The following is a 56,662-nucleotide window of genomic DNA, read 5'->3' as shown; positions in this document are numbered from 1 at the left end:
CGGGCTTCGCCCGGTCCGTTGACTACGCAGCCCATGACTGCCACGCGCAGTGGAGCCTTCATGCCTTCCAGCCCAGCAGTAACCTGCTCAGCCAAAGTGTAAACATCCACCTGGGCACGACCGCAGGATGGGCAGGAAACGATGTCCAGCTTGCGCGGACGCAGGTTCAGCGATTCCAGGATCTGGTTGCCGACCTTGACTTCCTCGACCGGTGGGGCCGACAGCGATACGCGAATGGTGTCACCAATGCCCTGGGAAAGCAGTGCACCGAAAGCGGTCGCGGACTTGATGGTGCCCTGGAACGCAGGACCGGCCTCGGTCACGCCCAGATGCAGCGGCCAGTCGCCGCGCTCTGCCAGCATCTCGTAGGCGCGGACCATGATCACCGGGTCGTTGTGCTTGACCGAGATCTTGAAGTCGTGGAAGCCGTGTTCCTCGAACAGGGAGGCTTCCCAGACAGCCGATTCGACCAGTGCTTCAGGGGTGGCCTTGCCGTACTTCTGCAGCAGGCGGCGGTCCAGTGAGCCAGCATTGACGCCAATGCGGATCGACGTGCCGTGGTCCTTGGCAGCCTGTGCGATTTCCTTGACCTGGTCATCGAACTGTCGGATATTGCCCGGGTTCACGCGTACGGCGCCGCAGCCTGCCTCGATGGCGGCGTAGACGTACTTGGGCTGGAAGTGGATATCGGCGATGACCGGGATCTGCGACTTCATCGCGATGATCTTCAGCGCTTCCGCGTCCTTGTCCGTTGGGCAGGCAACGCGCACGATGTCGCAGCCGGCAGCGGTCAGCTCAGCGATCTGCTGCAGGGTGGCGTTGATGTCGTGGGTCTTGGTGGTGGTCATCGACTGGACCGAAATCGGCGAGTCGGAGCCGACACCTACGGATCCAACCTGGAACTGGCGAGTCTTACGACGTGGTGCGAGTACCGGCGGTGGGCCTGCCGGCATGCCTAGGCTGACCGAAGTCAATGGACGCCTCCGAATAGATTGTGGGTATTTCTCTACTCCAAGTATGTCACCGTATCGCGGTGAGCGGGTATTGATGCGAGAAAGGCCACGGGAACCGTGGCCTTTCTCCCATCATTTTGCAGCTGGCGCCTGCGAAAGCCTAGTTGGCTTCGGCGATTTCCTTGATGCTCTTCAGCACGCCGGAAACCTGCTCGACAACTTCAGCGTCGTCCTTCGGGTGCAGTTCTGCGAAGCGCACTACCGAGTTCGGGATGGCCAGCTTGACGTTTTCAAGTACGTTGGCGCCGGCGATGTTCAGTGCCTTGCGTGCTTCGTCCTGTGCCCAGACGCCGCCGTACTGTCCGAAGGCGGTGCCCAGGACTACGGTTGGCATGTCCTTTAGTGCACCGGCACCGAAGGGACGGGACAGCCAGTCGATGGCATTCTTCAAGACAGCTGGCATGGTGCCGTTGTACTCGGGGGTGACCAGCATCAGCGCGTCTGCTTCGCCGGCTGCGTCGCGCAGGGCCTGGGCTGCGGCTGGCACGCCACCTTCCACGTCATGGTCCTCGTTGTAGAACGGGATATTCTCCAAGCCGCTGAACACTGAAACTTCCATTCCTTCGGGGGCGTTGTGCGAAGTGGCTTCCGCCAGCTGCTGGTTGGTCGAACCGTTGCGCAGGGAACCGACGAGGGTGAGGACTTTGGTGGTCATAAGGTGTTCTCCTTGGGGCAGAATAAATAGAAAGCTGACGCTTCATCTACCTTCAACCGCATCGCCAAACCGGGCATTCCGCCGATTCCAGTGACATGGGACACAGTAGTTGTTTTCTCCGGTCAGTCCATTCCCGGCTTGCGGCGAAGCTGCTTCGTGGCCGAGCGATTGGCCTTGGCGCTCAGCCTGCGCCGGTGCGATCCCCGGGTGGCTTTCGTTGCTTTGCGCGCGGGCGCATCCGGCGCCAGGGCTTTTTCGATGATGCGTCCCAGCTTCTCCTGCGCAATCTGGCGGTTGCGCCATTGAGATCGTTCCTCGGCGGCAGTCACGACCAGTGCTCCAGCCACGAGGCGCGGTCCGAGTTTCTCGAGCAGCCTCTGGCGCTGCCAGTCGGACAATGCCCGTGAAGCGCCAATCACCCAAGCGAGCTCCACGCGGGAGTCAGAGGTATTCACATGCTGGCCGCCTGGGCCTGAAGAACGGGAGAAATGCCATTTCAGCTCCGCTGCAGGGATCGCCAGTGCCGGCGTAATCTGCACATCCATGATGCTCTCCCCTTTCTTCTCCCCTACCAGTCTGGGCCATCGATGCCGTTTAAGGCAGCCAGCCTCCGCCGTTCTTGGTACAGAACAACGGAGGCTGGCACATGCAACCTGTCGCCTAGGAAGCGAATTCCTTCAGCAGGCCCATGACCGGGTTCCATTCTGTGATGGTGGCCGAGCCGACTGCGCCAACCAGCTGGAATGGGTCATTGGACAGCACGTCTTCCAATGCCACTTGCGATTCGGCTGCGAAGATCAACAGCGCGCCGTCGCTGACCGGAGTTGGCCCCGAAGCCAGAAGGCGTACCGATTCTTCGCCAAGGAATCCCCCGAGGTACTCGCGGTGCGCTGGACGGTGTTCGTCGCGCAGCTCGGTGGAATTTTCGGCGTAAGCGTATTCAACAGCAAAAACAGTCATGTCTACAGCTTATTTCTCTCGTCTCAGAACAGTTGTATCGGCTTGAAGATATCCGCAGATATTAAGAGCCCGCCCATGACCAGCATCGCCACCACGACGACATAGGTCAGGGGCAGTAGCTTGACCGTGTCAACCGGCTTGACCTTCTTGATCTTGAAGATCCGTGCAAACATGCGCTTCAGCCCCTCGTACAACGCGCCCACCACGTGGCCGCCATCCAGCGGCAGCAGCGGGATCAGGTTGAAGGCGAACAGCGCCAAGTTCAGGCCCCCGACGAGCGACAGCAACGTTGCGAATTTGTCGGCGACCGAGATGGAATCCTCGGCGCTGATCTCTCCGGCGATGCGTCCAACGCCCACAATGGACACCGGCCCGTTGGGGTCGCGTTCCTCATTGCCGAAGGTCGCTTGGGCGACATCCACCATGCGCTGGGGTAGGTGAAGGATGACGTCACCGATCTTCAGCAGCTGCTCCCCGATCACACCGGGAACCGCGCTCAGGGGCTGGGTCAAGTCGCGTTGCAAAGAGCCCATCCCGACGAAACCGACCTTGGTCATGATGTATTCGCCGTGCTCATCGAGCAGCACATAGCCGTTCTCGTCAGTGGCCGGACGCTCGGTCAGGTACGGGGTCAGCTCAGTGGTGTGGCTCTGCCCGTCACGGGAGTATTCCAGGGTGATGGGCTCTCCTGGGTGATCGCGGATGACATCGGTGAGCTTGTTCCACTCGGCTTGCGCGACAGGGGTGCCGTTCACCGCGGTAATCGTATCGCCGGGCAGCAGGCCAGCCTCGTAGGCAGGAGCCGGGACGTCCTCGTCGGTGCATTCGGTCTGCTCCGCGTTCTGCGCGCTGGCAATGCACTGGTACACCTCGGAGACCGTGGTGGTCGGGGTGGCCTGCCCGAAACTGGTGAGCACTATGGCGATCACCACGAACCCGATGAGCAGGTTCATGATCGGGCCGCCGAGCATGATGATCACGCGCTTGTAGATCGGCAGCTGGTAGAACAACCGGCCTTCATCGCTAGGCAGCACGTTTTCGTTGGCCTGCGAACGCGCGTCATCGACCATCTGGCCGAAGACCTTCTGGAAGAGATTCGGCTTCTTCCCCGGAGCATTGGCAGCGACCTGCTCGCGTGGCGGGTACATGCCGACCATCGAGATGTAGCCGCCCAGTGGCAGCGTCTTGATGCCGTATTGGGTTTCACCCCGCTTGAAGGAAACCAGTGTCTTGCCGAAACCGATCATGTACTGCGGAACCCGCAGCTTGAAGAGCTTCGCGGGCACCAGGTGCCCTATTTCATGCAGCGCGATGGACAGCCCGACGGCTACCAGCATGAACAGGACGCCGCCGATGAACAGCAATGCACTCATGCGCTCGCCTCGATGATCTTCGTTGCATGGGCGCGGGCCCAACGATCGGTTTCCAGCACTGTTTCCACCGACAGCTCGGCATTCACCGGGGTGTACGCGTCCAGTGCGCGTTCAATGGTCTCGACGATGCCGGTGAAGCGGATCTTTCCATCATGGAAGGCATCCACTGCAACTTCGTTGGCGGCGTTGTAGACGGCCATATGCGTCCCCGACGAGGACGCTGCCTGCTTGGCAAGCTTCACAGCGCTGAAGACTTCTTCATCCAGCGGTTCAAAGGTCCAGCTGGCCGCGGTGGAGAAATCGCAGGCCTTCGCGGCCCCGTCGACCCGATGCGGCCAATTGATGCCCAGGGCGATGGGCAGGCGCATGTCCGGCGGCGATGCCTGGGCAATCACCGAACCGTCGATGAACTCCACCATCGAGTGGACGATGGACTGCCGGTGCACCACGGGCTCGATCTTCTTCAGCGGCACGTCGAAAAGCAGGTGGGCTTCGATGACTTCCAGGGCCTTGTTGACCATGGTGGCCGAGTTGGTGGTGACCATGCGCCCCATGTCCCAGGTCGGGTGGGCCAGTGCCTGGGCAGGGGTGACATCACGCAGCTGCTCGTAGCTGCAGCCGAAGAATGGGCCTCCGGAGGCCGTGACCAGCAACTTGGCCACTTCCTCCGGCGCACCAGAGCGCAGGGCCTGGGCAAGGGCGGAGTGCTCGGAGTCTACCGGCGAGATCTGGCCAGGGGCTGCGATCTGCTTGACTACCTGGCCTCCGATGATCAGGGATTCCTTGTTTGCCAGGGCCAGCAGGTGGCCGGCTTCCAGCGCAGCGATGGTCGGAGCCAGTCCAATGGCACCGGTGATGCCATTGAGCACTACGTCGGCCTCGGCGAACGCGGCTACCTCGGTGGCTGCCTGCGCGCCAACCACCAGCTCGGGTTCGTATCCGGTCACCGATGCGTCCTCGGCGGCCTCCTGGATGGCCGCGGCCAGCTCATCCTTTGATTCCACGGCGCTGCCGACCATTGCAGGACGGTGCTTGATGGCCTGGCGAGCCAACAGTTCAAGGTTATATCCGCCGGATAAGGCGGCCACGGAGAATTGGCCGGATGCCTCTTCGATGACGTCCAGTCCCTGCGTACCGATGGAACCGGTGGAACCGATCAGGCTGACTCGACGGGGATGCCCGGCTGGAATGAAGGTTTTCTGGAAGCTCACCTAACCTATTATGGTTCGTTTAACTGTGAGCGCCCAAAGAGCGCCACACCCTGGAATCAGAATGCGGCGCTCCCTGCGGGTGGTGTTCAGAGACCAAGGCTGCGGGCAATGAGCATCTGCTGGACCTGCGTGGTCCCTTCTCCGATTTCCAGGATCTTCGAATCGCGGTAGTGGCGTGCCACCAATGACTCATTCATGAATCCGTACCCGCCAAAGATCTGGGTAGCATCTCTTGCATTGTCCATCGCCGCTTCGCTGGCAATCAGCTTGGCGTGCGCGGCTTCAATCTTGAAGTCCTTGCCGGCAAGCATTTTTGCCGCGGCCGCGTAATAGGCCAAGCGGGCAGTGTGGGCGCGCGAGGCCATGCGGGCAATCATGAAGGAAATGCCCTGGTACTGGCCGATTGCCTGGCCGAAGGAGGTACGGGTCTTGGCATATTTAACCGCCTCGTCAAGGCAGCCCTGCGCAGCGCCGGTGGCCAGGGCGGCGATGGCGATGCGTCCTTCGTCGAGGATTTCCAGGAAGTAGGCGTATCCGCGTCCGCGCTCGCCCAGCAGGTTCTCCTCCGGAACCCGCACTCCGCTGAAGCTCAGCGGATGGGTATCGCTGGCACGCCAGCCGACCTTGTCGTAGGCCTTTTCCGCGGTGAATCCCTCGGTACCGGTCGGCACGATGATGGCAGAGATTTCCTTTTTACCGGTTGCTTCATCGACGCCAGTCACTGCGGTAGCCGTGACGAGGGAGGTGATATCGGTGCCGGAGTTGGTGATGAATTCCTTGGCGCCGTCGATGACCCACTGGCCACTTTCAAGTTTCGCCTTGGTCAAGGATGCTGATGCATCGGATCCTGCGCCCGGCTCGGTCAGGCCGAAACCGGCCAAACGTTCACCAGCGGCCAGGTCAGGCAGCCACTTCTGCTTTTGCTCCTCGCTGCCGAAGCGGTAGATCGGCATCGCGCCCAGGGAGACACCGGCTTCCAGGGTGATGGCTACCGACTGGTCGACCTTGCCCAGCTCTTCAAGCGCCAGCGCGAGGTGGAAGTAGTCGCCGCCGGAACCGCCGAATTCTTCGGAGACCGGAAGTCCAAAGAGACCCATCTCCCCCATTTGCTTGACGATGTCGTAAGGGAAGGCATGGTTCGCATCGTTCTGCGCGCTCTGCGGAGCAACGACTTCTCGGGCGAATTCGCGGACCATGTCAACCAGGTCTTGATGCTGGTCGTCGAGTTCGAGGTCAATCATCAGGCTCTCTCTTCGTTGAGGGACGAACCGACACCGGCTGCGGAGTGTGCATTATCCGATGGCGGTCATGTTCTGCGCTTGGTGCGCGAGTTTCTTGGAAGCGCACGCTGCGACGAGTATGGTTAATATTTATTAACTGGTCACTGCCTACGGGTGGGTAGAACAGCTACATTTTTGACAGTAGTGGCAGCCGTCACAGTTGTCCAGACTGGGCTTGGCAAACGTAAGGAGTTGATGGTGTTGGCGAGCAAATATCAATCGCTCAATGAACCAACAGATCGCGAGCGCGCCAAAGCTGAACGACGCGAAGCGCTGTTACGCGAAGCCACGAGGCTATTTGCCTTGAATGGCTACGCGGGCGTTTCCCTGGAAGACCTCGGCGCGGCCTGCGGAATTTCCGGTCCGGCAGTGTACCGGCATTTCGCTGGCAAGCAGGCCGTGCTTATCGCCCTGCTGGTAGACATGTCCAAAGACATCTACGCCGGAGGTTGCACAGCGGCGGAAGCCGGCGGCACTCCCCTGGAGGTGCTGTCGCGCTTGGTGGATTTCCACACCGATTTCTCGCTGTCCCGCCCGGATATCCTGCAGGTCCAAGACCGCGACCTGAAATCGTTGCCGAAGGCCGAGCTGGAACTGGTTCGCAAACTCCAGAACTCCTATATCGGGCTATGGACTACCGAATTGGCAAAATTGCATCCCACCGGAAGCAAGCAGTCGCACCGGTTCCGTGCGCATGCTGTCTTCGGCTTGCTTAACTCAACAGCCCATTCCGCTCACTCACCGAGGACTAAAAAATCGGGTTTGAAGCCGTTATTGTCCAATATGGCACTCGCGGCGCTCACTTCCCCGGTAGTGTAGGTTTCAAGCCACTATTCCCTGGCGTGCCGAAACCGGCACGCTGACCCATACGATTGAAAGGCCTTTATCGTGCAGCTACGTGAAGTCCGCCCTTCCGACTTGGACGCATTCTTCGCTCACCAGCAAGAACCCGAGGCGAACCTCATGGCCGCTTATCAGGCGCGTAACCCAGCCGACCGCGCGGTATTCGACCACCACTGGAACTCGATTCTGAACGATCCTAATGTTCTAGTTCGCACCATCGAGCATGAGGGCGAAGTCGTTGGATCCATTCTGGTCTTCGACGGCGAAGTACCAGAAATCAATTTCTGGACTTCGACCAAGTACTGGGGCAAGGGACTGACCACCAGCGCAGTAGAAGCATTCCTTGCCGAATACACCAAGCGCCCCTTGACCGCACACGTGGTCCAGGACAACCTGGGTTCGATCAAGGTCCTGGAACGCCGCGGTTTCAAGACCATCGGCACCGAGCAGATCTTCTCCAACGCCCGTGCAGAGGTTGTCACCGAAAACGTCATGCAGCTGGATTAATTTCCCAACGCATTAAGCAAGAGCTGGCTCTCAATTGAGAGCCGGCTCTTGCTTCTTAACACGGTCCTGCAGCCAAAGTTGGCCCCTCGGCGGGCCGCAACGTTGCCTTCGTTCTGCGAAAGGCAACGTTGTTTCCGCGGGAGGCTGGCTGGGCGTCTGTTCATCGGAATTGAGCCTTCACCCAACCTGCCGGGCACAACGCTGTGGTACTCAACTCCCGTCTTCCGCGGGCCTGCAAGCACCGCTTTCAACGTGCGGACAACCGCAAAATGCCATGGCGGGCGAAAGGGGCGCGTTTCCAATGGCAATATTGGAAACGCGCCCCATTCGCTGTTCAGCGCAATGCCTACTTCGTGTTGTTCAGCAGGCGCCAAGCCTCTCGGCGTACTGCCTGCTCATGCGGATCCGGAACAGGTGCCGCAGCCAACAGCCGCTTTGTGTATTCATGGGTTGGGGCGTGCAGCACGGTGTCCACCATGCCCTGCTCAACCGCCTTGCCGGATTGCATCACCACGACCGCGTCCGCCAGCATGTCCACGACCGCCAGGTCATGGCTGACGAAGAGGCAGGCGAAGTTGAAGTCCCGCTGCAGCTCCTGGAGCATTTCCAGGACAACTGCCTGCACCGACACGTCCAAGGCGCTGGTCGGCTCATCGGCGATCAGCAGCTCCGGGTTCAAGGTCAACGCACGGGCAATGCAAATACGCTGGCGCTGGCCGCCGGAAAGCTCGTGCGGGTACCGGTTGATCACGTTGCGCGGCATCTTCACGGCATCGAGCAATTCTTCGGCACGCTTGGTGCGCTCGGCCTTGCTGCCGATCTTGTGCACCACCATGGGTTCTGTGATGCATTCTCCAATCGGGAATCGCGGGTTCAGGGATGCGGCCGGGTCCTGGAAGATCACGCCGATGTCCTTGCGGACCTTGCGTGCTTCCTTCGGGGAAAGCTTGGGCAGGTTGTGGCCCCTGACCGACAAGGTGCCGCTAGCTACCGGCAACAGGCCCAGCACCGCCTTGGCAATTGTGGACTTGCCCGAGCCGGACTCGCCCACAATGCCCAGGACTTCGCCCTTGGCAACATCGAAGCTCACGTTTTCCACGGCGCGGAAGATCTTCCCGCGCATGTCGTACTCCAGCACGAGGTCCTTGGCTTCCAGAACCAGCTCGCGCCCTGGAGGGGCGGTTTCCGAGCTGTGCGCAGCGGCCTGCGTGGTGGCAACGGCCGGAGTGGACAGGCGGGGCACCGCAGCCAGCAGGCGCTGGGTGTATGGATGCTCTGGGCGCAGCAATACCTGATCCACGGTGCCCGTCTCCACGAGGTTGCCCTGGAACATCACTGCCACTTCATCGGCCATATCCGCAACAACACCCATATTGTGGGTGATGAGCAGGATGCCGGTATTCAGCCGGTCTTTCAGCTCGCGCAGCAGATCGAGGATCTCGGCCTGCACCGTCACATCAAGTGCGGTGGTCGGCTCATCGGCGATGATGACCTTCGGGTCGCAGGAGATCGCCATGGCGATGACGATGCGCTGCCGCTGGCCGCCGGAGAACTGGTGCGGGTACTGCTTGATGCGCTTGGCGGGATCCGGGATGCCCACCATTTCCAGCAGCTCGATAGCCCGGTCGGTCGCTTCCTTGCCGTAGGCGATGTCGTGCAGTTCCAGCGCTTCGGTCAGCTGGCGCTCGATGGTGAGCACCGGGTTCAGTGCCGTCATCGGCTCCTGGAAGACCATGGCGATATCGGTGGCGCGCATCTTGCGCAGCTTGCCTTCGTCCAGGCCAACTACGTTGACGTTTCCGACCTTGGCGGCACCGGAGACATTCGCGTTTTCCGGCAGCAGGCCCATGGCCGCCGTCGAGGTGACCGACTTGCCGGAACCGGACTCGCCGACCAGCGCGACGACCTGCCCCGGGCGGACGGCCAAGGACAAGCCCTTGACCGCGTGGACGTCGGCACCGCCGGTGGCAAAGACGACGTTGAGGTCGTTGAAGCTCAGTGCGAAGTCTTCTGAGCCTTGTTCATTCATTGGTGCTGCGTGGCTCATGGCTTCTCCTTGCGGGTTGGAAGGGCGAACATGCCAGCGCGGCGGCGGCGCTTCTTTCCGACCTGGCGCGGGTCGAAAGCATCGCGCAGGCCGTCACCCAGGAAGTTCACCGACAGGGCGATGGCAACGATGATCATGCCTGGCCACCAGAACAGCCATGGACGGGTGGTGAAGGCGTTCTGGTACTGGCTGATCAGCAAGCCCAGCGAGGATTCCGGGGCCTTCACGCCGAAGCCGAGGTAGGACAGCGAGGACTCCAGCAGGATCGCGCCGGCGATCGCGAAGGTGGCGTTCACGATGATCACGCCCATGGTGTTCGGGATCAGGTGCTTGAAGATCACGCGGCTGGTCTTCGAGCCCATGGCCTGGGCTGCGGCCACGTATTCGCGTTCGCGCAGCGACAGGATTTCGCCGCGGACCAGTCGGGCCAGTCCGGTCCAGGTCACCAATCCGAGCACCAGGGCCAGTGTGATGATGGAGCCGGTGGAGGCACCGGCCATCTTGCCGAGCACTGCCGCCAGGACCAGCAGCGGGATCACGATGAACAGGTCGGTGATGCGCATCAGGATTTCATCGACCCAGCCGCGGAAGTAGCCGGAAACAGCTCCGATGACGGTTCCCAGGACGGTGGCGACCAGGCCGACGACGACGCCGATGATGATGGACTTCTGCGTTCCGTTCATGACCAGCGCGAAGTAGTCCTTGCCCACAGAGTCCTGCCCGAAGGGGTGCTCGCCGATGCGGAAGCCTTCGCCGCCGAGCCAGGTGGGAACCAGGCTCAGCGTCGGCTTGCCGCCGTCCACGACCGCTCCGGCATGGTAGTAGTTCTGCCCCCACCAGCCGGGGAACGGGCCCCAGCCGATGGAGCTGAATGCGAAAACGGTGATGACGATCAGCACGATCGTGGAAATCATCGCCGGCTTGTGGCTGACGAAGCGATCGAAGACGATGCGTCCCTGGCTCTTCGGCTTTTCGTGAATCTGAGCCAGCTTGGCGTCTTCCACCTCGGCCACGGAAGACAGGTTTTGCGGCTCGTTCAAGTTGTTATTCGTGGTGCTCATCGCTGGTCCTTAGGGTTGCAGGCATGAAGGATATTCATTGGTTCATGCCTCCTAGACTCGGATTCGTGGGTCAAGCAGGGCGTAAACGATATCCGCCAGCAAGTTGAAGAGGATAGCGGCGGTACCGGTAACTAGGAAGAACGCCATCACAGGTGCCGGGTCGACATGGTCCAGGCCGGTGGCGAACATTTCGCCCATGCCCTTCCAGCCGAACACGCGCTCGGTGATCACTGCGCCGCCGATCAGGCCGGCGAAGTCGAAGGCGGCGATGGTGGCAATGGGGATCATGGCATTGCGGAACGCATGGCGGAAGATCACGGTTCGTTCGCTCAAGCCCTTGGAGCGCGCGGTGCGGATGTAATCCTGGCGCTGCACTTCGAGCATGGAGGAACGCGTGTAGCGCGAGTAGCTGGCCAGGGAGATCACCGCGAGCAGGATGGTTGGCATCAGCAGCTGGGTGCCGTTATCCAGGAAGTGGTCCCAGAAGCCGCCCTCGAGGTTGGCCGTGGAGGAACCGATGGTCGCGATGGGGCGTCCCTTGACGTCCAGGAACCCGGGCCACGCGCGGAACATGTGGTCGACAATGGTCAACGCTGCGCCGGCGACACCGGTGATGATGGAAACGGACATGGCTGCCTTGCGCAGGCGGCCTCCCATGAAACGCCCGATGGCTGCCGGGATCACTACCGCGAGAACCAGGCCGAAGAAGAGGATCCAGCCATTTGGCTCCAGCAGCATGTAGAAGGTCGCGTAGTACATGGCCAGGACCAGCACGACGGTAATCAATGCCGGGTACAGCACGCGCTTTTCTTTCAGGCCAACGCTCATGGCGGTGGCGCTCAGGGCCAGCAGAGCCGTCAGCACGATGATGATGGCCGGGCCCATTTGCGGGTAGCGGTAGAAATTCAGCCACAGGCTGTACTGCAGCACCAGCGGGACGAAAACCGCGGCGGCGAAGAAGGTGATGCCACGGCGCTTGAGCGAGCCGCCGAGGAACATCTGCAAGACGAGGCCGACAACGATGCCTATGGCTATGGACGTCCCCACGGATATCTGCGGATCGGCCAGCCAGTCGTTGTAGCTGATCGCCAGGTACTCCTTGAGCAGCACAGCTGCCCAGAAGACGGGAAGCGAGAAGAAGAGGAAGGTCAGGAAGGTAACGATGTAATCCAATCCGGAGTACTGGCGGATTGCAGTCAGCACGCCAATGGCGATACCCAGAACCGCGGCAATCACCGTAGCGAGCACGACCAGGCGCAAGGTGGATGATGCGGCGTTGGCCAGCAGGCCGGAGACCTCTACGCCATTGATATTCCGGCCCAGGTCGCATTGGCCAATCAGGCACTTGCTGGCACCTGTCAGCCAGTCCCAGTAGCGGCCGTACCACGGTGCATCCAGGTTCATGTATTCCACACGCTGGGCCATCAGGTACTCGCGGTTATCCGCGTTGCTTTCGCGGAGGTCCTTGAGCGGGTCGCCTGAATTGATAACCAGTACGTAGAGCAAGAGCGATGCGGCAAACAGCACTGCCAGCGCTGAGCCCAGTCTCTTGGCGATAAATTTCCACACGGTTCTAATGTCCTACTTTCATCTCACGGAAGTGAGCCGGCCCTTGCGGTTGGGGACCTTTGAACACACTGCGGGGCCCGACTTGTGATCGGGCCCCGCACGTGTTCGCTCACGTTGTGCAAGTACGCTGCCTAGGGCAATTACTCAGCACGTACCCACTGCTCGGCGTTCCAGACGATCTGGTCCTGCGTTGCGGTGTGGCGGACATTCTGGATATCCGCACCCGAGGCGCTCAAGCCTGGGTGGGCGAATACCGGGATGCCGAACAGGTCATCCCACAGCAGCTTCTCGATCTTCTTGGTCTGTTCCGCGTGGACTGCTGGGTCCAGCGAGCTTGCCAGGGTCTCCCATGCGGCGTCGACTTCAGGGTTCGAGTACTGGCCGAAGTTCTGCGGCTTGCCGGTGGCGTAGATGTTCTGGCCGGAGGTGATCTGGCCGGAACCTGCCCAAGCGAACAGCGCTACCTCGTAGTCGCCCCGATCCTGTGCACCATTTGGCGAGAAGAAGTCAGCCGAACCGGAGTCCACGATCTTGAAGCCGGCTTCGTCACAGGAGGACTTAATGGCCGAAACCTCGTTGGCACGACGCTCGTTAGGTGCCGAGTAGCCGATGCGCACTTCGGTGCCAACAGCATCCTGCTCTTCGAGGATCTTCTTTGCGCCCTCGATGTCCACCTCGTCGTAGCGGCCGTCATAGGATGCGTCCACTACTTCCTGGTAGTTGTCCTGGAACGGGAAGACTTCGCGGGCGTTCATCACGATGGCGTCTGGGTTCAGCGGCTTGACCAGGTTGTCAACAATCTGCTGGCGTGGAACGCACATGGCGAAGGCCTTGCGCAGTTCCAGGTTGGTCATTGCGTTGCCCTCGGCAAAGTTGAAGTCAAGGTGCTCCCAGGTCAGGGTGTCACCCTTCTGGATAGCCACCGCGTCGCCCAGGTTCTCCAGCTGCGCGAGCGTATCCACGGTCGGCTGCGGATTGATGACGTCGACGTCCTTGTTCTGCAGCGCCTGGACCATGCTGGCGTCTTCAAGGAATCGGAAGGTCAATTCCTTGGTTGCCGGTGCAGGGCCGTAGTAGTTCTCGTTGGCAACCAGAGTTACGGATTCGCCAGCCTTCCAGCTGCCCAGCTTGTACGGGCCGGATACAGGCGAGATCTTCTCATCGGGCAGCTTGCCCGGGTCGGTCATCCAGCCTTCGTTCCAGAAGTCGGCTGCCTTCTTCAGCTTGTCGGACTCCCCGGCGCGGATGGCGCTGACGAGTTCTTCGGTGCTCATGCCCGATTCCTCGGCCACAACATGTGCTGGGTGCAGCATCCAGGTCTGCAGAGCCCAGTCCGGATCAGGCTCGGCGAACTCAACAGTGAATTCCTTGCCGTCCCAGTCGCCCTGCGGGCCTTCTGGCACGGTGTCGCCGAGATCAACGGAAACCGAGTTGAACAGCGGCTTTTCCTTGGAACCCTCATTGAGGTTCAGGTTCTGCACTGCCCATGCGAACACTGAGTCGGCGACGGTGATCGGGGTGCCGTCAGACCACTTGGCATCTTCAGCGATCGTGTACTTGATGGTGAGCGGGTCGTCGCTGACCTTTTCGTAGCTGCCCAAAGCCTCGTTCGGGTACAGGGTGCCGTCGGTGCCGAAGTAGCTGAAGCCGGCAAACATGCGATCCACGATCGCCGAGTTGTAGGTGGAGTATGTGTTCGGAGTAAAGCCGTTGTAGCTGATGAATTCCGGTGCACCCACGGTGACGTTGATGGTGTCGTCGGCAGTGGTGATATCACCGAGATCAGCCTTGCCGCTGTTCGCTGCTTCTGCCGAGCCGTTGCCTCCACCTGCGTTGGCATCCTTCGATGCGTCTGCGCCGGTGTCTCCGCCGCCTGGAGCACAAGCCGACAGGGCCAGGGCCAGGGCAGCTCCTACAGCTACTGCTTTCGAAACGCGCTGAAACCGCATTTCGCCTCCTAGAGTTCTTGAATGGTACGAGTTCCGGATCGGTGGATCCACTGTGGATCAGATCACATGATCAATCCATTGAGGAATAGACTAACCCGAATTTTCTGGCTTGGATATAGAAAGAAGCGCTTCAGATTTCCGCCACCCCCTGCCCCTGAGAGTCATTCGCAATGCGCTTGTTACTCGCCAGTTTTCGAGACGCACCTCACATCCCCCAGATTTCAAGGATTTCTTTCAGATTGGGAAAAATCAATCGGGCAACTGTTTCACGCATGTTGACTCGCGGAGTGATTTATAACATTTTTGCAACGTTTGTTTCAGTTTCATTAAATCTGAAATATTCGTTGAATATGACGCCGTTTGAGCTTACGTTAAGCGCCGAGTGGGCCGGTGAAACCTTTCGGTTTCACCGGCCCACTCAGTTGATTCCGGAGCTGCTAGATCAGTGAAGCACCTGGAATAGCAGCCAGCAGATTGCGGGTGTAAGCGCTCTTTGGCGTATCGAAAATCTCGTCCGTCGTTCCCTGCTCTACGATCTTGCCGTGTTCCATCACGCAGACGTTATCTGCAATCTGGCGAACCACGGCCAGGTCGTGGGTAATGAACAGATAGGTGAGGCCCATCTCACGCTGCAGTTCATCGAGCAGCTCCAGCACCTGTGCCTGGACCAGCACGTCCAACGCGGAAACGGCCTCATCGCACACGATCATTTCCGGTTGCAGGGCCAGGGCACGCGCGATGGCGATGCGCTGGCGCTGCCCGCCGGACAGCTCATTCGGGAAGCGGTGCATTGTGGAAGCGGGCATGGAGACCTGCTCCAGCAGCTCCTTGACCTTCTTCTCCCGCGATGCCGCATTGCCAATGCCGTGAATGCGCAGCGGCTCTTCGATCGTCCGGAAAATCGAGTACATCGGGTCCAGGGAACCGTACGGGTCCTGGAAGATCGGCTGCACACGCCGGCGGTACTTGAACAAGTGCTTCTCGCTCAGGTTGCCGATCTGCTCGCCATCAAAGATGATCTCGCCCTCGGTCTTGTCCAGCAGGTTCAGCACCATCTGGGCGATGGTCGACTTGCCTGAACCTGACTCGCCCACCACGGCAGTCGTGGTGCCCCGGGGGATCTCGAAGGAAACGTTGTCCACCGCGGTGAACTTCTCCTTCTTGCCGAAGCCCTTGCGGATATCGAAGACTTTCGTCAGGTTGCTGACCTTCAGCAGCGGTTCAGCCTTGCCCGGCTCAATCTCGTCCACAATGGCCTCGTGCTTGTCCCCGCGCTGGGCAGACAGCGACGGAGCCGAATTGATCAGGCGCTGGGTGTACGGGTGCTGCGGGTTGCGCAGGATCTCCAGCGCCGGGCCGTATTCGACGACGCGTCCCTTGTACATCACGACGACCTTTTCGGCACGCTCGGCTGCCAGGCCCAGGTCGTGGGTAATGAGCAGCACCGCGGTGCCCAGTTCACTGGTCATGGTGTCCAGATGGTCCAGGATCTGCTGCTGCACGGTGACATCCAACGCGCTGGTTGGCTCATCGGCAATCAGCAGGCGTGGACGGCAGGCCAGGCCAATGGCGATCAGCGCACGCTGGCGCATGCCACCGGAGAATTCGTGCGGGTACTGGCCGGCACGGGTCTCCGGATCGGGCAGACCTGCATCAGCCAAGACCTGGGCCACGCGCTTGTTGGGGTTGTCCCCCGCCAAGCCGTTGGCCTTCAAAGTTTCCTTGACCTGGAATCCGATCTTCCACACCGGGTTCAGGTTGGACATCGGATCCTGCGGAACCATGCCAATATGGTTGCCGCGCAGCTCGACGAAACGCTTTTCGCTAGCCTGGGCAATGTCTTCGCCATCAAAGAGAATCTGGCCGGAGGAAACCTTGCCGTTGCCGGCCAGTAGGCCGATAGCGGCCAGTGCTGAGGTGGACTTGCCCGAACCGGACTCGCCCACGATGGCCACGGTTTCGCCGGGCATCACGGTGAAGTTCGCGTCGCGGACCGCGTGGACCGGACCGTCAGGGGTGGAGAAGGTAATCGCCAGGTCCTTGACTTCCAGCAGCGGCTTTGGAGTTGCACTCTGAGTCATTGCTTAGGCTCCCTTCCGGGCCTTCGGATCCAGTGCATCACGCACTGCATCGCCGAGCATGATGAAGCTCAAAACCGTCACCGAAAGGAACAGCGCTGGCCACATCAGCATGGTCGGGTTGTTGCGCAGCTGGGTACGCGCCGAGGAAATATCGTTGCCCCAGCTCATGACGTCAGGTGGGAGCCCGACGCCCAAGAAGGACAGCGTGGCTTCGGCCACGATATACACGCCCAGGTTCACTGTGGCAACAACGATGATCGGCGCCAGGGAATTCGGAATCACGTGCTTGAGCAACGCGCTGAACTTGGACAGGCCCAGAGCGCGCGAGGCCTTCACGAAGTCCGCATTGCGGGCCTCGATCACAGCACCGCGGGTAATGCGCGCCAGCTGCGGCCAGCCGAAGATCGCAAGCGTGACGATAACCGTCCAGACGCTTCGGTTCTCGCGGAATGCCGGCAGCTGCATCACGATGATGGCGCCCAGGATCAGCGGCAGGGCGAAGAAGATGTCACCCAGGCGGGCCAGGATCGTGTCGACCCAGCCACCGTAGTAGCCTGCCAGCGCGCCGATGGCGCCACCAAGCAACACCACGATAAGGGTAGTGAAAACGCCTACCAGCAGCGAGGCACGCGTGCCGTAAATAGTGCGCGCATAGATATCGCAGCCCTGCAGGTTGAAGCCCATGATATGTCCAGGGCGTGCTGGTTCGTTGGAATTCTCCAAGAGGCAAGCCTGGTTGCCAGCCGGATCAATCGATGTGAAGAGCTGCGGGAAGGCAGCTACGACGATGACCGCGATGATCATGATCGTGGAGATGATGAATAGCGGCTGCTTGCGCAGCGAACGCCAAGCTTCGGCCCACATGGACAAGGGCTTGCCGGTTTCCTTGACCGAGTCCACCGCTTGCAGGGGGGTTTCGTCCAGCGGAGCAACGTAGTGCTCGATCTTGTACTTGGAAACCTTGCCGGCGCGGTTGCTGCGGATGGGCAAGCCGTCCTCGGGATTAAAGTTCTGGTTCTCAGGCATAACGGATCCTTGGGTCAAGCAGTGCGTACAGCATATCCACGATCAGGTTGGCAAGTACGAAGACGATCACCAGAACGCCTACGACTGCAACCACCGTCGGGGTTTCGCCCTTCTGGATTGCTTGGTAGAGCAGGTGGCCGACACCGGGCACATTGAAGATGCCTTCGGTGACAATCGCGCCACCCATCAGTGCACCCAAGTCGGCGCCTAGGTAGGTCACCACGGGGATCAGGGAGTTGCGCAGGATGTGCACGGTAACCACGCGATTGCGACTCAGGCCCTTGGCGGTCGCGGTGCGTACGTAGTCAGCGGTCTTGTTCTCGATGACGGAAGTACGCGTCAGGCGCAGTACGTAGGCCAGCGATACCAGGCCGAGCACCAATGCGGGCAGGATCAGTTCGCCCCAGGTTGCCGCGCCGGAAACTGTAGGTTTGGCCCATTCGAGCTTGACACCGACCACGTACTGCAGCAGGAAGCCGAGCACGAAAGTTGGAACTGCAATGACCAGCAGCGACGCAACCAACACGGTCGAGTCGAACAGCTTGCCCTTGCGCATACCAGCAATAACGCCGAGGATGATGCCGAATACGGCTTCAATCACCAATGCGAGGATTGCCAGGCGTGCCGTGACGGGGAACGCCCGCGCGAGCATCTCCTTGACTTCCTGTCCGGAGAACGAGGTTCCCAGGTCCAAGGTCACCAGGTTCTTCAGATACAGGCCATATTGAACCCAGAACGGCTTGTCCAGGTTGTATTGCGCGGTCAGGGCGGCTTTGGTGGCATCGCTCATGGGCTTGCCACCAGAAAGCGCGGCGATCGGGTCACCTGGAGTGGCGAAAACCAGGAAGTACACTAGCAGCGTTGCTCCGATGAAGACCGGGAACAGCTGCGAGATTCGCTTCAGGGTAAAACTTAACATGCTTGCATCTCACCTCGAGACACGTGAGGGCACAGGGCCATTTTCATCCTCTTTCCGTCGATAAGTAATTCGACGTTTGTTTTTGCGAGGCAGGACAAACACGCCAAAGGGAGACCCTGTTGTTCTCGGGTCTCCCTTAGCGCGTTTTCAGCTTCTATCCGGTCTGACTTGGTCGGAAGCTGAAGGGAACTTATTTGCCAGTGATTTGCTGGTACAGCGGAACACCGTTCCACCCGAACTCGACGTTATCCACGTTCTCGCTCCAACCACCCTGGACTGCCTGGTACCACAGCGGGATGGCTGGCAGATCCTTGAACAAGATCTCCTGTGCCTCGTTGAAGATCTTTGCGCCCTCGGCAGGATCCGTGGCCGACAGGCCCTCGGCCAGCTTGTCGTCGAATTCCTTGCTGGAGTACTTGCCATCGTTCGAGCCAGCCCCGGTGCCGAATAGCGGACCAAGGAAGTTGTACAGCGATGGGTAGTCGGCCTGCCAACCGGTACGGAATGCACCGGTCATCTTGTAGCTGGTGACCTTCTCGCGCAATTCCTTGAATGACGAGAATGGCTGGGCAACTGCATTGATGCCCAGGTTGCTCTTCAGCTGGTTGACGACAGCTTCGACGTATTCCTTGTTGCCAGCGCCGTCGACGTTGTAGCCGATGGAGAATTCGTCGCCGGAGTCCCACTTGCTGATTTCATCAGCCTGTTCCCACAGCTTCTTGGCTTCAGCTGCATCGAAGTCCAGGACTTCGCTGCCTGGAATGTCTGCGCTGTAGCCTTCGAGCACTGGTGCGGTGAAGTCATCGGCCTTGACCTTGCCGCCCTGGTACACCTTGTCGATGATCAGCTGGCGGTCAATGGCCCGGGAGATCGCAGCACGGCGCAGGTTGCCCTCTTCGCCCTGCTTGAAGTGATCCAGGTAGCCCGGGATGGTGATGGTTGCGTTGCCGGCGTATGGCGAGTTGACCGAGCGGTCGCCCAGGTCAGTCTCGTACGAAGCCAGAGAGCTTGGCGGGATCTGGTCCAGCACATCCAAGTTATTGGAGAGCAGATCGCTGTAGGCCGAGTCCGTGGACTGGTAGACCTTGAAGTCGATGCCGCCGTTCTGGGCTTCGCGTGGGCCCTCGTAGCTTTCGTTGACTTCCAGCTTCAGGTTGACGTCGTGATTCCATTCGGTCAACTTGTAAGGGCCGTTGCCAATTGGCTTTTCGCCGAAGGCCTTTGGATCCTCGAATGCCGCTTCAGGCAATGGCATGAATGCGGTGTAGCCCAAGCGCAGCGGGAAGTCGGACTCAGGCTGGGACAGCTCGACGGTGAAGGTGGTGTCATCCACGACCTTCAGGCCCTCCATCTCATCCTTCTTGGAGCCTTCCTTGTTGACCTCGTCGAAGCCCTTGATGGACTCGAAGAAGTACGAGTTCAACTGCGCGTTCTTGGCTGCGGCACCGAAGTTCCAGGCATCCACGAACGAAGCAGCAGTTACTGGGGATCCATCGGAGAAGGTCTGTCCGGCCTTCAGCTTGATGGTGTAGTTCTGGGAGTCTTCGGTTTCGATGGACTCGGCGAGTTCATTGACCGGCGCGCCCTTGGCGTCGTAGCTGACCAGGCCGGTGAAGATCAGGTCCATGACGCGACCGCCGCCAACTTCGTTGGTGTTAGCCGGCAGAAGGCCATTCTGCGGTTCGGTGGTGTTTGCGGTTACGACATACGAGCCGTCACCTTCGCCACCGGCGGTTTCGGTCGAACCGCCGCCACAAGCGGACAGGGTCAGCGCCAAGGCTGCAGATAAAACGACAGCCTTAGATGCGTGCGAGTATCGCATCCTATTTCTCCTCAACAGATCGTTGCTGCTTCTGCATTTCGCAGAGCCGTGCAGTCAAGCGTGAGCTATAGCACGTAGTGAATGAGATTACATCAAACATTGCGAAACAACCAATGAATAGTCATGAAAGTAATGCTTGAAATCGGTTTATTCACCCGGCTGAATTTACTTCAGCCCGGTCATGATTTACTTTGAATCAAATAAAAATATTCATCATTCCGGGGTCCTCCAGCACCGAGCCGACACCTGCGAGGAACTCGCTTGCTTCTTTGCCGTCAACCACCCTGTGATCGAAGGACAACGCCAGTGTCATGGTATGGCGAAGTGCAACTTGGTCTTCGTATTCCCAAGGTCTGCGCTTCACTTGGCCTAGTGCCAGAATTCCTGCCTGCCCCGGCGGCAGAATTGGGGTGCCGGCATCCACGCCGAAAACCCCCACGTTGGTGATGGAGAATGTGCCACCTGTCAATTGGGCTGGTGACAATGTTCCTTCGCGGCCTTGGAGAATAATCCCGCTGAGTTCGGCAGCCAATACTGGCAGCGTCTTAGCGTGGGCATTTTTCAGCACCGGAACCAGCAGACCACGATCACTTGCCACGGCCATGCCCAGATTCACTGACCCGAATTCAATGATTTCGTCAGCCTTTTCATCCCACGTCGAGTTCAGCGCGGGATAGGTCTTCAACAGTCTCGTCACCACGAGCGCTGCCAGCGTTGTGATATTGAGCTTCAGATCCTTGAGCAGTCGATGCGACCGCATGCGTTCCAGCAGCTCCATGGATTCGGTGACATCAACCGTGAGGAACTCCGTGGCATGCGGGGCGGTAAACGCCGACTGCACCATGGCCTTGGCCGTGGCCCTGCGAATCGCGGTGATCTTCACATGGCGATCCGCTCCTGGTGAAGACATGGATTCGCTGTCCATGGCCGCTGGCTTGATGGCACCGGCGGAGTCGATGGCCTGCTGGACATCCCGGCGCAGCACCAAGCCGTCCTCGCCGCTGCCGGCGAGCGCCGAAATATCGACCCCGTGATCGCGTGCCAGCTTGCGTACCGGCGGGGTGCACCTGGTCACCGCATGCTGTTCACGTTCATGGGTGCCCGGCCCGTCAGCCGGCTGGGATGCAACTGGTGCCGAAGCTGCTGGTGCAGGTGCTGGCACAGCTTCCGGATTGCGCGAGCCACGGGCTTTGCGCTTCGGACGGTTTCCGGTATCTGCCGGCGCACCGTAGCCAACCAGGGTGGGGGTGCGTTCGCCGGCCTTGCTTTGCTCCTGTTGCGCCGAATCAGCCGCTGCCGGCTGCTCGCCGGACCCGCCGGGCTCCTGGTCGAAAGTGACCAGCGGACCGCCGACCTGCACGGTTTCGCCTTCGGTGGCGTGCAGGGCCTGGACGAATCCGGCAAAGGGCGAGGGAAGTTCAACGACTGCCTTGGCGGTTTCAACCTCGGCAATGATCTGGTTGAGCGCAACATGCTCGCCAACCTTGATCTTCCAATTCAGCACCTCGGATTCGGTGAGCCCTTCGCCGAGGTCGGGGAGTTTGAAGGTGTGGGCGGTCATCACTTGGCAGCTCCTTCGGTTGCCTCGTGGTGGCGCATCACGGTATCGACCGCGTGCATCACTCGATCCAAGTCGGGCAGGTGGTGGCTTTCGAGCCGCGATGGCGGATACGGGATGTCGAATCCGGTGACGCGCAAGGGTGCGTGCTCCAGGTAGTCGAAGCAGCGCTCGGTGATTTCGGCGCAGATCTCCGCGCCAATGCCGCTGGTCCGGCTGGCCTCGTGGACCACCACCAGCTTGCCGGTGCGCTTGACGGATTCGGCCACGGTGTCGATGTCCAGCGGATCCAGCGTGCGCAGGTCGATGACCTCCAGGCTGGTGCCTTCATCTTCCGCGGCCTTGGCCGCATCGACCAGGGTGTAGGTGGTGGGGCCGTAGCCGACCACGGTGACATCCTCGCCGGGGCGGACGATCTTTGCCTTGGGCGATGCATCGGGCGCCGGGGGGAGAAGTTGCGCGGTGGTTTTCTCGTGGTAGCGGCGCTTCGGCTCGAAGAAGATCACCGGATCATCGCAAGCGATGGCCTGGCGCAGCATTGAATAGGCGTCCTCGACACTCGATGGCGCGAAGACCCGCAGGCCTGCTGTGTGGGCGAAGTAGGCTTCGGGCGATTCGGAGTGGTGCTCCGGCGAGCCGATTCCTCCGCCATAGGGAATGCGGACGGTGACCGGCATCTTCACCCGTCCCCGCGAACGGTAGTGCAGCTTGGCCAGCTGGGACACCAGCTGGTCGAAGGCCGGGTAGGTGAAGCCGTCGAACTGGATCTCCACCACCGGGCGATAGCCTCGATAGGCCAGGCCAATGGCGCTGCCGACAATTCCGGATTCTGCCAGCGGGGTATCGACGACGCGGTGCTCGCCGAATTTGGATTTCAGCCCATCGGTGACCCGGAAGACTCCACCGAGGGTTCCGATGTCTTCGCCGAGCAGGATGACCTTCTCGTCCTGGTCCAGCGCATCGTGCAGCGACTTGTTCAGCGCCTTGAGCATGGTGGTTGCCACGGTTACTCTCCACCTTCAAAATCTGCCAAGTAGTCAAGGTAGTTCTTGGCTGCGCGTTCGGTTGGCTCATGCTTTTCTGCGTACACATTGGTGAACAGCTCTTCGGCCTTGGGATCTTCCATGCTGGTGATCGCCGCGCGAAGCTTCGCGGCGAGGTCATCGGCGGCGTTCTGCGCGCGCTGCTCGTAGGACTGCACATCGGCACCCATCTCATGCAAGTACTTCACCAGGCGGTCGATGGGATCCTTGGCCTTCCACTCTTCGAGCTGCTCGCTCTTGCGGTAGCGGGTTGGATCATCGGCGGTGGTGTGCGAGCCCATGCGGTAGGTGACCGCTTCGATGAAAGCCGGGCCCAGTCCATGGCGCGCATGGTTCAGCGCGGCCTTGGTGGCGGCGTAGACGGCCAGGATGTCGTTGCCATCCACCCGCCAGGTCTTCAGCCCGAAACCGTGGGCGCGGTCGGCAATCTGGGTGCGGCTTTGCAGGGCGACCGGTTCGGAGATTGCCCACTGGTTGTTCTGGCAGAAGAACAGCACCGGTGCCTGGTAGCTGGCGGCGAATACCATGGCTTCGTTCACGTCGCCCTGGCTGGTGGCGCCATCGCCGAAGTAGGCTACGGAGACTTGCTTGCCGCCATCGAATTTGATGCCCATTCCGTACCCGGCGGCGTGCAGGGCCTGCGAGCCGATGACAATCTGCTGGCAGGCGATATTGACTTCATTCGGATCCCAGCCGCTGGCCTGCGCTCCGCGCCACACGCTGAGCAGGTCCTCTGCCTTCACTCCCCTGGCCCAGGCGACACCATGCTCGCGGTAGGAGGGGAAGATGAAGTCGTCATCATTGGTGGCCCGCACGGAGCCGATTTGCGCGGCCTCCTGGCCGAGCAGCGGAGCCCACAGGCCCAGCTGGCCCTGGCGTTGCAAGGCGGTGGCTTCATTGTCCATGCGGCGCAGGACAACCATGTCGCGCAGGAAATCTGCAAGGTCCGCTTCCTTGAGGTCCTTGAGATAGTGGTCAAGTTCTTCGTCCGGGATTCGTTTCCCGTCGACGTTCAGCAGCTGATGCGTGGGTAGGCATCCGGCGGCTACGTCAATGTGCTGTGTGGACACGATCGGCATCCTTACTCTCACGTAGTCGGTTGCGGGTTTTGATTCTCAAACGCCGCTTAATGTGATACTACTCACGCAAGGCAGGATGCACAATGGTGTTTTTAAAATTAGAGCAAAACGCACTGTTTGATTGCCGTTGGGGATGCTAACGTGCACATTATGCAACTTCTGGACACCACCGACCGGCGCATCCTGCTTGCGCTTTCCAGCGCTGCCAAGCGCACCGGCGCAGCCATTGCCACGGCCTTGAACCTCGGGCGCAATACAGTGCAGACGCGGATGACCCGCCTGGAAAACGAGGTGCTTGATTCCATCGACCGCCGTATCCCGCCCGAAGTCCTGGGCTACGGGCTGCTGTCCTTTGTCGAGCTGCACGTCGACCAGCGCTGCCTGGGCGACATTGCCGCAAAGCTTGAAGCCATCCCCGAGGTGCTTGAGGCGCACGGCCTCACCGGCTCTGCCGACATCCTGGTGCGGGTAGCTGCCAAGGACGCCGAGGAACTATTCCGGGTGCACGGCCAGCTGCTGCATATCGACGGGGTGAATCGCGCGGATTCGGCGCTGTCCATGGCCGAGCTCGTCCCCTACCGCACCACCGCCCTGCTCCAGCACTCGCTCTCCGGCAACGCATAGCGCTCCAGGGCAGCAAAAAAGTTCCGGGAACCAGCCTGCTGGCTGGTTCCCGGAACTCTGCTTTTGCGCTTTGCCGCTATTCCCGGCTAGTGGTCGACAGCCTTTTCAGCACCGACACCGGTCAGCGAACGGACTTCCATTTCCGCCTGCTTGGTGATGTCCTCGACACCCTTATCGGTGACCGAGCCCAGCCAGCCCAGGAAGAAGGCCAATGGAATCGAGACGATGCCCGGGTTGGCCAGCGGGAAGATCGCCATGTCGATGCTCGGGATCATCGAGGTTTCCGAACCGGAGAAGACCGGCGAGATGATGATCAGGAGCAGGGCCGAGCCGAGGCCGCCGTACATGGACCAGACTGCACCGCGGGTCTTGAAGCCCTTCCAGAACAGCGAGTACAGGATGGTCGGCAGGTTTGCCGAGGCCGCGACCGCGAAGGCCAGTGCCACCAGGAAGGCCACATTCTGGCCCTGGGCGCCGATGCCGCCGGCGATGGCGAAGACGCCGATCACCAGAACCGTGCGGCGAGCCACCTTCATTTCCTTCTCCGGGGTGGACTTGCCCTTGGCGATCACCGAGGCGTACACATCGTGGGCGAAGGAAGCGGCTGCGGTGATGGTCAGGCCGGCAACCACCGCGAGGATGGTTGCGAAGGCCACTGCGGAGATCAGGCCCAGCAGGACGGTGCCGCCCAGTTCGTAGGCCAGCAGCGGTGCCGCCGAGTTCACGCCACCGGGAGCCGCCTGGATCCGCTCCGGGCCGATCAGCGCGCCGGCACCGAAGCCCAGCACCAGGGTGAACAGGTAGAAGGCGCCGATCAGCCAGATGGCCCAGACTACCGACTTGCGGGCTTCCTTGGCGGTAGGAACGGTGTAGAAGCGCATCAGCACGTGCGGCAGGCCTGCGGTGCCCAGCACCAGGGCCAGTGCCAGCGAGATGAAGTCCAGCTTGGAGGTTTCCGACACGCCGTACTTCATGCCCGGGTTCAGGATCTCCGGGTTGCCGGCCACTTCAGCTGCCTTGCCCAGCAGTTCGGAGAAGTTGAAGCCGAACAGGGCCAGCGTCCACACGGTCATGATCAGCGCGCCGGCAATCAGCAGGCAGGCCTTGATGATCTGCACCCAGGTGGTGCCCTTCATGCCGCCTACCAGCACGTAGAGGATCATCAGTGCGCCAACGATGACGATCACCAGAGACTGGCCGAACTTCTCGTCAATGCCCAGCAGCAGGGAGACCAGCGCACCTGCGCCAGCCATCTGCGCCAGCAGGTAGAAGACGCACACCGCGAGGGTGGAGATCGCCGCAGCGATGCGCACCGGGCGCTGCTTGAGGCGGAAGGACAGCACGTCGGCCATGGTGAACTTGCCGGTGTTGCGCAGCAGCTCTGCGACCAGCAGCAAGGCAACCAGCCAGGCGACCAGGAAGCCGATCGAGTAGAGGAAGCCGTCGTAGCCCTGGATGGCGATAGCGCCGACAATGCCCAGGAAGGATGCCGCCGAGAGGTAGTCGCCGGCAATGGCGGTGCCGTTCTGCGTTCCGCTGAAGGAGCGGCCGCCGGCGTAGTAGTCGGCTGCGGTCTTGTTGTTCTTGGAGGCACGGAGCACGATCACCAAGGTGACGCCCACGAAGGCCAGGAAGATGGCGATATTGACCAGGGGGTTGCCGACCTGGGTCGACTCGCCTGCGGCCTGGGCCAGGATGCTGAGCTGGTTCATTTAGTTCACTCCCTCGCGCTCAAGGCGCTCACGGATCTTGGTTGCCTTCGGGTCGAGCTTCTTATTCGAGAAGCTGACGTAGGCAGCGGTGATCGCGAATGTCGACACGAACTGCAGCAACCCGAGAACAATACCCATGTTGATATTGCCGAGGACCTTGATGGACATGAAGTCATGGAAGTAGTCGGCCAGCAGCACATAGGCGAAATACCAGACGAGGAAGAAGATGGCCATCGGGAAGACGAAGCTGCGGTGGGTCTTGCGCAGTTCCTGGAATTCCTCGGATTGGCTCTCCTTGACGAAATCAACGCCGGCAGAGACGTCGTGTTCCGGGTTGGCACTCATGATGCCCTCCTTGAGCGAGTTGGTGATGTGACTGAGCGCACATCGCTTGTGTGACTAAGTTCACTATTGGGGATTAATCCTTTGGCGACTAGGGGGCCTGTGCCGCTCGTGGCTCAACGGACTGCTTTCTGCGCCCAACGGCGCACCTTGGCGCGCTGAACGGTCAACGGATTTCGCGGGGCCCTAAGATGGGGTACATGTCTCCAGCACTGCAAGTCACCCTGATCGTCGCCATCGTGCTGGTCGGAATCGCCCTTGTCGGCTACTTCGGTTTCAAGATCTCCCGCTCCACCCGGGAAATGGGCACCGACGTCGAAGAAGCCACCTACAAGACGCTGCACCACATGTCGGTTGCGGTCCCCCATTTGGAACGCGGCCTGACCGAGGACGGAGCGGCGAAAAGCGCCAAGGCGCTGCGCCGGCTGCTGAACTGCCAGGTGCTGCTGATCTCCGACACCACCCACGTGCTGGCCACCGATGCCGGTGCCGATTTCACTGCGGAGCATGAAGAGACAGCAGCCAACGTTTCGAAAAGCGCGCTGGCGACCGGCAAGACCCAGGTAGAGCGCTCTTCCGGCATGGACTTCGTTTCAGCACCCATCACCGTAGGAGATCTGAGTGTCGGGACGGTGACGGCACTGTCGCGCAGGGCCGGCGCAAGCTTTGTGCGGGCCGTCTCCGAGGTGGCAGTCTTCGTTTCGGCGCAGGTCTCCACCGCGCAGCTGGATGAGTCCAAGGCCATGCTGCTCGAAGCGCAGATGCGGGCCTTGCGCGCCCAGATCTCCCCGCACTTCATCTACAACTCGCTGAATGCGATCGCCTCGTTCATCAACACTGATCCTGCCCGCGCCCGCGAGCTGGTCATCGAATTCGCGGACTTCACCCGCTACTCCTTCCGCCGCCGCGGCGAATTCACCACCCTGGCCGAAGAGCTGGAAGCCATCGACCGCTACCTGCTGCTGGAAAAGGCCCGCTTCGGCGAGCGCATCAAGGTCTCCCTGCAGATCGCCCCCGAGGTGCTGCCCACGCAAATTCCGTTCCTGGCCCTGCAGCCGCTGGTTGAAAATGCCGTGCGCCATGGCCTGGAAGCACGTCCAGATGGCGGAGTCATCTCCATTACCGCCACCGAGGACGGAATGCACGCGCTGATCAGCGTGGAAGATGATGGCATGGGCATGGATCCCGAGCAGCTGGCCAGTGTGCTGGCCGGCGACACCCCGAATATGCATGTGGGCCTGCGCAACGTGGACCTGCGCATGCGCCAGCTCTACGGCAATTCAAATGGTCTGGTCATCGAGACCGCGCCGGGGGCAGGAACACTGATCACCTTGCGCGTCCCGAAGTTCCGTCCGCCCAGCGCCATTGCGTCGGATGTTTAGATAATCCCGATAAACGGTAGAATTTTCGCATGATTAACGTGGTGGTTGCCGATGATGAACTTCCAGCGGTAGAAGAGATCGCTTTTCTGCTCAGCCAGGATTCCCGCATCGGGAAAATTCACCGCGCCACCTCGGGTGCCGCGGCGCTGAAGGCGCTGGAGGAAAATGCGGTCGACGCGCTGTTCCTGGATATCCACATGCCTGCGTTGTCAGGCCTGGATATCGCCCGCGTCATTTCCCGCTTCGCCAATCCTCCGCTCATCGTCTTTGTCACTGCCGATGAGGACCAGGCACTGCAGGCCTTCGAATTGGCCGCCATCGACTACGTGCTCAAGCCCATTCGCCCGCAGCGCCTGGCCGAATCCGTGCGCCGCATCTGCGAACTGGTGGAAGATACCCCTGCCAAGCCGGAAATGATCACGGTGGACCAGGGCGGCATCACCAAGCTGATTCCCCGCTCGGACATCGCCTATGTCCAGGCGCAGGGCGACTATGCACGCCTGCACACCAAGGATTCGAGCTACCTCATCCGGGTTCCGCTCAACGATCTGGAGCAGCAGTGGGGCGAGTCCGGCTTCGTTCGGATCCACCGTTCCTACCTGGTGTGCATGGACAAGATCGAGACCGTGCGCCTGCAAACCGGCAAGGCCGCCGTGGTGGTCAACAGCACCGAGCTTCCCATTTCCCGTCGCGCATTGCCCTACCTGCGTGAGCGCCTGGCCGCCAATCGCGTCCGCCCGCTGTAGGAAGCAGCTGGCCTTCCGTGGAACAGATTCCCCAAGACAGCAGCCGGCAAGAGCCCCCAACGCCCGGACGATTCGCTGAACAGCGTCCGCAACGTGTGCGCGTGCAGGCTCCGCAAGACGCCTCCTTGACAGTCTCCCCTGCCCGCCCCGAGCACACGGCAGAAGAGTTCTATGTTCGCCAGCTGATCCGTTCCCAGCTGCGGCTGGCCTGCGCCGTGGCTGCGGGCCTGCTGGCGCTGCTGGTCGGCATCAGCGCGCTGCTCGTCTTCTGGCCGGTCTTCGAGGACATCCGCCTGCTCGGCCTGCCGCTGCCTTGGTGGGTTTTGGGCATCGGGATGTATCCGCTGATCATCGTGGCTGGAATGCTCTATAACAGGGCCGCCGAGCGCAATGAAGAACGGTATCGGAGCATCAGCCGTGGCTAGCTTGCTGTCAGTTTCATCCTTGGTGCTGGTCTGCCTGACGACCATGCTGATTGCCTTCCATGGCTTGCGCCTGTCCCGCACTACGTCCGACTTCTACGTCGCTTCGCGCACCGTGCGCCCGTGGTGGAATGCCTCGGCGATTGGCGGCGAGTACCTTTCGGCGGCGTCGTTCCTGGGTGTTGCCGGGCTGATTGTGCTCTCGGGGCAATCGGGGTTGTGGTTCCCCATCGGCTACACGGCCGGCTACTTGATGCTGCTGCTGTTCGTTGCCGCTCCCCTGCGGCGTTCCCGGGCCTACACCATTCCGGACTTTGCGCAGATCCGCTTTGAAGGCTCCCCGATGCTGCGCAAGCTCACCACCTATCTGGTGGTGGTGATCTGCTGGCTGTATATCGTTCCGCAGATGCACGGAGCAGCCCTGACCCTCTCCATTGCCACCGGATTCCCCAGCTGGGTCGGTCCGGTCATTGTCGCGGCGGTGGTCTGCGTGACGGTGCTGTCCGGCGGGATGCGTTCGGTGACCTTCGTCCAGGCATTCCAATACTGGTTCAAGCTGGCTGCCCTGGTCATCCCCACGATCTTCTTGCTGGGGCGCGCCATCCCAGAGCATTCGTCCTCCGGCCATGCGCAGGCCCTGTACGCGCAGCTGGAGTCCGCGAATGCGATGAATCTCTACGAGACGGTCTCCATCATCTTGGCGCTGCTCTTCGGCACCCTGGGCTTGCCGCATGTGCTGGTGCGCTTCTACACGAACCCGACGGGCCAGGCAGCGCGAACCACCACGGTGATTGTGCTGTGCTTGCTCTCGGCCTTCTACCTGTTGCCCACGACGTTGGGTGTCCTGGGCTTGCTGTACACCCCGGAGCTCGGGGCCACCAATGAAACAGATGCCACCATCCTGTTGCTGCCCTCACGCCTTTTCGAAGGATTCCTGGGCGACGCGCTGACCGCAATCGTGGTCGGCGGCGCCTTCGCGGCATTCCTGTCCACCACCTCCGGGTTGGTGGTATCCCTCGCTGGCGCTCTGTCGCAGGAATTCTTTTCCGGCACCGTGCGCGGGTTCAGGATCTCTACCGTTCTGGCTACCGCACTGCCGGTCTTGATTGCGGTGGTGACCAATTCCTTGGCCTTGGCCGGTGCCATTGGCAACGTCTTCGCTTTCACTGCATCGACGATCTGCCCGCTGCTGCTACTAGGCATCTGGTGGCGTTCGCTGACCGCGCGAGGTGCGATTGCCGGCCTGCTGGCCGGCGGCATTTCCTGCGGGCTGTCCTTGATGATCGGCACCTTCCTGCCCCAGGAAGACGAGATCTGGATCCATCTCTTGCGCCAGCCCGCGGCGTGGAGCGTTCCGCTGGCCTTCCTGGTGATGATCTTCGTTTCGCGCAGCACCAAGCGCAGCGTGCCAGCCAACGTTGAACGCGTCATGGCCCTGCTCCATGTCCCGGACTGGCGGGCGAAGTTCTAGCAGCCCTTCACCGCTTGCCCGGCAGGCGCGTCGCGGCTCGGCAACTCTGGTTCGGGAAGCGGTTTGCGCCGGGAGCCGTTGGCCAGCCCCAGCAGGACCCCGCCGAGCACCAAGGCCATCCCCAAAATGCTTTGAAGCCCAAGGCTTTCGGCTGCCAGCAGGGTTCCGAGCAGGACGCCGGTGACTGGATTGAGCAGGCCGATAAGGCCCACGGACGTTGCTGGCAGTTGGCGCAACCCGGTGAACCAGGCGAGGTATGCGGCCGCAGTAGCGACGAGGCTGACATATCCGAAGCCCGCCGCCGCCTGGATACCAAGCTGAGGCGGCGCTCCATGCACGAGCAGCGCGCAGGGCACCAGGACTGCCCCTCCGGCCACCAGCTGCCAGGCCGTGACCCGGACAATCGGCAGCCCTTGCGACCACCGCTTGGTCAAGATGAATCCGGCACTTGAGCAGAGCATTGCGACCAAGGACGAGATGATGCCCCGGATATCGATGCCGCCCTGCGCATCGAAGACCATGACGGCCACGCCGATGAATCCCATGAGCGCTCCGATCATCGGCCAGCGTGCAGGTCGCTCGCCGAGCATGAGCCAGGCGAACAGCATGAGCACACCGGCGGAACTCGCCATGGTCGTCGCAGCGACACCCGATGGCAGCAGTTGCGCCACCACGTAGACCAGAGCGAAGAAGGCGCCGATGTTCAGGATGCCCAGGACCGCGGATTTCCACCACCAGCTGCCGTGCGGCAGTTTCCTGGATATCGCCAGCAACACCAGGCCTGCGGGCAACGCGCGGATCGCCGCACCCCAGAGCGCCGAGTCTTCCGGAAGGAATTCCCTGGTGACGTAGTAGTTGGACCCCCACGCGATCGGGGCAATCGCGGTCAGCGCAACCCATCCGAATGTCCGCGGCCGGATTCCGGCAGAAGCTAAAGTATCTTCCATGGAAGATACTTTAGCTTCCTTGGAAGATATAATAAAGGGATGCAGCACAATGACCATGTCTCGCGCATCCAGCAGCAGTGGGCCGAACAGCGTCCGGATCTCGACACCGCTCCGCAGGGAATTATCGGACGGCTTCACCGGCTGGCCAATTACCTCACTGAAGAGCTCTGTGCGGTGTATGCAGAACACGGGCTGACCGAAGCCGAATTCGATGTGCTGGCAACCTTGCGGCGGGCAGGCGAACCGTTCTCCCTGACTCCCGGCGAACTTGCCTTGCAGACGATGGTGACCACCGGAGCCATGACCAAGCGGCTGGACAAGCTTGTAGGCAATGGCTGGGTCACCCGGACCCAGTCCGGTGAAGACCGTCGAGGACGCCTGATCTCCTTGACTGCCACCGGCAAAGAGAAAATCGACGAAGCCTTTGCCGCCCACATGCGCAACGAAAAGCGCCTCGTGGAACAGCTCTCCCCCGCCGACCGTCCGGTGCTGGAGAACATGCTGCGCGACTGGTTGGCCCACCACGAACAGCCAGGCCTCTAAGCTGTCCGGTTCTTCCCTCTATGAATGCAAAAAGCCGCGGACGGCAACGGGAGAGAATTTCCCGCTGCCGACCGCGGCATGGCTTTGGAGCCGGTGGCGGCGACTAGTCGATCGAAGCCATCAGCTCGACTACACGGTCGAGGAACGCATCGACCTGCGACTCCTCGTAGCCATCGGTGCCCTGCGCAGAACGGAATTCCACGCGGCGCACGGTGTCAACGGCCATCGGCACGTCGTTCTCGAAGTAGTCGATGAGCTGATCGCACAGGCGATCGACGTCCTCGATGTTGTAGCTCGACGCGTTGGAACGCGAAGGACGGCGGAAACGCTCGCCCTTGGCACGGTGCAAGCGGCCACGCAGGATCGCGGCCAGGCGGCCAACCTGTTGCAGCCAAACCTCTTCGCCCTGATGGGCAATCAAGTCATCACGCTCGCGCTTGGCAAAGACATCTTCCAAGCGGTCCAGCGCGCCATCGACTTCGCGGGCCTGGTACCCGCCCTTCTGCGGTGCAAAAGTGGTGCGGCGGATCAGGTGGCTGGTGACCACACTGTCGTCGTTTCCTCCACCGTTGAAGGTGGCACGGGCACGGCTCAGGAACGCATCGACTTGCTTTGCGTTGTAGCCGAATTCCGAGTCCGGTACGCGGGAAAACGGAGCATCTTGCTGCTGCGACACGACAGTTCCTTTTTCTCTAGGGAGATATCCGTTGGGCACCGCACTCAGGCGGTACCCCTCATATTCTATTGGCTTGTGCCGATAGTTGGCCTGATGGCCACACCAGCGAGTGCATTCCGGTAGCGGATCACACCCGCTGGCGTCGCGGGCCGGGGACGCGGTCAGAAGACTGCGACACTCCAGGCCAGCACATGTGAAATCACGTAACCCAGCGGAATGACGAACAGGACCGAGTCCAAGCGGTCCATGATTCCGCCATGGCCCGGAAGCAGGTTGCTCATGTCCTTGATGCCCAGTTCGCGCTTGACCATGGATTCTGAGAAGTCGCCGGTAGTCGCTGCAATGGTGGTGAAGAACGCCAGGATGACGCCCGTCCACCACGGCATGTCCATCCAGAAGTGCATTGCGCATGCGCCGATTGCCATGGAACCGAGCATTGATCCGGCAAAGCCTTCCCATGACTTCTTCGGCGAAATCTTCGGCGCCATCGGATGCTTGCCGATCAGCACGCCCACGATGTAGCCGAAGGTGTCATTGGCGACCGCAAGCAGCAGCAACGTGGCGATGAGCCACTGGCCATTTACCGAATCGAGAATGAGCAGAGCAAAGGACAGCAGCAGCGGCACCCAGCTGATGATGAACACGCTGCTCATCACCGAGGCCACCGCTCCCTTGGCGCCATCCATCAGCCTGAAGAGCAAAGCGATCAGGATGCAGGCAATATAGCTGAACCCGAGTGCCTCTACCCCGCCCCAGATGGCACTGGCCGGCAACAAGATCGAAGACAGGTACAACGGCAATTGCGGTACCGCTGTCTTGGCATGGGTAGTAGCCCTGGCCACCTCCCAGCAGCCAATGCAGCTGAGCGCGATCAGCGCGATGACCAGCAACGGGTGGAACCACAGCAGGCCAACCAGCACGACTCCGAGCAACAGCACGCCGACGCCGATGGCCGCTGGCAGATTGCGCCCTGCACGCGACTTCTTCGGTTCCGGGGTTCCGATCAGCAGCTCGGCAGGGATATCTGCTTCTTCCGCGTCGGGTTCTCCGGTCTCGGCAAGGTCCGTGGAATCGGATACCGGCGGAGCAGGCAGCTTGCTGTCTGCGGGCGCGGGATTCTGCGCCGCAGATGCGGCTTCCGGTGTGGCTGTTTCTGCCTTCTTCGGCTTGTCATCTTCGGCCGCGGGGTCCGGAACCGTCTTGTCGTTTCCGGGTGCCGCCGGCTGTGCAGGCTTCGCTGGTTCTGCCTGCATGGCAGGTGCCTGCGCCTCAGCTTTCACCGGCTTGGACAGGTCGGCCTTGAAAGCGGCTTTGGCGCGCTCTTTCGCTTGCCCGGTATCAGCCTTGCCGGTCGATTCCGCGGCTGCCTGGCTGCCAGCCGCAGCTGGTTGAGGGGTCGGCAATGCGGCATCTTTTCCGGCATCCGGTTTCACTGCTGATACCGGCGTTGGCATGGCCGGTGGAGCGGGTACCGCAGTGGCAGGTGCAGGCTTGACCGGTTCCTGGATTCCAGTGGCAGGTTCTGGAGCTTCCTTTGCCCCGCGGTTTTTCATGAAACCGCGTTTCTTCCCCTTGGCGGCGGCTTCGCGCCGCGCGCGAGCTTCACGTCGGGTCAGGGGCTGGGATTCTCCGGATGCCACTGAGGGCACCGCCGAAGCGTTGCCCTCAGTGTTGTCTGTCGAGCCTGGCATTAGACTTCCAGCAGCTCTGCTTCTTTTTTCTTCAAGATCTCATCGACTGCGTCAACGTGCTTCTTGGTCAGCGCGTCGAGGTCCTTTTCTGCACGGGTACCCTCGTCCTCGCCAATTTCGCCGTCCTTGACGAACTTGTCGATGGAATCCTTGGCCTTGCGACGGTGATTGCGCAGTGCAACGCGAGCATCCTCGCCCTTGGCCTTGGCCAGCTTGACGTATTCCTTGCGGCGCTCTTCGGTCAGCACCGGAAGGACAACGCGGATCATCTTGCCGTCCGAGGATGGGTTGGCGCCAACTTCTGGATCGCCCAGAGCCTTTTCGATTTCGCGCAAAGCGGTCACATCGAATGGGGTGATGGTGATGGTGCGTGCTTCTGGCACTGCGAAGGAAGCCAGCTGCTGCAGCGGGGTTGGGGAACCGTAGTAGTCCACCATGACCTTCGAGTACATGCCTGGGTGGGCACGACCGGTACGGATCGTCGCGAAGTCCTCCTTGGCGGCCTCAATGGTGCGTTCCATCTTTTCGGCGGTATCCGCCAGCGTTTCCTCAATCACCGGTACTCCTCAAGTACTTCATCTGTGTTTCCGCTACGGGAAATTAAATCTACTTCAATCCTAAGCCACGATCACCGATTAGACGGTGACGGTGGTGCCAATCCGCTCGCCGCGAATTGCCGCGGCCACATTTCCTTCGCCTTCCATGCCGAAGACCAGCATGTCCAGCTTGTTGTCCTTGCACATGGTCATGGCGGTCTGGTCCATCACGCGGATGTTCTTGACCAGGGCGTCGCTGTAGGTCAGGGTATCCAGCTTGGTGGCGGTTGGGTCGGTCTTCGGGTCGGCAGTGTATACGCCGTCCACCCCCGACTTGGCCATCAGGACTTCGTCAGCATCGACTTCCAGGGCACGCTGCGCGGCCACGGTATCGGTGGAGAAGTACGGCAAGCCGGCGCCGGCGCCGAAGATGACGACGCGGTCCTTCTCCATGTGGCGGATGGCACGGCGCGGAATGTAGTTTTCGGCGACCTGGGCCATGGCGATGGCCGACTGGACGCGGGTTTCAACACCGCACTGCTCCAGGAAGTCCTGCAGCGCCAGGCAGTTCATGACGGTGCCGAGCATGCCCATGTAGTCCGCGCGCGAGCGGTCCATGCCGGAAGCGGAGAGTTCCGCGCCACGGAAGAAATTGCCGCCGCCAACCACGATTGCCACCTCGACCTCGCCAACGGTCTGGGCGATCTGCTGGGCGATGCCGCGAACGGTATCTGGGTCAACGCCGATCTTGCCGCCGCCGAATACTTCGCCGGAGAGCTTGAGCAGTACGCGGCGTCGTTTGGTTTCTGGGGTGCTTGGCATGAGGTGTCTTACTCCTGGAGGTCGGAATCAAGCTGGGGGTTCTACGTCCCAGATCCCAAGCTATCGTGAGATCCGGGCTCAAGAAAAGGGAGGCGAGTCACCGAGTTTTCTCTCGGTGCCCACCTCCCTTTGATCTTGTGCGCTCAGGTTGCCCCGAACGCGGTTCGCTTAATGCGTATGGCTACTGCTTAGAGCTGTAAAGCCTAGGCGCCAACGCGGAAGCGTGCGAAAGCCACTGGCTTGGTGCCAGCTTCTTCGAAGACCTGGCCAACGGACTTCTTTGCGTCCTTGGCGAAAGCCTGGTCAACAAGGACGATTTCCTTGAAGAAACCGGTCAGGCGGCCTTCAACGATCTTGGTGAGTGCAGCTTCTGGCTTGCCCTCTGCGCGAGCGGTTTCGTCAGCGATGCGGCGCTCGTCGGCAACCTTGTCAGCTGGAACCTCTTCGCGGGACAGGTAGGTAGGAGCCATTGCAGCGGTGTGCACTGCAACGTCGTGCGCGACGGTTGCGGCAGCTTCACTGTCAGCGTCAACAGCCATCAGGACGCCAACCTGGGCTGGCAGGTCCTTGCTGGTCTTGTGCAGGTACGAAGCAACCTTGGCACCCTCGATGCGTGCAACACGGCGTACGACAACCTTCTCGCCGAGGATTGCGCCCTCTTCGATGACGGTGTCGCCAACGGTCTTGCCATCCAGCTCGTAAGCCAGCAGTGCTTCTGCATCTGCAGCGCCGGAAGCCACAGCGGCATCCAGAACCTTGTTGGCCAGTGCGATGAACTTGTCGTTCTTCGCTACGAAGTCGGTCTCGCAGTTGATCTCGATCATCACGCCGACGTTGCCCTCAACCTTGGCAGCAACCAGGCCTTCAGCAGTCGAACGGCCTTCGCGCTTGGTAGCGCCCTTCAGGCCCTTGACACGGATGATCTCGATGGCCTTCTCGGCGTCGCCGTTGGCCTCGTCCAGTGCCTTCTTAACGTCCATCATGCCGGCGCCAGTGCGCTCGCGCAGTGCCTTGATATCAGCAGCGGTGTAGTTTGCCACGTGCAATCCCATTCAGCTAGGAGTTTCAAGTTTATTTTGCTTATGGGACGGGTCGGATTTCCGGCCCGTCCCACAAGACTTGGTGAAGTTCACCTCGAGCTACACGCTAGTGCGCCAAGGCAAACTTCTGGAGTCACGGAGGTGACTACTTGGCTTCTGGAGCCTCGGTTGCAGCGTCTGCAGCTGGAGCTTCGGCCTTGGCCTTCTCGCCCTCAAGCAGTTCGCGCTCCCACTCAGCCATTGGCTCAGCAGCACCCTCGGTCTTGCCGGCAGCCTTGTTGTTCTTGGCGATGAGGCCTTCGGCCACAGCGTCAGCAACAACGCGGGTCAGCAGGTTGACGGAGCGGATTGCGTCGTCGTTGCCTGGGATTGGGTAGGTAACCTCATCTGGATCGCAGTTGGTGTCCAGGATGGCCACAACTGGGATGCCCAGCTTCTGGGCTTCGTCGATAGCCAAGTGTTCCTTCTTGGTGTCAACGATCCAGATAGCGGAAGGGGTGCGGGTCAGGTTGCGGATACCACCGAGGTTGTTCTGCAGCTTGGTCAGCTCGCGCTTCAGCAGCAGCAGTTCCTTCTTGGTGTGGCCCGAGCCGGCAACGTCCTCGAAGTTGATCTCTTCCAGTTCCTTCATGCGCTGAACGCGCTTGGAAACGGTCTGGAAGTTGGTCAGCATACCGCCGAGCCAACGCTGGTTGACGTATGGCTGGCCAACGCGGTTAGCCTGCTCGGCAATGGCTTCCTGAGCCTGCTTCTTGGTACCGACGAACAGTACGGTGCCGCCGTGGGCAACGGTCTGCTTCACGAACTCGTAAGCGCGGTCGATGAACGACAGCGACTGCTGCAGGTCGATGATGTAGATGCCGTTGCGCTCGGTGAAGATGAAGCGCTTCATCTTTGGGTTCCAGCGACGGGTCTGGTGGCCGAAGTGGACGCCGCTGTCAAGCAGCTCTCGCATGGTTACGACTGGCATGTCGCAACTCCTTTCAGCAGTGGCGGACCGGGCGCGCGTGCGCCCGCGGTAACTGCTCTTGGTTGTTCGGGTTGATGCAGATAGCCATTGTGGATATCCGCCCTAGCATGAGTACCGATTGATGCTTGGCATCTCGACTTCGGTCCACCGATTCTCTCGGACCACTGGAACCTCAGGCCACAGCCGATTTAGCTGTGAATACTCATACGCGAAGTCAATCTCCTGCCCGATGCACCCAATTTTGGACACACCTGTGACAGGACACTGCTGCTTCAAGTGTACTACAGAGAACCCCTTGCCCCGCACCGCGGTTTCGGTGATGTGCAGCCCATTGCCTTGCCCACAATCCGTTCCCCCGGTTGCCCATGATCCATGTTCCGGGGACACCTTGGAAAGATGACAATCAAGTATCTCTTCGCAGGATTGCAGGTTCTGCTGCTGGCCTTCAGCTTTCCTCCGGCCGCGCCCACGGACGCCGAGCCGCAGCAAGTCCAGGTACCTGCCGCACGTGCCGCCACCAATGGCTGGCGCTGGCCGCTGGCTGGTGAACCGGCAATTCTGGCGCCCTTCGACAAACCGGAGAAAAATTGGCTTCCCGGGCACCGAGGCGTGGACTTGGCAGCCAGCGCTGGTGATGCCGTTTTCGCACCGCAGCGCGGCCGGGTCTCGTTTGCTTCAGTGATCGTGGATCGGCCTGTGCTGGTTATCGATCACGGTTCCGGGTTCAAGACCAGCATCGAACCGGTTTCCGCTGAAGTCTCGGTGGGCGACTGGGTGGAGGCCGGCACCAAGGTGGGCCAGGCAGCAACCGGGGCGCATTGCTCTGGCCGTTGCATCCACTGGGGTGTGCGCCTCGATGGAGAATATATCGACCCGGTATTGCTGATCCGCGACATGCGTCCATCGATTCTCTTGCCGTTGAACGAATGACGCGGCATCTCCCGAGGGCGGCACGAACCGGATCACCATCCGGCTCCAATGCACTTCTTCACACACCCGTGCATCCAGCGGGATCCAGCTGTGCACTGGAGCGGAACCGGGAACAAGAAAATCGTCCAGCAACTCATTTTTCAATAGCTGCTGGACGATCTGCCTTGGTAGGGAGTGACGGACTTGAACCGACGACCAAGGGATTATGAGTCCCCTGCTCTAACCAACTGAGCTAACTCCCCACATGGGTTCATCGCCGAAGCGGTGCAACCACACTCGAAATATTCTAGGGCATCACTAGCCGAAACACCGATTTGGCGCACCCAATGATGACATTCCGGCTAGTGGGTGGTCACTTCTTGGCCCCGGTAGAGGGCTTCGAAGGAGTTCATCGTCTTTTCCTGCGCGTGGTTCTTCACCTTTTCGTGCCCAGCTTCACCCATCTTGGCGCGGCGCTGCTCGTCCAAGGCCAGAACCTGGTCCAGCTTGTTGGCCAGGTCCTGCCGATCACCCGGCGTGAACATATAGCCATTGACGCCTTCATCCACCAGATGCGGCAGCGCCATCGCGTTGGCCAGGACCACTGGCTTGGACGCCGAAAGCGCCTCAAGGGTCACCAACGACTGCAGCTCGGCGGTGCCTGGCTGGCAGAATACGTCGCAACGCAGGTAGGCCTGGCGCAATTGCTCGTCACTGACGTGTCCCAGGAAACGGACGCGGTCTCGGATCTGCAAATCATCTGCGATCTTCTCCAGATGGGCGCGCTGCTCTCCGCCTCCGACGATCTCGATGATGGCGTCAGGCACCTTGCTCATCAGAGGCAAAGCCTCGATCAGTTCGTTGATGTTCTTTTCCACCGCGAGGCGGCCCGCGAACAAGATCGTAGGGAACTCATTGCGGATGATTTCTTCCCCGTCCGCCAGCTCGTAGTTGCCGATCTCAATGCCATTGGACAGCGGGAGCACGCGATTCAGTTTGGCCCGTTCGCGCATGGCCTTGGCGGCCAGCGGAGTGGGGGTCGTGACGGTATCCGCACGGCCAAAGATCTTCCCCATGTCTTTCCACGAATTGTGCGCGACAATTCGCTTGAACCATTGCGGGAACGGCAGGAATGGGTCCAGGTTTTCCGGCATGAAGTGATTCGTCGCGATGGAGCGAACGTTGTTCTTCCGCGCCCATGCGATGGTGCGCTGGCCAATCATGTAGTGGCTCTGGGCGTGGACCACGTCGGGCTTGATATCCGAGAGCAGCTTGCTGATCTGCTTGTTGACTTCCCACGGGAACACGATGCGGAAGTATTCATGGGTCGGTACCGAGTGCGATTCCAAGCGATGGACAATAGCCTCATCGCGGATTTCCGTATAGGTCTTTCCCTTGTCGCCACGGGCTGCCAACACGTGCACCCGGTGGCCTCGCGCATGCATCGCCGTAGCCAACCGGTAGCAAAACATCGCTGCTCCGTTAACGTCTGGCGGATAAGTGTCAGCAGCAATGACGATGGTCAGCGGTTTTTCCTTGGCCACGGGCATCCTTCGGCGTTCACACGCGTTGTAGTTTTTGATAGAGAAATTTGCAGCTTCAGTCTATTTGGAATCAGGCATGGATTTTTCGCCTTCGGTCTTGTTCCGGCGTTCGATCACGTCGGGGTGGTGCCTGGACAGCGCGGTCACGCCGACGATAGCCAAACCGGCAGCCACCAGCATCAGCACGGTGACCAGTACCGGGACATCGGGACGCAGCTCTCCGAGGATGCTGATTCCTATGGCAATGCCAATGATCGGATCGATCACGGTCAACCCTGCGATGACGAGGTCTGGAGGTCCTTTTGAGTAGGCCTTTTGCACAAAGTACGAGCCGAGCAACCCGGCGACTGCCACCGATAGTCCAGCCAGCCACGGCAGTTGGAAAAAGCTGCTGTCGCCGATACTCAATACGGCGATGGCAATGGTTCGCACCAGCACGGCAACGAATCCGAAAAGCACACCGGCGCCGAGGATGAAGAAGAACGCGCCAAGCTTCTTGTGGAAGAAGATGGTGGCCAATCCCACGATGGCGACGACGACCGCCAGGATCATTTCAATCAGGTGGGCTTCGGTTTCAGTCACTTCCTGGTTGCCGCTGGTGGCCGTGACTGCCAGCAGCACGAACCCAACCGAACCAACCATGCAGCTGATGATCGCCAGTACGGTGGGACGGTTCATCGTCAGGTCGGTTTCCTTGGCATTGACCATAGCGGTGATCACCAGTGCAATGGCGCCGATCGGCTGTACCACTGTCAGCGGTGCGCTGGCCAGGGCGAAGACGTTCAAGGCCATGCCCAGGGCCATGAGGCCCAAACCGCTCATCCAGCGTTTATTGCTGGCCAGCTTGCCGACATTCTTAAGCGTCAGATCCAGCCCGCCGACTGCGTTGCGTACTGCCTGCGATTGGAAGTGCGCGCCAAAGGCAAGGCAAAAGGCACTGCATAGTGCCGCTGCGATAGCGATCCAAACCATGTCAGTGCCTTTCTAGCCTGAGTTTTCAAATGACGGGGCAGGTGCACGCGTATTAAGGCCGATGCACGGCTCCGTCGGCGAAAGACCTAGGAGCGCTTGAACAGTGCCCGGATAACAGCAACCAGTGCCAGCCCGGAACCTGCCATCACGATATATGGACGTGCCTGTTCAGCGCGGTGCGAGCCGGCTCTGTCAGCCTCCGATTGGTCTTCGGAAGACGAAGACGAGGAAGGGCGGACAAATCCCTTGGCCTTGGCCGCTGCCCCGGCAAACTTTTCTCCAGCACCGTGGGTGAAGGAACGCACCTTGTCGATCTTGGCCAGCGGAGCCTGCACGCTTTCGCCCAGGTTGTCACGCAGTGCCTGGATCTGGCGGCGGCGACGCTTGGTGCGAAGGACCAGCTCATCGGCGCTCGGTGCCGGCGGCTTCGGTTCCTTCTTCTTGTCTGCGGACTCATCATCCTCAGCCGACTTCTTCTTCAGCGGCTCGTCAAGAGTGCTGACATCGAAGGCGCTGCCATCCTTGAGCACGCCAAAATCGTGGCGGAGTCCGCGAATAGCTGCTTCCGGCTTCAGCGGCAGTGCCTTCTTGACCTTTGAGTATCCGACCAATCCCAAGATGGCGGCAATCAGCAAGAAGAAACCTGCAACGATCAATGCGGCGGCCCAACCTGGCAGCCAAAGAGCCAACACGTTGACCAGGGTTACTACTACGGCAATGACGAAGAGCAGCACTACGAGCAGTGCGGCGCCTGCAAGCGCCGCGGCCATGCCAATGCTGATTCCCTTGCCCTTGAGCACGGTGGTCGCAAGCTTGATCTCGTCCGAGAGCTGTTGTGGAACAAGCTCCTTGAGTCCATCAACCTGCGCCTTAGCACTCTTGACACTCGACTTAAGGCTTTCGTCAGCTTGCGTCGATTCAGCTTCAGACATGGTTTCTCCATATTCTCGATCGCTCAGCAACCGGTACAACAAACGCTAACACCCCGGTTGCCGCATACGACTCAGTCTTCAGGCGTAAAACCCACTGCTTTATCTCATGCTGTGGGTGTAACTGGTAACGATTCGAAAGTCTATCGTCTAATCACCTGTGGTTATAGGAGATTCAGGCGTTGCCGGGTTTTCACTTCAATTTTGCGCACCGGCACCACTGTTTTCGGGTAAAGCAAAACCTCCCAGCTGCTGGTGCAACTGGGAGGTTTTCTTGGCTCCTCCAACTGGACTTGAACCAGTAACCCTTCGATTAACAGTCGAATGCTCTGCCAATTGAGCTATGGAGGAATGCAACGAGTAATACTTTAGCACTGGCCAAGTCCGGTTTTCAAATCGGCAGCTCCTCATGCGGAGCACACGTTCCCTTCCCCGATTTTCCGCCATTATTCGCGTGCGACAAGGTGCTCAACCGCCACTGCGAAGCAAATTACTTTCTGTGATCTGCCGCATACCTGGCCAACTCCAGCAGCTGCTGCGCCGACTGCTCCCATGAGTAGTGGGCGGCTCGTTCCACAGCCCGTTGCGAATATTCTTTCCAGGCTCCGGGCTCATCCAGGGTGCGTACTTGGTCCGCGAAACCCTGCGCATCATCTGCCGACGCATACAGCGCGGCGTCTTCTGCGACTTCCCGGAAGATCGGCATGTCGGTGGCAATCACCGGAGTTCCCATGCTCATGGCTTCAACCAGTGGCAGGCCGTAGCCTTCTTCGCGCGAAAGGGTGACCAAAGCCGTGCACTCGCTGAGCAACCGTTCGTATTCCTCATCGCTGACTCCCCGGTGGAATACCACAGTGGCACCTGAAGGAATGAGCTTGGTTAATTCGGCATGACGCTGTTCGCTGATCCCGCTGAGCAGATGCAGCTCATAGTCGGGCAGATGCGCCATACCTCGGATGAGCGTCTCGGCATTCTTGTATTCCATGAAAGAGCCCATATAGATCAGGGTCTTCCTTGGCCGCTTCGCCTGGTCCCGGCGTGCAAAGTTTCCCGTCGGTGCGTTGGACACCAAGCCAATATGCTTCTTGGTCAATCGATGCTTGCGCATCAGCTTGGCGGTGGTGTTGGAGACGGTAGCTACCGCGTCGGCACGATTCAGCAGCATTCTTTGCGGCCAGTAGACCTGGTGGAACAGGAACCACCCGGCACGGATCGGCAGGGGCAGGAATTTCGGCGCGTGCGGATGCGAGTAGTAGATCAAATCATGCAGGGTCAGGATCACGGGATATTTTCGCCCCACGGTCCCCATGGTTTGCATGGGCGAAAACACGACATCAGGGTTGAGCTTATTGACCTGCAAGGCCACGAACGGTTCGAACACACTGGTGGGTCCGGAAATCTTCAAATACGGGACATCTGGAAGCATACCCAGTTGCCTGGTGTCGTTGACCAGCATCGTGACGTCGGCAACTTTGCTGGCGGCTTCGATCAACCCAGCGGTGTACCGGCTGATGCCGTCGTGGTGGGTGATGCGGGTGTATCGAGCGTCGATAACGAGTTTCACGTGCGCAGTTGCCTTTAGTTCGTGGTGCTTACGCTGTCCAGCCTAACGGGTTGCCGGGCCGCGCATCGCCAGATAGCTGATAACCGAGAGGGCCGCGGCAACAACCCAGCCAAGCAGTCCGGCGGCAATCCCCCATGCGCTGGCCACTGCGCCGCCAGCCAAACCGCCGACGGGAACCACTCCAAAGGTGAATAGCCGTCGTGCACTGAGGACTCGTCCCAGCAGGTGCTCGGGAACGATCTGCACGACCCATGAGGAGGCTGCAATGTTGAAGAGCAGCACGATGATTCCCCAGCCCAACGAGAACGTGCCCAGCAGCACCATGGACCACAGTTCCGGTGCGTAGGCTGCGGCCAGTACGCAGCCAGTCAATGCCGCCTGCAGTGAACCGGTGTAGACCAATAGCGTTGCCGGCGGAAACTTCCCAGCCAGCTTTCCTGCGACTGCTGCGCCGATCAGCCCGCCGATGCCGCCAATCGAGACGAAGATGCCGTACCCGAATTCGCCAAAGCCGAGCTCGTTGATGATGAAGATCGCCTCCACCGACGAGCCGATGGCCAACCCCAAGTTGGAGAACATCACGGCAACCGTGATCGCCAAGAGCAGCCGATGCCGGAGAAGATATCTGAGGCCGGCGAGCATGCCGCCCTGTTCGGCCGACGGCTTGAGCGTGCCACCAGGGCCTTGCGATGGGCGATGGGAATGCACACGCAGCGCCATCAGCAAGGCCAGCAGGCCCAGTGCCGCCGAGATGCCCAGCAGCGGCGGCGCTCCCCACAGCGCGAAGCCGGTTCCCGCAAGGGCCGGGACAACCACTGTCATGGATTGGTCCGCCGCGCTCAGCGAGGCGATCAGCTTGCTAATGCCCGCTGATCGGTTCTCGGGATCCTCTTCGATGAGTTGCGGGACGGCAGTGGTTTGCGACGTTTCGGAAAAGACGTTGCAGATGCCAAGCAATGCGCACAGCAGCATTCCCATCGGGATCGATAGCGCGTCTGCGGATGACAGCACCGCCAAGCACCCCAGCAGGAACAGCTTGGCCCCGAGACCGATGCGCAGCACACGGAACGCGGAATACTTGTCGACCATATGGCCCGCGGGAATGCTTGCGAGCACGAAGGCCAGGGAACCAAGCGCATTGAGCATGCCCATTTGCATGGCGGTTGCCCCGAGGGCGCCAACGAACAACAGGTCAATCGTGATATCCGATAGCGAGCGTCCTGCCGCGTCAGTGGCATTCGCCCCGAGGAGCAGACGCTGGGATCGCTCGGCTTTCCGTGGGCTTACCGTAGTCACCTGCCCTCCCTTGTTCCAACTGTTTGATCATACATACTTGCGCTGAAAACACAATCAAACGATTAGTGATACTTCTTGAACGCTACAAGTCGAGTCGATTACTCCGCTTCGCTATTGGAAGAGCTAATTATTGAAACATCAACATACAGGTCAGAGGGCAACTTACCACAACCACTTGCCACTGATGCGAAAATTGAGAAATTTTTCCCTGGGAGAATCCATCGAATTACTCGGCTTGCATTAACTAATTGAAGTGTGTTGTTAATAGATTCTTGTTAGGTGAGCCTGACCAACTATTGATTGTCTCTATCTGAGGAGCATGCTCTTGGGTGCCTCACTGCCTACCCTGCAAATACCTGATCTGCCGCTGCCGATCTACGACGATGCGCTGCTCTGCGCAAACACCGTCCACGTCTACGAAAACGAATCACGTGATGCCATCTCACGTGTGGCCAACCGATTGGCATCGGTCAACGCGCCGACAACCGGACCGACCCCGCAGCAGCTGAAAGCACGCATCGACATGGTCGATCTGCATCGCCCCTTGGGTTCGACCCAGGACTCGTTCACCGAGTTGAACGAGTTGTACTTCAACGACGCGGTCTACTTCCACGACCCGAAGTATGCTGCGCACTTGAACTGCCCCGTCGTGATCCCTGCAGTCGCCGCCGAAAACTTCGTCACGAGCATCAACACTTCGATGGACACTTTCGACCAGAGCGCCGGAGCCACGCTGATCGAACGCAAGCTCATCGAGTTCACCGCCGAGCTGATCGGCTTCGAGTCCGGGCAGGCCGATGGAATCTTCACCTCTGGCGGAACGCAATCCAACCTCCAAGCCATGCTGATCGCGCGGAACACCGCGACCGCGAAGCTGCGCGGAACTTTGCCTGAACGGCTGGCCAACCTGCGGATCTACTGCTCGGAGGACGCGCATTTCTCGATTCGCAACGCCGCGATGCTCCTGGGCCTGGGCTACGACGCAGCCGTGTCCATCCCTACCGACGCCCAGCACCGCATGGATGTACAGGCCTTGCGCGTGCAACTTGACGCGGATCGCGCCGCCGGTCTGGTGCCCATGGCCATCTCCGCCACCAGCGGGAATACCGACTTCGGGGCCATCGATCCGCTGCCACAGTTGCGTGCCATCGCCACGGAAGTCGGTGCTTGGTTCCACGTCGACGCCGCGTACGGTTGCGGTCTGCTCGTCTCCAATTCCCACCGCCACCGGCTGGATGGAATTGAACAAGCCGACTCGGTCACCGTCGACTACCACAAATCGTTCTTCCAGCCCATCGGTTCAAGCGCCTTGGTGGTCCGCTCTGCGGCTTCCATGGAATCCATCGCCCACTATGCCGAGTATCTGAACCCGCGTGCGGAGGCCGACGCCACCCCTAACCAGGTGGCGAAGTCGTTGCAGACCACTCGGCGCTTCGATGCGCTGAAGCTGTGGGTCACCTTGCGCTCCTTGGGGGCTCAACGCCTGGGCGACATGTTCGACCAGGTCATTGCGTTGGCCGAGGACGCGCAGCAGGAAGTGGCCATGCGCGCCCAGTTGCATATGGCAGCCGATGTGCAGCTGAGCACGCTGGTCTTCTCCTTTGAAGATCCGCAGCACCCTTTGGACCTGGCAGAGCACAATGCACTGGCCAACCAGATCCGCCAGCGCCTCTATTCCAGCGGCGAGGCAATGATCGCTGCCACCACCGTCAAGGGCAAGCGGCTGCTGAAACTCACGCTGCTGAATCCGAATACGACCCTGGCCGATATCAGCGAGATCCTCGACGCCATCTGCCGCATTGGTTCCGGCATCCTGGCCGAACGCACCCTTGGAGAGAAGAAATGATTCAACCTGCCGAACACTTTGATGCCATCGCCATTGGAGCTGGCCCCTTCAACCTGGGCTTTGCGGCCTTGACCGACGGCTTGGCCGATCTGGATGTCGCCGTGCTCGAAGCCGGAGAGGAGTTCATCTGGCACCCCGGGATGATGCTTCCCGGAACCCACCTCCAGGTTCCCTTCATGGCGGACCTGGTGACCATGGCGGACCCGACCAGCAAGCATTCATTCTTGAACTACCTCAAGGAAAAACAGCGGCTTTACCCGTTCTACATCCGCGAAGACTTCTATGCCTTGCGCGAGGAGTATTCCAACTATCTGGCATGGGCGGCGGAAAATATCCGCAGCGTTCGTTTCGGGCACCGGGTGCTCGAAGCCGACTACCGCGATGGGACCTACCAGCTGTCGGTGCTCACCGCCGCGGGACTGACCCGCTTCACCGCAGACAAATTGGTGCTCGGCACCGGAACCCAGCCTTATCTGCCGCCTGTCATCACACCGGAAGCGCAAGCCAGCGGCAAGGTGCTGCACTCCAGCGACTACGCGTTCCACCGCGAACGGATCCTTTCGCCCCGGGCACCAGGTTCATCTCCGCAGGTAACAGCTGTGCTGGGCAGCGGCCAGAGTGCCGCAGAAGTCTTCCTGGATCTGCTGCGCAGCTTGCCAGCCGAGGACCATCTGGTGTGGGCAACCCGTTCGGAACGCTATTTCCCGCTGGAATACACCAAGCTCACCTTGGAAATGACGTCTCCGGAGTACATCGACCACTTCCACTCCCTGCCCATGGACCAGCGGGATGTGCTTTCAGCTGAGCAAAAGGGGCTCTACAAGGGCATCAATGCGGATCTGATCAACGAAATCCATGAAGAGCTCTACCAGCGAAGCGTCAATGGAGCCCCGAATGTGCACCTACGCACCGGTTGCGCTGCCACGAGCATCGACGCCGACCCGGATTACCTGGCCGTCCGCCTGCACCATGAACGCACCGGAGAAGACGTGGAGTTCCTTGCCGACAACCTGGTCATGGCAACCGGCTACCGTGCCAGCGCGCCGGACTTCCTGGAAGGCATCAGCCAGCGCATCGACTACCTCCCCGACGGCCGATTCAATGTCGACCGCGAGTATTCCATCGGGCTGGATCAGGACATCTTCGTGCAGAACGCCGAATTGCACACCCACGGCTTCACCGCCCCGGACCTCGGCATGGGCGCCTACCGCAATTCGGTCATCATCAACCGCCTGGCTGGACGCGAGGTCTACCCGGTAGAGCAACGGATCGCCTTCCAGCGATTCGGCGCCGCTGAACTCAGCGGCCTACCCACTTCCTCCAATGCCAGCGCACGAGCCTAAGGATTTACCGATGACCAGCTACACCTTCCGCCCCGTTTCACTGCCCGACGATTCGGCGCTGCTTCATTCGTGGATTGCCACCGAACACGCCTCGTTCTGGGGCATGCCCAATGCGACCGAAAAGGAGATCGAAGCGGAATACCGCACCTTGCTCTCTACCCCCGGATACGAAGTGCTCCTCGGCATCGACGCTTCGGGAGACGAGAAATTCCTGGTCGAGCTCTACGACCCAGCCGCATCCCCACTGGCCGACGCGTACAACTATGTACGTGGCGATCGCGGATTGCATTTCCTGGCGCCGGCGGCAGCGAACCCCCAGCCCGGGTTCACGCTGGAGGCGCTGGCCGCAGCCATGGTCCAGGCATTCGCCCTGCCTGGAACTGAACGAATCATCGTGGAGCCAGATGTGCGCAACAAAGCCATCCATGCGCTGAATGCCCGCGTCGGCTTCCGACCGGTACGGCCAGTGGAGCTTTCCGAGGCAGACGGCTCGATCAAGCAGGCTCTGCTGTCCATTTGCACCCGCCAGGATTTCGAGAGCGCAACCGGCCGCCGCTTGGAATCCTCGTTCCTCTCCCCCGTGCGTTGGGATATCGCCAATCGCCATGTTCTGGCCAAGGCCTTGGGCGAATTTTCGCATGAGCGCCTGCTGGAACCTGCCGAGCATGGCGAGAACCGATATTCAGTCCAGAAGGACGCGCACCGCTACAGCTTCAGCGCCCAGCGCTACCAGCTGAACCACTGGATGGTTTCACCGCAGTCTGTGGAACACCACGTTTACGTTGCCGGCAGCTGGCTGGCGGCAGACGCGGATGCCATCGAATTCATCACGCTCTTCGCCGAGGAACTCACGCTCTCCCCAGCGCAGCTTCCCACCTATCTGGAGGAGCTCTCCTCCACGTTGAGCAGCCACTGCTACAAGCAGGTCCATGCAACCCATGATTCAGCGCAGCTGGCCGAATTCAATGGCAGCGCCGCACAATCATTCCAGCTCATCGAATCCTCGATGACCGAGGGGCACCCGTGCTTCGTTGCCAACAATGGACGCATGGGCATCGGACGCACCGACTACTTGAAGTACGCCCCCGAAACCGGGGCCGCGCTGCACCTTGGCTGGGCGGCGGCCCACAAGTCCAGGGCGCAGTTCGATGCCATCGATTCGCTGGATTACGAAGGCCTGCTGGCTAGCGAGCTGGATCCAGCCGAACGCCAGCGACTGGACGAGGCCTTGGAGTCCGCCCTGTTCGGTACCGGCTATGCATCCGAAGACTACCTGTTCATTCCGGTACATCCCTGGCAGTGGGAGAACCGCCTGTCGATCACATTCGCCAACGACATTGCCCGCAAGCAATTGATCTGGCTGGGCAGCGGCGCCGACGAATACCAGGCGCAGCAGTCGATCCGCACCTTCTTCAACCTGTCCACCCCGCACCGGCACTACGTCAAGACGGCAATGTCGATCTTGAACATGGGCTTCATGCGCGGCTTGAGCGCCGAGTACATGAAGGTGACTCCGGCCATCAACCAGTGGCTGGGCGAGCTGTTTGCAAAGGATCCGGTGCTCTCGACCCAGCCGGTCGCCCTGCTGCGTGAAATCGCGGCCGTCGGCTACCGCAACCCGCAGTTCGAAGCGGCCACGGCCAAGAGCGATCCGCAGCGCAAGATGCTTGCCGCGCTGTGGCGGGAGTCCCCGATCAGCTTGCTCGGCCCGGAAGAGAAGTTGGCCACGATGGCCAGCTTGCTGCACGTCGATGCATCCGGCCGGTCCTTTGCCGGCGCCCTTATTCGCCGCAGCGGACTGGCTCCGGCCGAGTGGCTGAGCCGCTATCTGGATGCCTACCTGATTCCGCTGGTGCATTGCCTGGCAGCCTATGATCTGGTGTTCATGCCGCATGGCGAGAACGTGATCATGGTGCTGGAAAACGGTGTCGTGGAGAAGGTGCTGCTCAAGGATTTGGGCGAAGAGATTGCGGTGCTGTCGGATCGGGTGGAGTTGCCGGAGGAGATCCGCCGGGTGCGTACCGGAGGGGACCCGGTCTTGTCGGTCTTCACCGATGTCTTCGATTCATTCTTCCGCTTCCTCGCCCCGCTGCTGGATGCCGAAGGCCTGCTGTCCGAAGCTGAATTCTGGAAGACCGTGGTGGATCGGCTGCTTGAGTACCGTGGGCAGCACCCGCAGTTCGCTGGCCGCTTCGACGAGCTGGGGCTCTTTGCACAGAGTTTCCCGCTCTCCTGCCTGAATCGCTTGCAGTTGCGCAATAACCAGCAGATGCTCGACTTGGCCGACCAGTCCGGAGGACTGCTCTACGCAGGGGATCTGGAGAACCCGTTGGCCGCCGTGGCCGCCCCAGTATCCTGACCGATTACTTTCCCCAGTGCCGCCGCACCCAGATCAGGCACGGCGGCACTGCCGTTCATTGGCCTAGTCAACGCCCCAATCCACAATTCCAGAAGCAGTACGGTGGCTATTGGTGAAATTTTCTTTGGAAAATTACTTGACGCTTCAATCAATTGCTCCTAGTATTTAGTTAAAGCTTCAATCAAAATTTCCAAGGAGTCATCATGGTCAACGTCAGCATCATCGGCAAGGGCAACATGGGCCAGGCCATCTCGTCAGTCTTCAGCAAGGCAGGGGCAACCATCCAGCTGCTCGGCTCGGGCGATTCGGCCACCGCCGCCTACGGCGACATCATTGTTCTTGCCGTCCCATACCCAGCCATCGAAGGCATCATCGCCGAGCGCGGCGAACAGCTGGAGGGCAAGATCATCGTGGACATCACCAACCCGCTGAACTTCGAGACCTTCGATTCCCTGACTGTCCCGGCAGACAGCTCGGCCACCGCAGAAATCAGCAAGGCGCTGCCTAACTCGCGCGTAATCAAGGCCTTCAACACCAACTTCGCCTCCACCATCGCTGAAGGCAAGGTCGGCACCACCCCGACCACCGTGCTGATCGCCGGTGATGACGAGGATGCCAAGTCCCAGCTGGCCGATTTGGTCACGGCCGGCGGCCTGCGCGCCATCGACGCTGGCGCCAGCAAGCGCGCCCGCGAGCTGGAAGGCATCGGCTTCATGCAGATCTCCCTGGCAGCCGGCGAGAAGATCGCTTGGACCGGAGGCTTCGGGGTCAACTAATCCCGCCAACCCCTCATGCGCACCATGCCCCGACGGTGGACAATGTCCACCGCCGGGGCATTGCCATTCACAAAGCTGCCCGCACTCCCCACCGCTGGCTGCCAGTTGCCTATGTCCGCGCTTGCGCTGCGATCCTGCGGTCGAGTTCTTCAACCCCTGAGCCCTCAAGCCGCGGGAGCACCTGTTTCCTGCCGGCCATGGCGAGGAGAAGATCGAGCAATACGCCACGCACCTCGGGTCCCGCCCCGCTGCTGAAATCATCATCGGCTGCCGATATCCGCAACCCCTTGACCAGGGTGCTGCTGTTGACCGCGAAATCCCTGGAGGCGAAGAATTCTGCCACGGCGCGCAGCGCCTGGGGATCCGGGAACAGCGGCAGATCCAGCGCCTTGGCGATGTCTTGCCCATGCACCACCACTTCGCCCAGCAAACCGGTCACCGAGTTCAGCGGGGCAATGCGTTTGGCCGCGGAACGATTGAAGTTCTCCAGTGTTTCCCGGGGACTGGCCCCAAGCTGCTTGCGCAGCAACCGTTCATTGTGCCGGCCGGTATTGAATCCGGAGCGGGCCATGCTCGCCAGCCAATGGACGGTGGTAGTGGATCCGGCCGCCGCCAGATGCGCTGCAACGTCACGCACCTGCCAGTTCTCGCACAGCGACGGGGCAGTCCACTGCTCAGGCGCCAAGCCGCCCAGCATTTCTGCCAGCTTTGCACGCTCGGCATCAACCAGCCCCCAGTGCCATTTCGCAACTTTCATGGTGGCCCTTCCCATCGGGTCCAGTTCCGGATCAGCTTCAAGGAGCATACCGGATTGGGTGCCTCGTTATCTTGCCGCTGGTCATCCCCCACTTCTCTGGATCCCCGAAGAAAGTCCCTGAAATCCTTCGGTACTAAGTGTTGCTAAATACCGCTACCTAGTTCTACTATCTAGTTGTACTCAATGACGCTAAGTAGAGAGGGGCGCAGCATGGCCTCGCAGATGACTGAGATGCTCAAAGGCACCTTGGAGGGGATCGTCCTGGCGATCCTGGCCGAACGCCCGGCCTACGGATACGAGATCACCACGGAACTGCGCGAACGCGGCTTCACCGATCTGGCCGAGGGGACCATCTACGCACTGCTGGTGCGCATCGAGCAAAAGGGCCTGGTTTCGGTGGAGAAAGTCCCCTCCGAAAAAGGACCTCCACGCAAGGTCTTCACCCTCAACCCCCGAGGCAGGCAGCAGCTCGACGATTTCTGGAGCACCTGGAACCTGCTCGTTTCCCGCATCGACAGCCTCCCCCACCCAACCACTCCGAAGAAAGGGCACTGATCATGGTCGCCAAATGGATTGAAACCTTCACTGGATCGCTGGAACAGAAAAAGCAGTACAAGCAGTACAAGCAGAGCCTGGCGCGCCTCAAGGAGCTGCCGCAGCCCTATGCGAAGGCCGCTGCGGGATTGCAGCGCTACCTGATGAACCAGAGCGGAATTACCGACGCCGAGACGATGATCTCGATGTACTCGGATTTGGCAGACCTCTTCGAAGGGGCGGCCGCCAACGGCACCTCGCTGCGCGAACTGCTGGGCGAAGATCCGGCGGAGTTCGCCGACGACTTCGCCCAGGCCTACGGCGGCAAGCGCTGGACCGACAAGGAGCGCACCCGCCTGGCACAGGCCATTTCCGAAGCGGAAAACGAGACGAAGGAGCAATGACATGAACACCGCGCTGGCCCCCGAACCGGCCATCGAGGTCATCGGCTTGGCCAAGTCGTTCAAGAACCTGCCCGTGCTGCGCTCACTGGACTTCGCCGTGCAGCCTGGCAGCATCTTCGCCTTGCTCGGTTCCAATGGCGCCGGCAAGACGACACTCGTGCGGATCCTGGCCACCCTGCTGCCCGCCGATGCGGGCACTGCCCGGATCTGCGGAACGGCAACCTGCGAGAATCCCGCCCAGGTCCGCAGGTCCCTGGGCCTGACCGGCCAGTTCGCCGCCGTGGATGAGGTCTTGACCGGACGCGAGAACCTGCTGCTGGTCGCCCGGCTGCTGCGGCTGCCCGATCCGCCAGCGATCGCCAGCGGACTGCTGGAGCGATTCAGCCTCTCGGACGCGGCCGACCGCCCCGCGGGCACCTACTCCGGCGGGATGCGCCGGCGCCTGGATATCGCCATGGGCCTGGCCGGCGACCCGCCAGTGCTCCTGCTCGACGAGCCGACCACGGGACTGGATCCCCAATCTCGCCGCGAGGCCTGGCAGCTGATCCGCGGCTTGGCCGAGTCCGGAACCGCAATCCTGCTCACCACGCAGTATTTGGATGAAGCGGAACACCTGGCCGATCACATCGCCATCCTCCACGAGGGCACCATCATCCAGCAGGGCACGCTGGCCGAGCTGCAGGCCCAGCTGCCGCCGGCCACCACCGAGCTGGTCACCAAGCGGCCGAGCCTCGAGGAGATCTTCCTGGAACTGACCGGCAGCAACCAGCGAACCGAAGGGAGCCAGCCATGAGCATCGCAGCACTGCGTGAAACCCGGATCCTCACGGGCCGCTCGATGCGCCACGTGATGCGCAGCCCCGACACGATCGTCACCACCGCAATCACCCCGGTAGCCATGATGCTGCTGTTCACCTATGTCTTCGGCGGTGCCCTCGGCACTGGCGCCCCCGGTCCGTACATCAACTACTTGCTGCCGGGCATCCTGGTCATCACCATCGCCTCCGGGGTCGCATACACCTCCTACCGGCTGTTCCTGGATCTGCGCGATGGGCTGGTGCAGCGCCTGTGCGCCATGCCGATCTCCCGTTCCAGCGTGCTCTGGAGCCATGTGGCCACCTCGCTGGCGGCCAATTTGCTCTCGCTGGCGCTGGTGCTGGGGGTGGCCGTGGCCATGGGCTTCCGCTCCTCGGCCTCCGTTGCCTCGTGGATCGCGGTGCTTGGGCTGCTGTGCCTGGTGACCCTGTGCCTGACCTGGATCGCCGTGCTGGCCGGATTGAGCGCGAAATCGGTGGATGGTGCCAGCGCCTTCAGCTACCCGCTGATCTTCCTGCCCTTCATTTCCTCGGCATTCGTTCCCACCGCGGCCATGCCCGGCCCGGTGGCCTGGTTCGCGCAGCACCAGCCGATCACGGCGATAGCCGATTCCCTGCGCGCCTTGCTATCGCAGGACCCCGTGGGCTCCGAGCTGTGGGCAGCACTGGCGTGGCTGGCGGGCATCACGCTCCTGGCTTGGGCGCTGGCCGCGCGGATCTACCGGGGCAAGACCACCAGCTGAGCAGCAGATGCCGCGTGCGGAGCAGTGCAAGCCCCTAACTTGAACATTGTTCAAGTTAGGGGCTTTTCGTGCTACATTAAGGCCAGCAATTGAACACCGTTCAGGACTGGCTGATTCTTGGCAGGCAGTCGCCCAACCACGCTAAGGACCCCATGAGCATCTCCACGCATCGCATCGGCACCGCAGATTTCACTGAGCTGGCCGTCCGCATCGCCGACGGCCACCAGCTCACCGAGGCAGAAGCCCTCGGCCTGCTGGCAACGCCGGACGCCGACACGACAAGGCTGGTCAACGCGGCCGGACTGCTTCGGCGCAAGCATTTCGGCAACACGGTGAAAGTCAACTACCTGGTCAACCTGAAGTCCGGCCTGTGCCCCGAGGACTGCACGTATTGCTCGCAGCGCTTGGGCTCCAAAGCTGAAATCCTGAAGTACACCTGGCTCAAACCCGAAGAAGCGGTGCACCAGGCCGGCCTGGGCATCGCCGGCGGCGCCTCGCGGGTCTGCATGGTGGCCTCCGGAAAGGGGCCCACGGACCGCGATGTCGACCGGGTTGCCACGATGATCGGCGCACTGAAGGAAGACCATCCCGAGGTCGAGGTCTGCGCCTGCCTGGGCATCCTGAAGCAGGGGCAGGCCCAGCGGCTCAAGGAGGCCGGTGCCGATGCCTACAACCACAATCTGAATACTGCCGAATCCCTCTACCCGGAAATCTGCAGCACGCACAGCTTTGACGAGCGTGTCTCCACCGTCCAGCAGTCCCAGGCCGCCGGCCTCTCCCCCTGCTCGGGGCTCATCGTCGGCCTGGGCGAAACCCCAGAGCAACTCGTCGAGGCGATCTTCGCACTGCGCGCGCTGGATGCCGATTCCATTCCGGTGAACTTCCTGATGCCATTCGATGGCACCCCGCTGGAAGGGACCTGGAACCTGACACCGCTGGCCTGCCTGCGGATCCTGGCCGTGGTGCGCATGGCCTGCCCGGACAAGGAATTGCGGATGGCCGGCGGTCGCGAGATGCACCTGCGCTCCTTGCAGGCCACCGCGCTGGAAGTGGCCAATTCGCTGTTCCTCGGCGACTACCTGACCAGCGAAGGCCAGGATGCGAAAGCCGACCTGGCAATGATTGCCGACGCCGGGTTCGTGGTGCTCGGGCAACAGGGCAAGGACCCGATGCAGCTGGCCGCGGAACTGCGCGAAGCCGCCGGCCATGCAGCGCGCCAGCCATCGGATGCCGGCAATGCCGGTTCCACGGGCTGCGCAGGTTCCTGCTGCTCCGCTGCTGATTCTTCGCCCTGCGGCAGTTCTGCCCCCGGTTGCGGCAGCGGCAACGGAAGCGCCGAACCGGTGCTGCGCCGCCGCGGCGCCGGAACCGCGCAGAGCCCTAACGCATGATCGCCACCGGAACGACGCTGCTGGAGAGGGATGCCGGGCTGCTCTGGCACCCCTATGCTTCCCTGGATGCCGGCGCGCACTATGCGGTGCGCGAGGCGCACGGCGCCCAGCTGGTCCTGGAAGACGCCGCAGGAACCCGGCGGGAGGTCATCGACGGGATGTCCTCATGGTGGTCGACGGTGCACGGCTATCGCCACGCGGCACTGGATGCCGCGGCCCGCGGCCAGCTGGAGCGCTTCAGCCACGTGATGTTCGGCGGCCTGACCCACCAGCCGGCCATCGAACTGGCCGAACGCCTGGTCGCGCTGGCCCCGGAGAGCTTGCGCCACGTGTTCCTGGCCGACTCCGGGTCGATCAGCGTCGAAGTCGCGCTGAAGCTCGCCCTGCAATACCAGGAGGCCAAGGGCCGCACCGGACGCCACCGCTTTGCCGCGCTGCGCGGCGGCTACCACGGGGACACCTTCGCCACCATGGGCATCTGCGATCCGGTGGACGGGATGCATGCCGCGTTCGCCCCGCGCTCCTCCGGCGAGCTGTTCCTGCCCAAGCCTCCGGCGGCGC

52 protein-coding genes and 2 tRNA genes (2 of these 54 only partly in view) are annotated in these 56,662 nt (G+C 60.9%); 19 read left to right on the top strand and 35 right to left on the bottom strand.

From position 1 onward, the window contains the following. From ispG to ACR9WD_RS04810, 7 genes are all read right to left on the bottom strand, one after another. Positions 1-974: the 5' portion of a flavodoxin-dependent (E)-4-hydroxy-3-methylbut-2-enyl-diphosphate synthase gene (gene ispG / locus ACR9WD_RS04840; RefSeq protein WP_038989684.1), read on the bottom strand. The gene continues 193 nt to the left of window position 1, outside the view; 974 of the gene's 1,167 nt are visible here — the first part of the coding sequence; it begins with the start codon at positions 972-974; its stop codon lies beyond the left edge, outside the window. 139 nt (positions 975-1,113) lie between these two features. Next, positions 1,114-1,668 (bottom strand): NAD(P)H-dependent oxidoreductase, encoded by a 555-nt coding sequence (locus tag ACR9WD_RS04835; RefSeq protein ID WP_038989685.1) that lies wholly within the window; start codon positions 1,666-1,668, stop codon positions 1,114-1,116. A 122-nt stretch (positions 1,669-1,790) separates the two neighbouring features. Continuing rightward, positions 1,791-2,213 (bottom strand): alternative ribosome rescue aminoacyl-tRNA hydrolase ArfB, encoded by a 423-nt coding sequence (gene arfB / locus ACR9WD_RS04830; RefSeq protein WP_038989686.1) that lies wholly within the window; start codon positions 2,211-2,213, stop codon positions 1,791-1,793. 115 nt (positions 2,214-2,328) lie between these two features. Next, positions 2,329-2,628, bottom strand: coding sequence for a YciI family protein (locus tag ACR9WD_RS04825; protein WP_434922845.1), 300 nt, complete (start codon positions 2,626-2,628; stop codon positions 2,329-2,331). 23 nt (positions 2,629-2,651) lie between these two features. Next, positions 2,652-4,001 carry a M50 family metallopeptidase gene (locus ACR9WD_RS04820; RefSeq protein WP_434922844.1) on the bottom strand — a complete coding sequence of 450 codons (1,350 nt, stop codon included), beginning with the start codon at positions 3,999-4,001 and terminating at the stop codon, positions 2,652-2,654. Continuing rightward, positions 3,998-5,212: a 1-deoxy-D-xylulose-5-phosphate reductoisomerase gene (gene dxr / locus ACR9WD_RS04815; RefSeq protein WP_149596568.1), complete on the bottom strand. Its 1,215-nt coding sequence runs from the start codon at positions 5,210-5,212 to the stop codon at positions 3,998-4,000. Before dxr ends, ACR9WD_RS04820 begins: the two co-directional genes overlap by 4 nt. Before the next feature lie 86 nt (positions 5,213-5,298). Further along, positions 5,299-6,453 carry an acyl-CoA dehydrogenase family protein gene (locus ACR9WD_RS04810; RefSeq protein ID WP_038989689.1) on the bottom strand — a complete coding sequence of 385 codons (1,155 nt, stop codon included), beginning with the start codon at positions 6,451-6,453 and terminating at the stop codon, positions 5,299-5,301. 183 nt (positions 6,454-6,636) lie between these two features. On the opposite strand from ACR9WD_RS04810, the gene ACR9WD_RS04805 reads away from it, so the two are divergent. Next, positions 6,637-7,311 carry a TetR/AcrR family transcriptional regulator gene (locus tag ACR9WD_RS04805; protein WP_223308907.1) on the top strand — a complete coding sequence of 225 codons (675 nt, stop codon included), beginning with the start codon at positions 6,637-6,639 and terminating at the stop codon, positions 7,309-7,311. A 69-nt stretch (positions 7,312-7,380) separates the two neighbouring features. Beyond that, a complete protein-coding gene (locus ACR9WD_RS04800) occupies positions 7,381-7,842 on the top strand; it encodes a GNAT family N-acetyltransferase (protein WP_038989691.1) in 462 nt (153 codons plus the stop codon). Positions 7,843-8,188: 346 nt separating this feature from the next. On the opposite strand, the gene ACR9WD_RS04795 is transcribed toward ACR9WD_RS04800, so the two are convergent. The 11 genes from ACR9WD_RS04795 to pdhA all read right to left on the bottom strand — a co-directional run bounded on the left by ACR9WD_RS04795 (position 8,189) and on the right by pdhA (position 23,996). Then, on the bottom strand, positions 8,189-9,889 hold the full coding sequence (locus ACR9WD_RS04795) for an ABC transporter ATP-binding protein (RefSeq protein ID WP_254590562.1): 1,701 nt from the start codon (positions 9,887-9,889) through the stop codon (positions 8,189-8,191). Further along, entirely contained in the window at positions 9,886-10,950 is a 1,065-nt protein-coding gene (locus ACR9WD_RS04790; protein ID WP_038989696.1) for an ABC transporter permease, read from the bottom strand. Before ACR9WD_RS04790 ends, ACR9WD_RS04795 begins: the two co-directional genes overlap by 4 nt. A 51-nt stretch (positions 10,951-11,001) precedes the next feature. Further along, a complete protein-coding gene (locus ACR9WD_RS04785; RefSeq protein WP_434922843.1) occupies positions 11,002-12,519 on the bottom strand; it encodes an ABC transporter permease subunit in 1,518 nt (505 codons plus the stop codon). Between the two features lie 140 nt (positions 12,520-12,659). Then, positions 12,660-14,468, bottom strand: a complete 1,809-nt coding sequence (locus ACR9WD_RS04780; protein WP_434922842.1) for an ABC transporter family substrate-binding protein — start codon at positions 14,466-14,468, stop codon at positions 12,660-12,662. A gap of 437 nt (positions 14,469-14,905) precedes the next feature. After that, positions 14,906-16,549: an ABC transporter ATP-binding protein gene (locus ACR9WD_RS04775; protein ID WP_038989702.1), complete on the bottom strand. Its 1,644-nt coding sequence runs from the start codon at positions 16,547-16,549 to the stop codon at positions 14,906-14,908. A 3-nt stretch (positions 16,550-16,552) separates the two neighbouring features. Further along, positions 16,553-17,575: an ABC transporter permease gene (locus tag ACR9WD_RS04770; protein WP_223308906.1), complete on the bottom strand. Its 1,023-nt coding sequence runs from the start codon at positions 17,573-17,575 to the stop codon at positions 16,553-16,555. Beyond that, the gene (locus ACR9WD_RS04765) at positions 17,568-18,494 is read right to left on the bottom strand and encodes an ABC transporter permease (RefSeq protein ID WP_038989703.1); all 927 of its coding nucleotides are present in this window, start codon (positions 18,492-18,494) and stop codon (positions 17,568-17,570) included. The genes ACR9WD_RS04770 and ACR9WD_RS04765 overlap by 8 nt, the downstream gene beginning before the upstream one ends. A gap of 190 nt (positions 18,495-18,684) precedes the next feature. Then, the gene (locus ACR9WD_RS04760) at positions 18,685-20,316 is read right to left on the bottom strand and encodes a peptide ABC transporter substrate-binding protein (protein WP_073706735.1); all 1,632 of its coding nucleotides are present in this window, start codon (positions 20,314-20,316) and stop codon (positions 18,685-18,687) included. Between the two features lie 196 nt (positions 20,317-20,512). Then, positions 20,513-21,877 (bottom strand): dihydrolipoamide acetyltransferase family protein, encoded by a 1,365-nt coding sequence (locus tag ACR9WD_RS04755; RefSeq protein ID WP_434922841.1) that lies wholly within the window; start codon positions 21,875-21,877, stop codon positions 20,513-20,515. After that, positions 21,877-22,866 carry an alpha-ketoacid dehydrogenase subunit beta gene (locus ACR9WD_RS04750; RefSeq protein ID WP_434923189.1) on the bottom strand — a complete coding sequence of 330 codons (990 nt, stop codon included), beginning with the start codon at positions 22,864-22,866 and terminating at the stop codon, positions 21,877-21,879. Before ACR9WD_RS04750 ends, ACR9WD_RS04755 begins: the two co-directional genes overlap by 1 nt. A gap of 14 nt (positions 22,867-22,880) precedes the next feature. Next, positions 22,881-23,996, bottom strand: coding sequence for a pyruvate dehydrogenase (acetyl-transferring) E1 component subunit alpha (gene pdhA / locus ACR9WD_RS04745; RefSeq protein ID WP_038989707.1), 1,116 nt, complete (start codon positions 23,994-23,996; stop codon positions 22,881-22,883). A 150-nt stretch (positions 23,997-24,146) separates the two neighbouring features. On the opposite strand from pdhA, the gene ACR9WD_RS04740 reads away from it, so the two are divergent. Beyond that, positions 24,147-24,620 carry an Lrp/AsnC family transcriptional regulator gene (locus tag ACR9WD_RS04740; RefSeq protein WP_038989709.1) on the top strand — a complete coding sequence of 158 codons (474 nt, stop codon included), beginning with the start codon at positions 24,147-24,149 and terminating at the stop codon, positions 24,618-24,620. Positions 24,621-24,706: 86 nt separating this feature from the next. Here the strand turns inward: ACR9WD_RS04740 and ACR9WD_RS04735 are convergent, their stop codons facing one another. Together ACR9WD_RS04735 and ACR9WD_RS04730 are read right to left on the bottom strand one after the other, a co-directional pair. Then, positions 24,707-26,332, bottom strand: coding sequence for a solute symporter family protein (locus ACR9WD_RS04735; protein ID WP_052253503.1), 1,626 nt, complete (start codon positions 26,330-26,332; stop codon positions 24,707-24,709). Next, positions 26,333-26,677, bottom strand: coding sequence for a DUF485 domain-containing protein (locus tag ACR9WD_RS04730; protein ID WP_038989711.1), 345 nt, complete (start codon positions 26,675-26,677; stop codon positions 26,333-26,335). It lies immediately after the preceding gene. A 197-nt stretch (positions 26,678-26,874) separates the two neighbouring features. Here ACR9WD_RS04730 and ACR9WD_RS04725 point away from each other — a divergent pair, with 197 nt between their 5' ends. The 4 genes from ACR9WD_RS04725 to ACR9WD_RS04710 are packed head-to-tail and all read left to right on the top strand — an operon-like array spanning position 26,875 to position 30,695. Next, on the top strand, positions 26,875-28,056 hold the full coding sequence (locus ACR9WD_RS04725; RefSeq protein ID WP_073706732.1) for a sensor histidine kinase: 1,182 nt from the start codon (positions 26,875-26,877) through the stop codon (positions 28,054-28,056). Positions 28,057-28,085: 29 nt separating this feature from the next. Further along, positions 28,086-28,802, top strand: a complete 717-nt coding sequence (locus ACR9WD_RS04720) for a LytR/AlgR family response regulator transcription factor (protein ID WP_038989713.1) — start codon at positions 28,086-28,088, stop codon at positions 28,800-28,802. Positions 28,803-28,819: 17 nt separating this feature from the next. Next, complete coding sequence (locus ACR9WD_RS04715) at positions 28,820-29,227, top strand: hypothetical protein (RefSeq protein ID WP_052253504.1); 408 nt, start codon at positions 28,820-28,822, stop codon at positions 29,225-29,227. Beyond that, positions 29,220-30,695: a cation acetate symporter gene (locus ACR9WD_RS04710; protein WP_369826770.1), complete on the top strand. Its 1,476-nt coding sequence runs from the start codon at positions 29,220-29,222 to the stop codon at positions 30,693-30,695. Before ACR9WD_RS04715 ends, ACR9WD_RS04710 begins: the two co-directional genes overlap by 8 nt. On the opposite strand, the gene ACR9WD_RS04705 is transcribed toward ACR9WD_RS04710, so the two are convergent. Next, entirely contained in the window at positions 30,692-31,642 is a 951-nt protein-coding gene (locus tag ACR9WD_RS04705; RefSeq protein WP_434922840.1) for a DMT family transporter, read from the bottom strand. The two genes, ACR9WD_RS04710 and ACR9WD_RS04705, sit on opposite strands and share 4 nt — an antisense overlap. 39 nt (positions 31,643-31,681) lie before the next feature. Here ACR9WD_RS04705 and ACR9WD_RS04700 point away from each other — a divergent pair, with 39 nt between their 5' ends. Next, on the top strand, positions 31,682-32,185 hold the full coding sequence (locus tag ACR9WD_RS04700) for a MarR family winged helix-turn-helix transcriptional regulator (RefSeq protein ID WP_073706730.1): 504 nt from the start codon (positions 31,682-31,684) through the stop codon (positions 32,183-32,185). 103 nt (positions 32,186-32,288) lie between these two features. Here the strand turns inward: ACR9WD_RS04700 and ACR9WD_RS04695 are convergent, their stop codons facing one another. The 6 genes from ACR9WD_RS04695 to rpsB form a co-directional block, all read right to left on the bottom strand. After that, positions 32,289-32,861: a DivIVA domain-containing protein gene (locus ACR9WD_RS04695; RefSeq protein ID WP_038989718.1), complete on the bottom strand. Its 573-nt coding sequence runs from the start codon at positions 32,859-32,861 to the stop codon at positions 32,289-32,291. A 161-nt stretch (positions 32,862-33,022) separates the two neighbouring features. Beyond that, complete coding sequence (locus tag ACR9WD_RS04690) at positions 33,023-34,552, bottom strand: phosphatidate cytidylyltransferase (RefSeq protein WP_434922839.1); 1,530 nt, start codon at positions 34,550-34,552, stop codon at positions 33,023-33,025. Beyond that, complete coding sequence (gene frr, locus ACR9WD_RS04685; protein ID WP_038989719.1) at positions 34,552-35,109, bottom strand: ribosome recycling factor; 558 nt, start codon at positions 35,107-35,109, stop codon at positions 34,552-34,554. The genes ACR9WD_RS04690 and frr overlap by 1 nt, the downstream gene beginning before the upstream one ends. A gap of 78 nt (positions 35,110-35,187) precedes the next feature. Continuing rightward, the gene (gene pyrH / locus ACR9WD_RS04680; protein WP_038989720.1) at positions 35,188-35,910 is read right to left on the bottom strand and encodes a UMP kinase; all 723 of its coding nucleotides are present in this window, start codon (positions 35,908-35,910) and stop codon (positions 35,188-35,190) included. Between the two features lie 203 nt (positions 35,911-36,113). Beyond that, positions 36,114-36,950 carry a translation elongation factor Ts gene (gene tsf, locus ACR9WD_RS04675; RefSeq protein WP_038990119.1) on the bottom strand — a complete coding sequence of 279 codons (837 nt, stop codon included), beginning with the start codon at positions 36,948-36,950 and terminating at the stop codon, positions 36,114-36,116. A 145-nt stretch (positions 36,951-37,095) separates the two neighbouring features. Continuing rightward, on the bottom strand, positions 37,096-37,920 hold the full coding sequence (rpsB, locus tag ACR9WD_RS04670) for a 30S ribosomal protein S2 (RefSeq protein WP_038989721.1): 825 nt from the start codon (positions 37,918-37,920) through the stop codon (positions 37,096-37,098). Between the two features lie 396 nt (positions 37,921-38,316). Here rpsB and ACR9WD_RS04665 point away from each other — a divergent pair, with 396 nt between their 5' ends. After that, positions 38,317-38,850 carry a M23 family metallopeptidase gene (locus tag ACR9WD_RS04665; RefSeq protein ID WP_121866428.1) on the top strand — a complete coding sequence of 178 codons (534 nt, stop codon included), beginning with the start codon at positions 38,317-38,319 and terminating at the stop codon, positions 38,848-38,850. A 165-nt stretch (positions 38,851-39,015) separates the two neighbouring features. On the opposite strand, the gene ACR9WD_RS04660 is transcribed toward ACR9WD_RS04665, so the two are convergent. From ACR9WD_RS04660 to ACR9WD_RS04630, 7 genes are all read right to left on the bottom strand, one after another. Beyond that, positions 39,016-39,092 (bottom strand) — tRNA-Ile (locus ACR9WD_RS04660). A gap of 99 nt (positions 39,093-39,191) precedes the next feature. Continuing rightward, entirely contained in the window at positions 39,192-40,379 is a 1,188-nt protein-coding gene (locus ACR9WD_RS04655) for a glycosyltransferase (RefSeq protein ID WP_121866427.1), read from the bottom strand. Between the two features lie 54 nt (positions 40,380-40,433). After that, the gene (locus tag ACR9WD_RS04650; protein WP_121866426.1) at positions 40,434-41,345 is read right to left on the bottom strand and encodes a DMT family transporter; all 912 of its coding nucleotides are present in this window, start codon (positions 41,343-41,345) and stop codon (positions 40,434-40,436) included. Positions 41,346-41,431: 86 nt separating this feature from the next. Then, complete coding sequence (locus tag ACR9WD_RS04645) at positions 41,432-42,277, bottom strand: phage holin family protein (protein ID WP_052253506.1); 846 nt, start codon at positions 42,275-42,277, stop codon at positions 41,432-41,434. A gap of 272 nt (positions 42,278-42,549) precedes the next feature. Next, a tRNA-Asn gene (locus ACR9WD_RS04640) sits at positions 42,550-42,625 on the bottom strand. Positions 42,626-42,764: 139 nt separating this feature from the next. After that, positions 42,765-43,838 (bottom strand): glycosyltransferase family 4 protein, encoded by a 1,074-nt coding sequence (locus tag ACR9WD_RS04635; RefSeq protein WP_038989725.1) that lies wholly within the window; start codon positions 43,836-43,838, stop codon positions 42,765-42,767. 42 nt (positions 43,839-43,880) lie between these two features. Then, on the bottom strand, positions 43,881-45,134 hold the full coding sequence (locus tag ACR9WD_RS04630) for an MFS transporter (RefSeq protein ID WP_121866424.1): 1,254 nt from the start codon (positions 45,132-45,134) through the stop codon (positions 43,881-43,883). 319 nt (positions 45,135-45,453) lie between these two features. On the opposite strand from ACR9WD_RS04630, the gene ACR9WD_RS04625 reads away from it, so the two are divergent. The 4 genes from ACR9WD_RS04625 to ACR9WD_RS04610 all read left to right on the top strand — a co-directional run bounded on the left by ACR9WD_RS04625 (position 45,454) and on the right by ACR9WD_RS04610 (position 51,458). Continuing rightward, complete coding sequence (locus tag ACR9WD_RS04625; protein WP_121866423.1) at positions 45,454-46,980, top strand: pyridoxal phosphate-dependent decarboxylase family protein; 1,527 nt, start codon at positions 45,454-45,456, stop codon at positions 46,978-46,980. After that, positions 46,977-48,323 (top strand): lysine N(6)-hydroxylase/L-ornithine N(5)-oxygenase family protein, encoded by a 1,347-nt coding sequence (locus tag ACR9WD_RS04620; RefSeq protein ID WP_434922838.1) that lies wholly within the window; start codon positions 46,977-46,979, stop codon positions 48,321-48,323. The genes ACR9WD_RS04625 and ACR9WD_RS04620 overlap by 4 nt, the downstream gene beginning before the upstream one ends. Before the next feature lie 10 nt (positions 48,324-48,333). Further along, complete coding sequence (locus ACR9WD_RS04615) at positions 48,334-50,682, top strand: GNAT family N-acetyltransferase (protein ID WP_434922837.1); 2,349 nt, start codon at positions 48,334-48,336, stop codon at positions 50,680-50,682. 203 nt (positions 50,683-50,885) lie between these two features. Next, complete coding sequence (locus ACR9WD_RS04610) at positions 50,886-51,458, top strand: NADPH-dependent F420 reductase (RefSeq protein ID WP_434922836.1); 573 nt, start codon at positions 50,886-50,888, stop codon at positions 51,456-51,458. Positions 51,459-51,567: 109 nt separating this feature from the next. Here the strand turns inward: ACR9WD_RS04610 and ACR9WD_RS04605 are convergent, their stop codons facing one another. Continuing rightward, positions 51,568-52,215 (bottom strand): maleylpyruvate isomerase family mycothiol-dependent enzyme, encoded by a 648-nt coding sequence (locus tag ACR9WD_RS04605; RefSeq protein WP_434922835.1) that lies wholly within the window; start codon positions 52,213-52,215, stop codon positions 51,568-51,570. 210 nt (positions 52,216-52,425) lie between these two features. Between ACR9WD_RS04605 and ACR9WD_RS04600 the strand changes: the two genes are divergently transcribed. The 6 genes from ACR9WD_RS04600 to bioA all read left to right on the top strand — a co-directional run. Next, on the top strand, positions 52,426-52,770 hold the full coding sequence (locus ACR9WD_RS04600) for a PadR family transcriptional regulator (RefSeq protein ID WP_038989731.1): 345 nt from the start codon (positions 52,426-52,428) through the stop codon (positions 52,768-52,770). Between the two features lie 2 nt (positions 52,771-52,772). After that, complete coding sequence (locus tag ACR9WD_RS04595) at positions 52,773-53,153, top strand: DUF1048 domain-containing protein (protein WP_434922834.1); 381 nt, start codon at positions 52,773-52,775, stop codon at positions 53,151-53,153. 1 nt (position 53,154) lies between these two features. Beyond that, complete coding sequence (locus ACR9WD_RS04590; protein WP_434922833.1) at positions 53,155-53,946, top strand: ABC transporter ATP-binding protein; 792 nt, start codon at positions 53,155-53,157, stop codon at positions 53,944-53,946. Next, on the top strand, positions 53,943-54,710 hold the full coding sequence (locus ACR9WD_RS04585; protein ID WP_434922832.1) for an ABC transporter permease: 768 nt from the start codon (positions 53,943-53,945) through the stop codon (positions 54,708-54,710). The genes ACR9WD_RS04590 and ACR9WD_RS04585 overlap by 4 nt, the downstream gene beginning before the upstream one ends. 152 nt (positions 54,711-54,862) lie before the next feature. Beyond that, positions 54,863-56,101 (top strand): biotin synthase BioB, encoded by a 1,239-nt coding sequence (bioB, locus tag ACR9WD_RS04580; protein ID WP_254590584.1) that lies wholly within the window; start codon positions 54,863-54,865, stop codon positions 56,099-56,101. After that, a protein-coding gene (gene bioA / locus ACR9WD_RS04575; RefSeq protein WP_434922831.1) for an adenosylmethionine--8-amino-7-oxononanoate transaminase crosses the window boundary here: on the top strand, positions 56,098-56,662 show its 5' end (the start). 797 nt of this gene lie beyond the right edge of the window; only the first 565 of its 1,362 coding nucleotides appear in the window; the start codon lies at positions 56,098-56,100; its stop codon lies beyond the right edge, outside the window. Before bioB ends, bioA begins: the two co-directional genes overlap by 4 nt.

The organism is Glutamicibacter sp. PAEs-4, assembly GCF_051161755.1.
Lineage (GTDB): Bacteria > Actinomycetota > Actinomycetes > Actinomycetales > Micrococcaceae > Glutamicibacter > Glutamicibacter nicotianae.
Note: the sequence above shows the minus strand (reverse complement) of the source record. Positions and strands in the feature narration are given on the sequence as shown.

What these genes read in the sequence shown, in the direction of transcription:
- ACR9WD_RS04705 (WP_434922840.1), bottom strand. Translation starts at nt 31,642, where the DNA reads ATGGAAGATACTTTAGCTTCTGCCGGAATCCGGCCGCGGACATTCGGA.
- ACR9WD_RS04610 (WP_434922836.1), top strand. Translation starts at nt 50,886, where the DNA reads ATGGTCAACGTCAGCATCATCGGCAAGGGCAACATGGGCCAGGCCATC.
- ACR9WD_RS04760 (WP_073706735.1), bottom strand. Translation starts at nt 20,316, where the DNA reads ATGCGATACTCGCACGCATCTAAGGCTGTCGTTTTATCTGCAGCCTTG.
- ACR9WD_RS04775 (WP_038989702.1), bottom strand. Translation starts at nt 16,549, where the DNA reads ATGACTCAGAGTGCAACTCCAAAGCCGCTGCTGGAAGTCAAGGACCTG.
- ACR9WD_RS04590 (WP_434922833.1), top strand. Translation starts at nt 53,155, where the DNA reads ATGAACACCGCGCTGGCCCCCGAACCGGCCATCGAGGTCATCGGCTTG.
- ACR9WD_RS04720 (WP_038989713.1), top strand. Translation starts at nt 28,086, where the DNA reads ATGATTAACGTGGTGGTTGCCGATGATGAACTTCCAGCGGTAGAAGAG.
- ACR9WD_RS04645 (WP_052253506.1), bottom strand. Translation starts at nt 42,277, where the DNA reads ATGTCTGAAGCTGAATCGACGCAAGCTGACGAAAGCCTTAAGTCGAGT.
- ACR9WD_RS04780 (WP_434922842.1), bottom strand. Translation starts at nt 14,468, where the DNA reads ATGCGGTTTCAGCGCGTTTCGAAAGCAGTAGCTGTAGGAGCTGCCCTG.
- ACR9WD_RS04755 (WP_434922841.1), bottom strand. Translation starts at nt 21,877, where the DNA reads ATGACCGCCCACACCTTCAAACTCCCCGACCTCGGCGAAGGGCTCACC.
- ACR9WD_RS04750 (WP_434923189.1), bottom strand. Translation starts at nt 22,866, where the DNA reads ATGCTCAAGGCGCTGAACAAGTCGCTGCACGATGCGCTGGACCAGGAC.
- ACR9WD_RS04585 (WP_434922832.1), top strand. Translation starts at nt 53,943, where the DNA reads ATGAGCATCGCAGCACTGCGTGAAACCCGGATCCTCACGGGCCGCTCG.
- ACR9WD_RS04740 (WP_038989709.1), top strand. Translation starts at nt 24,147, where the DNA reads ATGCAACTTCTGGACACCACCGACCGGCGCATCCTGCTTGCGCTTTCC.
- ACR9WD_RS04765 (WP_038989703.1), bottom strand. Translation starts at nt 18,494, where the DNA reads ATGTTAAGTTTTACCCTGAAGCGAATCTCGCAGCTGTTCCCGGTCTTC.
- rpsB (WP_038989721.1), bottom strand. Translation starts at nt 37,920, where the DNA reads ATGCCAGTCGTAACCATGCGAGAGCTGCTTGACAGCGGCGTCCACTTC.
- ACR9WD_RS04825 (WP_434922845.1), bottom strand. Translation starts at nt 2,628, where the DNA reads ATGACTGTTTTTGCTGTTGAATACGCTTACGCCGAAAATTCCACCGAG.
- ACR9WD_RS04665 (WP_121866428.1), top strand. Translation starts at nt 38,317, where the DNA reads ATGACAATCAAGTATCTCTTCGCAGGATTGCAGGTTCTGCTGCTGGCC.
- ACR9WD_RS04690 (WP_434922839.1), bottom strand. Translation starts at nt 34,552, where the DNA reads ATGCCAGGCTCGACAGACAACACTGAGGGCAACGCTTCGGCGGTGCCC.
- ACR9WD_RS04790 (WP_038989696.1), bottom strand. Translation starts at nt 10,950, where the DNA reads ATGAGCACCACGAATAACAACTTGAACGAGCCGCAAAACCTGTCTTCC.
- ACR9WD_RS04820 (WP_434922844.1), bottom strand. Translation starts at nt 4,001, where the DNA reads ATGAGTGCATTGCTGTTCATCGGCGGCGTCCTGTTCATGCTGGTAGCC.
- ACR9WD_RS04625 (WP_121866423.1), top strand. Translation starts at nt 45,454, where the DNA reads ATGCTCTTGGGTGCCTCACTGCCTACCCTGCAAATACCTGATCTGCCG.
- ACR9WD_RS04835 (WP_038989685.1), bottom strand. Translation starts at nt 1,668, where the DNA reads ATGACCACCAAAGTCCTCACCCTCGTCGGTTCCCTGCGCAACGGTTCG.
- ACR9WD_RS04655 (WP_121866427.1), bottom strand. Translation starts at nt 40,379, where the DNA reads ATGCCCGTGGCCAAGGAAAAACCGCTGACCATCGTCATTGCTGCTGAC.
- pdhA (WP_038989707.1), bottom strand. Translation starts at nt 23,996, where the DNA reads ATGCCGATCGTGTCCACACAGCACATTGACGTAGCCGCCGGATGCCTA.
- ACR9WD_RS04595 (WP_434922834.1), top strand. Translation starts at nt 52,773, where the DNA reads ATGGTCGCCAAATGGATTGAAACCTTCACTGGATCGCTGGAACAGAAA.
- ACR9WD_RS04795 (WP_254590562.1), bottom strand. Translation starts at nt 9,889, where the DNA reads ATGAGCCACGCAGCACCAATGAATGAACAAGGCTCAGAAGACTTCGCA.
- ACR9WD_RS04700 (WP_073706730.1), top strand. Translation starts at nt 31,682, where the DNA reads ATGCAGCACAATGACCATGTCTCGCGCATCCAGCAGCAGTGGGCCGAA.
- ACR9WD_RS04650 (WP_121866426.1), bottom strand. Translation starts at nt 41,345, where the DNA reads ATGGTTTGGATCGCTATCGCAGCGGCACTATGCAGTGCCTTTTGCCTT.
- ACR9WD_RS04615 (WP_434922837.1), top strand. Translation starts at nt 48,334, where the DNA reads ATGACCAGCTACACCTTCCGCCCCGTTTCACTGCCCGACGATTCGGCG.
- bioB (WP_254590584.1), top strand. Translation starts at nt 54,863, where the DNA reads ATGAGCATCTCCACGCATCGCATCGGCACCGCAGATTTCACTGAGCTG.
- ACR9WD_RS04770 (WP_223308906.1), bottom strand. Translation starts at nt 17,575, where the DNA reads ATGCCTGAGAACCAGAACTTTAATCCCGAGGACGGCTTGCCCATCCGC.
- arfB (WP_038989686.1), bottom strand. Translation starts at nt 2,213, where the DNA reads ATGGATGTGCAGATTACGCCGGCACTGGCGATCCCTGCAGCGGAGCTG.
- ACR9WD_RS04810 (WP_038989689.1), bottom strand. Translation starts at nt 6,453, where the DNA reads ATGATTGACCTCGAACTCGACGACCAGCATCAAGACCTGGTTGACATG.
- ACR9WD_RS04605 (WP_434922835.1), bottom strand. Translation starts at nt 52,215, where the DNA reads ATGAAAGTTGCGAAATGGCACTGGGGGCTGGTTGATGCCGAGCGTGCA.
- ACR9WD_RS04620 (WP_434922838.1), top strand. Translation starts at nt 46,977, where the DNA reads ATGATTCAACCTGCCGAACACTTTGATGCCATCGCCATTGGAGCTGGC.
- ACR9WD_RS04725 (WP_073706732.1), top strand. Translation starts at nt 26,875, where the DNA reads ATGTCTCCAGCACTGCAAGTCACCCTGATCGTCGCCATCGTGCTGGTC.
- ACR9WD_RS04600 (WP_038989731.1), top strand. Translation starts at nt 52,426, where the DNA reads ATGGCCTCGCAGATGACTGAGATGCTCAAAGGCACCTTGGAGGGGATC.
- pyrH (WP_038989720.1), bottom strand. Translation starts at nt 35,910, where the DNA reads ATGCCAAGCACCCCAGAAACCAAACGACGCCGCGTACTGCTCAAGCTC.
- ACR9WD_RS04735 (WP_052253503.1), bottom strand. Translation starts at nt 26,332, where the DNA reads ATGAACCAGCTCAGCATCCTGGCCCAGGCCGCAGGCGAGTCGACCCAG.
- ACR9WD_RS04730 (WP_038989711.1), bottom strand. Translation starts at nt 26,677, where the DNA reads ATGAGTGCCAACCCGGAACACGACGTCTCTGCCGGCGTTGATTTCGTC.